The sequence below is a fragment of the Streptomyces brasiliensis genome (genome assembly GCF_014647875.1).
Classification (GTDB): Bacteria; Actinomycetota; Actinomycetes; order Streptomycetales; family Streptomycetaceae; genus Streptomyces; species Streptomyces brasiliensis.
Map to the genome: position 1 here is coordinate 55,295 of NZ_BMQA01000026.1, position 54,626 is coordinate 109,920.

Below are 54,626 nucleotides of genomic sequence, written 5' to 3' on the forward strand. Positions count from 1 at the left end.
CGGAACAGCACGGCGACCACGAGGGCGGGCCGGACCAGGGGCAGGGTGATCCGCCAGAAGACACGCCACGCGGAGGCGCCGTCGACGCGGGCGGCCTCGTACAGTTCACCGGGAATGATCTGCAGGCCGGCGAGGACGAGCAGGCCGATGAACGGTGCGGTCTTCCACGTGTCGGCGATGACCACGGACAGCCAGGCGTGGAACCCCTCACTGCTCCACAGCACTTGGGTGCCGAGGAGTTCGTTGGCGACTCCCTGGCTGTTGAAGATCCACTTCCAGAGCATGCCGGAGATCGCGGTGGGGATGGCCCAGGGCACGAGGACGGCGGCGCGGACGAGCGCGCGGCCCCGGAACGCACGGTGCATCACCAGGGCCATGGACACGCCGATGAGGACTTCGAGGGAGACCGAGGCCAGGGCGAACGACGTGGTGTTCCACCAAGGCCGCAGCAGCCGGTCGTCCGTGAAGACGGTGGCGTAGTTGCCCATTCCGTAGTGAGAGGTGGTCGCCACAAAGCCGGTGCGCGGATCAATGCCTTCGGTGGACACCTGGAACGACAGCCGCAGAGCGGCCACCACCGGGTAGCCGATGACCAGGGCGAGGACCAGAAGCGTCGGCGAGAGCAGGGCCGCGGCCAGGCGGCCGGTCCCGGCCCGGCGCGAGGTGCGCGGGGGCCGGGACGCCGGGGCCGTGCGCCCCGGCGTCGAGGCGATGACGGTCACGAGCGGGCCCGCCTACTTCTCGGCGATCGCCGCAGAGAGGTTCTTCTGCATGTCGGCGAGGGCGGAGTCGACGGGCTTCGAGCCGCTCAGCGCGGCCGCGGCGCTCTCCTGAATGGCCGCCGTGGCGTCCCCGTAGTGCACCACGACCGGGCGGGGTGTCGCCGAGGCCAGTGACTGCTTCAGCGTGTCCAGGTACGGGAACTGCTTGCGCAGCGCCGGGTCGTCGTAGAGGTCGGTGTACGGCGGGGCCGCCGAGGTGACCTTCAGGTTGGTGCGGGCGTTCTCCTCGTTGGAGAAGAACTTGATGAAGTCGAGCGCGGTCGCCTTGTGCTTGGCGAACTTGCTGATCGCGAGGTCGAGTCCGCCGAGGCTCGACCTGCCGGGCCCCGTGAGGCCGGGCAGCGGGGCGACGCCGAACTTGCCGGCGACCTTGCTGGAGCCGTCCTTGGCATTGGCCAGCGTCCACTGGTACGGCCACTGCCGGTGGAAAAGCAGCTTGCCCGCCTGAAAGGCACGCCGGCCGTCCTCCTCCTGATAGGTGGCGGCCTGCTGGGGGATGGTGCCGTCCTTGAAGCCGTCGACGAGGAACTGAAGGCCCTTCTTGGCGGCTTCAGTGTCGACCGTCGCCTTGCCCTTGGCATCGACGACACTGCCGCCTGCGGAGGCCACGGCCTCGGAGAAGTTGACGGTGAGCCCCTCGTACTTGTCGAACTGACCGGCGTAGCAACCGATGCCCTTGCCCTCGGGGAGCCCGCGGACCTTCGCGCAGTCCTGCTTCATCTCGGCCCAGGTGGTGGGTGGTTGGGCGCCGATCTTGTCGAGCAGGTCCGTGCGGTAGAAGAGCAGTCCGGCGTTGGTGTTGAACGGGATCGCGTACTGTCTGCCGAAGTAGTTTCCGGTCTTCACGACGGCGGGGATCATCTTGCCGAGCGGGAACTCCTTGGCCGGCAGCTCGTCGATCCACTGGTTCGCGGCGAACTCGGCAACCCAGATCGGGTCGAGGTTGAGCACGCTGTAGGCGTCCGACTTGGTCTGGGCGTTCTGGATGAACTGCTGACGCTGTTGGTCGGCGCTCTCGGGCAGTTCGACAAGGGTGACCTTCTCGGCGGGGTGCTGCTTGTTCCAGCGGTCCAGCTGCCCTTGCAAGGTGCCGGTGGTGTCCTTGCCCGTGGCGAGGGTGATCGGGCCGCGGTCGTTCGATTTCTTCGGGCCGTCCTTGGAGTCGGACGAACCCGAGTCGCCGCATCCGGCGAGCACCGATGCGCACACCATTGCGGCCATGACCGCCGCGGCCCGCGGCCGCGGCCTCGTTCCCCCGTGACCCGCGGGTGTCCGCCCCACACCCAACACGATCCGCAACGAACTCACCGTGCCCTCCTCGCTGTTGATCTGCAGGTCGCGGGCCACACCACAACACGGCTCCCGGCGGCGGCTCGTCGACGACGCAACCCGATTTGATCGTTCAAGATGGCCTCGGGAGCGCGTCCCGTCAACCCCCCGGGAAGGCAATATTCCCTCTCCAACTGACACTTCCGCGCCGCTTCAGGACCGTCCAGGCTGTTCCATCCTTTCCGTCGCCCATCAGAAATTTGATCGTTCATATACGGCTTGCCCGTTCGGGAAGCCTGCTTCCGGCGGTCCGGCAGCACGACGTAGACACGGGAGTCGGCGGACAAGGAACACACCGATCAGGCGGCCGCGCCTGCCAGGGGGATCAGTCCGCGACCGCGACAGACAGTCTGTGCCACCAGTGACCGCAGTCATCGGAGCAGAAGCGCTCGAGACGGCGTCGGTCGGCACGTGGCGCACGGCGGTCTGTTATGCACCGCGTGCATAAAGCCGCATGTAAATCATTCACTTGTTGGATGTCAGGTAAGTCTCTTCACTGGTGCCATGACCATCCCACCCGCTTCCGGCATCGACCTCTTCGCCGACGAGGTCGTGCTCGATCCCTATCCGGTGTACGCCGGCCTACGGGAACAGGGCTCCGTCGTCCACCTCCCGAAGAACGACGTCTACGTGCTGACGCGGTACGACGCCATCCGTGGCGTACTCGCGGACTGGGAGTCGTTCTCCTCGACCTCGATCGGGTTCAACCCGACGGTCAACGAGGCGCTCACCGGCACCTCGCTCGCGTCCGATCCGCCGACGCACACCCAACTGCGTGCCACGCTCACCGAGAATCTCTCGCCGCGGGCGCTGCGTGGCCTGAAGGGCCAGATCGAGGCGAAGGCGGATGCTGCGGTCGCCGAGCTTGTCGAGAAGGGCTCCTTCGAGGCGATCGATGCCCTCGCTCGGGCATTCCCGCTGGAGGTCGTCGCGGACCTGATCGGCTTCACGGGGCACGTGCGCGACAACATGCTGCGCTGGGGGCAGGCCGCCATGCAGGTCATCGGTCCGATGAACCAGCGCACGGCCGAGAGCTTCCCGATCGCCGGCGAGCTCTACGGCTGGTGCTCCCAAGTCAGGTCCGCCGACCTGGCCGAGGGGTCCGTGGGCCGCGGCATCTTCGACGCCGAGGCGCGTGGCGCCATCCCGCCGAACACGGCCGGCCACATCATCCACCAGTACCTCGGTGCCGGCGTCGACACCACGGTGTCGGCGCTCGGCAACATCGTCGCCCTCTTCGGCACGCACCCCGACCAACTCGAACTGGTCCGCGAGGACCCGTCGCTGGTGCCGGCGGCATTCAACGAGGTGCTGCGCTTCTGGACGCCCGTCCACGCCTGGGGCCGACGCGCCACCAAGAACGTCGACATCGACGGGATCGCCGTCCCCGCGGGTGCGCAGATCGCGATCCTGTTCGGCGCCGGCAACCGCGACCCCCGGCACTATCAGGACCCGGATGCGTTCCTGGTGAAGCGCAATCCGATCGACCATCTCTCGTTCGGCTACGGCCCGCACGGCTGCGCGGGCCAGGGACTCGCCCGCCTGGAGGCTCACGCGGTGATCGAGGCGCTGTCCCGGCGCGTCAAGCGCCTCGTCGTCGGACCCGCGGTGCGCGTCCCCAGCAACATCACCCGGAGCATCGAGGAACTCCCCGTCCTGGAAGTGATTCCCGCATGAAGATCGTTCTTGACCGGCCCCGCTGTGAGGGTCACGGCCTGTGTGAGGAAGCGGCCCCACAGCTCATGCACCTCGACGACGAGGGCGAGTTGGTGCTCGACCGCGAGGAGGTCGGCGAAGCCGACGCGGCTCTGGCGCACGCCGCTGTGCGTATGTGTCCGGTCGCGGCGCTGAGGGTCGCATGATCGGCGGCTCGATCGACCGCGTCGTTGTCGTCGGCAACGGGATTGCCGGGCTCACCGCGGCCGATACCCTCCGTGAGGCCGGCTTCGACGGCGAGTTGACCGTCGTCGGCGGCGAACCGCACCCGGCGTACAGCCGCCCGGCCTTGTCGAAGGCTCTCTTGCTCGACAGCGGTGACCTGTCGTCTCACGAGCTTCCGCCGGCCGGCCACGGGGGGACCCAACTCCTGGGCGTACGTGCGACCGGACTCCGCCTCGATCGTCGGCTCGTCATTCTGGACGACGGTACGGCTCTGCCGTACGACCGCGTCGTCCTTGCCACTGGCTCCCGGGCGCGGCGATTGTCCGACCTTCCCGAGGAGCTCACCTTGCGTGGCCTCGATGACGCGCTGTCCCTGCGAAGCCGGTTGGCGGGCCGGCCGCCGGTCGTGGTGGTGGGCGGGGGCCCGCTCGGGATGGAGATCGCCTCGGGGTGCCTGGCCGCGGGCTGTCGGGTCACCCTCGTCTCCCAAGGCGTGCCGCTGATCCTCCAGTTCGGTCCGTACCTGGCCGGCGTCTTCGTCAAGGCCGCCCTGGACCTCGGGCTCACCATCGTCCAGACCGGGTCGGCACGGATCGAACAGCGTGAAGGGGGCGCCCGGGTCGTCCTTGACGACGGCGCCGTCCTCGAGGCGGAGACGCTGGTGAGCGCCGTCGGCGACGTGCCCGACACGGAGTGGCTGGCGGACACGGGACTTGTGGCGAGGGGTGCCATCCACGTCGACTCGTGTGGCCTTGTCCGCCCCGACATCGCAGCCGTCGGTGACCTCGCGGCGTTCCCGACTCCGTACGGCCGGCGCCGTATTCCCCTGTGGAGCAGTGCGATCGAGCAGGCGAAGGTCGCCGCCACCGCACTTGTTCGCGGCGAAGACGCGCCCCCGCTCCGGTTCCAGCCGTACTTCTGGACCGAGCAGTTCGGACTCAGTCTCAAGGCGGTGGGCCGGCTGCCGCTGCAGGGGGAACCGACGTACGTCGACGGAGGGCCCGGCGGTGGGCCGGCGTTGATGCGCTGGTCGCACGAGGACGGCAGTGGTGTGGCCGCGGCGCTCAACTACCGGATCGCGATTCCCCGGCTGCGTCGTATGAGCCGGACTGCCGCGTAAGGTTCGTCCCCATGGGCGACGTCGGAGAGGGGGGCACGGGTTCGGGGCTGGATCGACTGGCATCGGTCAACCTCAACCTGTTGGTGCCCCTCCTCGCGCTCCTCGAGGAGCGTTCGGTGACCAGGGCGGCCGAGCGGGTCGGTCTGTCACAACCGGCTATGAGCCATGCGCTGACGAGGATGCGGCGGCTGCTGGGTGACGACCTCGTCATCCGGCAGGGGACAGGCGTCACGCTGACCCCGCGGGCGCTGGAGCTGATCGCGCCGCTGCGCAGTGCCCTGCAACAGACGGCACACATCGTGAACTTTCCGTGCTTCGATCCCGCCACGGATCGGCGCGTCATCACGATCGCCATGACGAACAGCACGGCGTTCGTCGTCGGCCCTCACCTGACGCGGCTCGTGGCGGAGCGTGCTCCTCACGCCACGTTGCGGCTGCGTACGATCACGGTGCCGACCGAGGCGACCTTCACGGACAAGGGCGTCGATGTCGTGCTGATCTCCGAGGGGCACTTCTCGCTGCACCCGCGCGAGCGGCTGTACGACGATCGTTGTGTGGTGGTGGCCTCAGCTGACACGCCACCGGAAGCCGGCGCCCTCGACCTCCTGACCACACAGCCGCACATCGTCGTCGACACTGATCGGCGGGTCTTCCCCTATCCCGTGCTCGAGGACGAGGGCGTCCCCTACCGCGTCGGCCAACTGGTGTCCGACTTCCTGCTGGTCCCTTATCTGGTCGCACGCGCGGGCGGCGTCGCCCTCCTGCGCTTCCGGGTCGCCGACGCCATGCGGACGCTCGTCGACCTGCGGATCGAGGAGTTCCCGTTCCCGCTCCCCGGGCTCGGGATCGACATGGTCTGGAACCCTCGACTGGCTGATCAGTACTTCATCGAGTGGCTTCGGGCGCTGCTGTTCGACGTCGCAATGCATCTTTGACGCCGACGGCGTGCACTGCGGCGGATCAGGAAAGGAAAGGGGATCGGTCAGGTCAGCAGCCGCACCCAACTGGCGCTCAGCTCGTCGAGCATCTGCTCACGTGTGAGGTTCCAGTCGGCGCGATCCCAGTTCTGGGCGACGAAGTCGAGCTGGGCCATCGCAAGAACGCCCCTGAAGTGGCGTTGATGGGGCTGGAGCCGGCCGGCCTGCGACAGTCCGTCCTCGATGTCGCTGATGGCTTCCTCTATCCATCGTTCGACCAGGTCGGTGAGTTCTCGGTCGACCGCCGCGGCATCGCGGCCGATGCGAATGATCGGGCGGATGGCCGGCCAGCTGTCGGCGGTCCGCCGCAGCCACGCCGTGATCGCCTCCGGCGTCCCATCGGCGACGGTGGCGACGAGGTCCTTCGCCGTGGAGCCGTGCTCGGGGGAGCGGACGCGCTGCAGCGCCTCGTTGAGCCGCTCGTCGATGAGCGCCTTCATCAGTTCGCTGCGGGAAGGGAAGTATGCGTAGAAGGTCACTCGTGTGGTGCCCGCCGCGGTCGCGATGTCGTCGACCGTGGTGGCGGCGTACCCCTTCGACTTGAACAGCTCGAGCCCTGAGTCCAGCAGCAGGCGGCGCGTCATCTGCTTCTGCGCCTCACGAAGGTTCGCCATGGTCGCATCCTAACGCGTCGTTGTACGTTGAGCGGACGTATCGACTTGATGCGATACATGGCGCATGAAACTCTGACGAGAAGTAAGCCGATGCCTGCCGCTCATGCGTTTTTGGTGACGGGCAGGCGGGACCTGCACTCCCTGACCGCGCCGGCTGTGGTCTCAGTCATGCCCTGCCGATGCGGTAATGGCTTGGCTGGTCAGGGAGTTGGATGAGGTCATTCCGTACGCTGCGGCGTCGCGCCTCGCCATGCGCGCTCGGTACGGCCTACGGCACCATCGACAGAGATCGTCCCCGCAGGGGGGCGACTTCTGCGCGGCCGACTCACCCGCCTGGCGATCCATCACGGTCTGCGCGGGCGGGTCCTTCCGAGACCGGGAGGTGGCCGTGCAAGAGGAGGCTGACGAGCTGGTCCACCACCGCCTCGCCCGGCGGTATGCGGTTCACCGCGGCCAGGTACACGACCGTCCCGGAGTAGATGTCGACCATCAGTGACGTATCGGTGTCCGGCGGCAACCGGCCTTCGAGGCGGGCCTGCTCCAGCAGGTTCACGACCGACGCGCGGCGGGGTTCGATGAGCTCGGCGAAGGCTTTCGTGCCGGTGGGATCCTCGATCACGTCGGCGAGAAGCGCCGGGAGGATCAGGCAAGTGGGCATGGCGGAGACGAGCTCGATCGTGAGACGGACGGCGGTGCGCAGGTCGGCATCGAGGTCGCCGGTCTCGTGGATGGGAGGCAGGGGGACTTCCCCGCTGAGGGCCTCGATCACGAGTGCGGCCTTGTTCGGCCACCACCGGTAGATGGTGGCCTTGCTGACTCCGGCCCGCCGGGCGATACCTTCGAAGGCCAGCCGCTGGTATCCGACCTCGCCGAGGAGGTCTTTCGTGGCTCGGAGTACGGCTTCGTGAGACTCCCGGCGGCGCCGCCGCGAGTCAGGCGTGATGCGGTCGGGCTGGGCGTACTCAGGAGCCAAAGCGCTCTGATGGCCGTCCTGGGGTCTGGGAGTGTCCACCGCATGCCTCCCTTGTGAGCCACTGGCACCCGTTGACTTTGCCCGGAAAATGGCTCTATGTTTAACGAAACGGGGCGTTTCGTACCGTATGCTCCGTCTTGTACTCAATAGTAAGATCCGTAAGCCTGCCAGGAAACTGCTGCGACGATGTTCAGCACGTCCGGCGGGTGGGTCACTGCGCGTCAGACCCGCGCGCAGGATCTGGCGCGTACGGGCGTTCCCCCCGAGTGCCCGAGATCCCTGTTCCGCCCCCCCGGAAGGGGGACATCATTATGCGCGCAACTACGAGCAGGATGCGGCGAATAGCCGCTGTGGTCTGCACGGCGCCCATCCTTGCCATCGCGGCCGGAGCCGGCGCTGCCAGCGCGGCCGCTTTCCCGTCGTCGTCCCATGTCGCTTCGGCTCCCGACAGCACGGTCCGGGGAGATGGCTGCTTCTTCGGTGACGGCTGGGGTTGGGGAAGCCGCTGCTTCTTCGGTGACGGCTGGGGCTGGGGCTTCCATCACAGCTTCGAAGGTCACCACGGCTTCGGTGGCGACCACGGCTTCGAAGGTAACCACGGCTTCGGTGGCGATCACGGCTTCGGTGGCGACCACGGCGGTGGTGGTGACCACGGCGGTGGCGGGCATGGCTACTGACGCTCCAGCGCAGTGAGCTCGCGAACTATCTGCGGCAGTTTTGTGAGTGCTGCATCCGGATGCCCGGACATCTCGGGCATCCGGACCCGTCTGGAGTGGCAGACCTCCCATCCGACCGGTAGTCGGGGCGGTGTGCAGCGGTGAGGATCGTGTGCGTCGGTGCGGGGCCCGCGGGGCTGTACTTCGCGATCTCGGCCAAGTTGCGCGATGCCGGGCACGAGATCACCGTGTACGACCGCGACCCGCCCGCGGCCACCTACGGCTGGGGCGTCGTGTACTGGGACGACCTGTTGGACGTCCTCTATCGCAACGATCCGGAAAGCGCCCGGGAGGTCACCGCCAGGTCCGTGCTGTGGCAGGACCAGGAGGTGCGTGTGCACGGCTCGGGCGGCGAGCAGACGGCGTACTTCGGGGGCTACGGATACAGCATGAGCCGATCCGCATTGCTCGACGTCCTGGCCCGGCGTGCCTTGCAGCTCGGCGTCGACGTCCAGTACGGCCACCGCGTCGCAGATCTCTCGACCCTTCCCGAAGCGGACCTTCTCGTTGCTGCCGACGGTGCGAACAGCGGGATCCGGGGACAGAGCGCAGCGTTCGGAACTCGCATCGAGGTCGGTCTCAATCCCTACATCTGGCTCGGCACGGACCAGGCGTTCCGCAGCTTCGTGTTCAGCTTCGAGCGGACGTCCGCCGGTTGGATCTGGTTTCACGCCTACCCCTCAGTCGCGGGAATCAGCACCTGCATCGTCGAATGCTCACCGCAGACCTGGCACGGTCTGGGACTCGACGTGCTCGGCCGCGATCAGGGAGTGCGACTGCTGGAGGACCTCTTCAAGCGCGCGCTCGACGGCCACCGCCTGATCAGCCGATCACGGGGTGCACCGGCGCATTGGCAGCGCTTCGCGCATGTGACCAACAAGACCTGGTACCACGGCACGACGGTGCTCGTCGGCGACGCTGCCCACACCACCCACTTCACGCTGGGGTCGGGCACCAGACTGGCGATCATCGATGCGATCGTCCTTGCATACAGCCTGCAGAAATACATTGACGTGGAGGACGCGCTGCGGGAGTACGACCGTCATCGCCGCGCGGAACTCCATCCGGTGCAGGCGGCCTCGCGTACGAGCATGGCGTGGTTCGAGCACGTGGACCAGTACGTCGGCCGCGATGCTGTGGCGTTCGCGCACGCCATGTCGCTACGCCACGGTGGCCAGAATCCCTGGCACCACCAACTCCACCTCGCCACTCAGATCGCTGCGGTACGCACGGCACGGCGCGCCTTTGCCACTGGCCGACGCTGGTACCTCGCCCGCCGGCGAGGCGGCGGGAAGGACGACCAGTCACGTCGAACTGGCCGACTACCGTGCCCGTTCGGACTCGATCAGCGGGGAAACCGTGACGGGTAGACAGTGGGGGCATGGGCCTTCGGCGGTCCTCGGGGCCTCCCCCTGAGTCGTGGACACGCTGATACTGGATCTGCTTGATCCGGAGGAAGCGAGAACACCGCCGATGGCGATGAAGGACTGCTCCGACGAGTTCAAGGCCGATGCCGTGGCCCTGTACGAGTCCATGCCCGGGGCGACGTACATGAGCATCGCCGCTGACCCGGGCATCAACAGGGGTCCGAGGCGTGGCCGTGCGGGCCGGACGGGATCACGGGGCAGCTGTGCGGCGGTCGGAAGCAGCGCGAAGGCGGCCCGTTGCGAAGGCCGCCTCCTCGGTGCGCTGTCCTCAGTCCTCGTAGAGGGCGATGAGCCGGCCGACGACGCCGCCCTGGCGCAGGCGGTCGAGGCCCTCGGGGATCTGGTGGGGCGTGATGCGGTTGAGCGGTGGGTTGAGCTCGCCGGTACCCATGAGGTCGTAGAGCTCTTCCAGGTCCTGCTTGGTGCCGGACTTGGAGCCGAGGATCTGCAGCTGCTTGAGGATGACCTGCTTGGTGTCGATGGTGGCCTCCAGCCGGCCCATGCCGACCTGCACCAGCGTGCCGGACTCTCCCAGGGTCTGCACTGCCTGGGCTGTGGTGCTGCCGAAGCCCGCGTAGTCCACGATGAGCTCGAGGTTCTTGTCGGCGAAGTCGGTGATGGACGCGGCGACACCGGCGAGGCCGATCTCGTCGGCCAGCTCCCGCGTGTCCGGGTTGACCTCGGCGGCGTAGACCTCGGCGCCCTTGAGGACCGCCACGCGGGCGCCGATGTAGCCGAGGCCGCCGAGACCGATCACGCCGACTCGCATGCCCTTCTTCGCGCCGCCGCGGGTGACCATGGCGTGGTAGGAGGTGAGGCCGGCGTCGGTGGCCATGGCACCCAGTTCGAAGGAGACCTGGTCGGGCAGGCGGACCAGGTTGGCGTCGGTGGCGCGGACCTTGGGGCCGTAGCCCCCGTCCCAGGCGCCGTAACCGATGGCGTCGCCGTCCGGCATCATCGGGGAGAGCCCGACGCGGTCGCCGACCTTCCAGTGCTCCATGCCCTTGCCGACCTCGCTGATGACGCCGGCGTTCTCGTGGCCGAGCGTCATGGGGATGCGGGGGAACATGGCCATCCAGCCGGCGTCGTCCAGCGCGCTGACGTCGGAATGGCACAGGCCCGCGGCCTTGACGTCGACGATGACCTCGCCCGGTCCGGCGTGGGGCTCCTCCACCTCCTCCAACGTGAGGGGCTTGTCCGTTCCGTGAAAGCGCCAGGACCTCATGGTGTCGCCTCTTCTTTCGTGCGGGACCAGCTGCGCCGCCCGCGTTTCGTGTGGACAGGAGGGCGATGGCCCTCGCTGTGTGGCTGGAGCTCCAGCCGAGGACACCGCTGAGGCGCTGACCGCAGGCATCGAGGCATGCGGGCACTGCCTGCCCGATGCTGCGCTCGGCCACCTGGACGGCCGGACGCTGTGACGGGCACCTGGAGGGTGTCGGGTGCCAATGGTTTCCGGGGCCGATGGCCGCGGAACGGGCCGGCCGTCGCGTTCTTCGCACGGCGGCCGGCCCCTCCATGCGCATCTGGCACGGCCGGACGCGGGGCCCGGGTCAGCCGTTGGGCAGGATCACCGCGCGGCCGTTGATGCTGCCTTCGTGCAGGCGTTCGTAGGCGAGGGGCGCTTCGTCAAGAGAGAACGTCTCCGTGTGCACCGACACCATGCCCGAGCGGGCCAGGGCCAGAACCTCGACGAGTTCGCTCCGGCTGCCCCAGTACGGGGCATTGACCGACACCTCGAAGGGCAGCCGTCCGAAGCCGACGGGAAGGGCGGCACCACCGATGCCCACGATGGCGATATCACCTTCGACCGCGGCCACGGCACCGGCGACGGCCACCGTGGGCTCCACCCCGACGAAGTCGAACACCGCCTCGGCTCCGATCCCACCGGTGAGTTCGCGCACCGCCGCGGCGGCCTTCGCGTCGGACAGGACCACCTCGTGCGCTCCCACCTCCCGGGCGAGCCGCAGCTTGTCCTCGCTCACGTCGAGGGCCACCACGCGAGCCGGCGTCAGCGCGCGCAGCAACTGGATCGCGACGTGCCCGAGGCCGCCCGTGCCGATGACCACCGCGGTCGATCCCGGCACCAGCCGGGGCAGCGCGCGCTTGATCGCGTGGTACGGCGTCAGCCCCGCGTCGGTCAGAGGGACCGCGGCGACCGGGTCGAGTCCGTTCAGCGGGACCAGGTGCCGCGGGTCGTCGACCAGCATGTACTCGGCCATCGAGCCCGGAGCGCCCAGCCCCGGCGGGTTTATGCCGAGTTCGCCGGCGCGCAGGCAATAGTTCTCCTTGCCCTCGGCGCACTTGACGCACGTACCGCAGCCCCAGGGCCCGTAGACGGCTACCGCCTCACCCTCCGTCAGGCCGGTCACCCCCGCACCGAGCGCGGCGACGGTGCCCACGCCCTCGTGGCCGAGGGTGAGCGGCAGTTCGTAGGGGAAGCCCTCGGCCGGCCAGCTCATCACCGCGATGTCGGAGTGGCACACCCCGGCCGCAGTGACCTTCAACAAGACCTGTCCGGGCCCGGGTTCGGGGTCGGGGACAGACACCACCTCGGGTGCGGATCCGATGGTCCGGTACTGAAGTGCCTTCATGTCGGCGATTCCTTCGCTGTGCGGGTCGGTCGGTGGTCAGACGGCGGTGTAGGCGCCGTCGACCAGGTGGTAGGCACCGTGGACGAACGAGGCCCGGTCGGAGAGCAGGAAGGCGATGAGTTCGGCGACCTCCTCGGAGCGGCCGAGCCGGCCGGCCGGGTGCAGGCCCACCAGGGCCTGGTGGGCGGCTTCGTCCATGCCGTTCAGCAGCGGGGTCTCGATGAAGCCCGGACCGACCGCGTTGACACGGATGCCTCGGGCCGCGTACTCGGCTGCGGCGGCCTTGGTCAGCCCGACGACTCCGTGCTTGGCGGCGACGTAGGCGGGAGAGCCGGCGAAGCCGACGGAACCGAGGATCGATGCCACGTTCACGATCGCGCCGCCCTTGCCGGCGGACTCCATGGCGGGCAGTTCGTAGCGCAACGAGTAGAAGACGCCGTCGAGGTTGGTGCGCACGACGCGCTGATAGGCCTCTATGTCGTACGCGCCCGTCGGCGCGCTCGGACCGCCGATGCCGGCGTTGTTCACGGCGAGGTGCAGTGCGCCGAAGGAGTCCACGGTGAAGGCGACCGCCGCCTCCACGGACTCGGGCTGCGTCACGTCCAGCCGGACGGAGGCGGCCGACATGCCCTCGGCCGTCAGCTCGGCGGCGGCCTTCTCTGCGCCTTCGGCGTTGTAGTCGGCGATGACGACGTTCGCGCCGCCGGCGCCGAGTCGGCGGGCGGTGGCCAGGCCGATGCCGGAGGCGGCGCCGGTGACGAGGGCGGTCCGGCCGGCGAACTCGGTGGCGTAATCGGTGACGAGGGCGGCGGTGGTGTTCATGGTGCGCTCACTTGTCGGTGGTGCTGTCGGCGGCCGCGGACGCGGCCTCCTCGGTCAGGGCGCCGTAGGCCCGCTCGACCAGAGCGGCAAGGTCTGCGGCTGCCGAATCCTCGTCCCCGGCCGTCCGCGCCCACTGGCGCAGCGCGGCGGTGAGGACACCAGCGGCGGCGCCGACGACGACGGCCGGGCGCATGTCCCGGGCGTCGTCGGTACCGAGCCGGTCGACGATGATCCGGATCGACTCCTCCTGGGCGTCGACCCGGATGCGTTCGTAGGCGGCGAACAGGGCGGGCTCCTGGTCCAGCAGCGCGAGCAGCCGCCGGACGTCCGGGCGCAGGTGCCAGGCCGGGTCGTCCCGGTCGGTGAGCCAGGCACGTACGGCCCGGCGGTAGGCCAGCAGGGGCGGCTCGCCGGGCGGGCGCGTGCGCAGCAGGGCGTTGATGCGGTCACCGTCGTCGCGGACGAAGTCCAGGGCGGCTTCCTCCTTGCCGGTGAAGTTCCGGCTGAAGGTACGGCGCGTCACGTCGGCGCGTTCCGAGATCGCCTCCACCGTCGTGTCCGCCAGGCCGCGCTCGAGGATCAGCTCCAATGCGGCGGCGGCCAGCGCGTTGCGCGTCTGCCGAGCCTTGCGCCGCCGACGGTCCTCGGTGACACGAACGCCGGACGGACCACTGGGAGACTGCCGCATTGCCGTCATGCCCTCACGGTAACACGAATATGTCCCATGGGGACATGTGTCTCGATGGGACATCACAGGCAAATCTTCGACGTCGGGCACACCATCCAGGCCGTGTGGCAGCTGCCGCGTAGGCACGGCTGGTCCGCGCAGGCGCCCGTGGCGCTGGAGTGGGACGAGGGGACCATCGCGGCGTGGAAGGCCGAGGTGCGGCCGGAGGGCGAAGGATGCCACCAGAGGTACCCAACCCGTCTGGCCACCCACGCTCATCACGGGGGGCGGCCGGGCAGAACCGGCAAGGCGACGAGGGTCTCTGAGGCCGAGCGCGGCCGTGCAGGTGCGTCACAGCAACGCCAGGACACTCGCTGCCGACGGCCCCAGCCAGTGCGCGATCGAATTGAGGGCACCCACCACAGAAGCCCCCGCAGAGGCGAGCACCCCAGCGTCCCGCAACCTGGTGGTGAAGGTCTCGAGGTGCCGCGCGGCGCCTTCACGGTCGGGTTCATCGCGGTCCAGCGCGACCCCGACGGCGCGGAGTTCACCCTCGGCGCTGCGCCGCTCCTGCGCGGTGAGCCGCAGTTCGTCCATGGCCTGGTGCAGTGCGGCCACCTCAGAGAGCACCCGCCGGTGGTCCGCCTGGTGCACGGTCTGATCGCGGCCGGCCACATACTGCTGTCCACTGCCCGCGTTGACCGGGCCGTGCACGTCGCCGAAGCGGTAGGTGTCGCCGTTCATGCTCATCAGTGCTCCTCACCGCTGCTCAGGGCTGTCGCGGGCGACGTATCCGGTTGAGGTACTCGATTTCCTCGGCGCGTTTGCGGGCGGCCCTCGACATGCCCGTGCCGATAGCCCCCAGCGCCGCTCCGAAGAGGAAGGCGCCAAATCCGACGGCTAATACCGGCGCCCCGAACAGCTTCTTGTCAGCGAACGGATTGTCTTCCGGGCCCAAGTCCGGTCCATGGACCATTAAGCTGACGATGACGTAGCCGAAAAGCACGAATCCGGTGATCGCGATCAAATAGCCGAGGATCGCCAGGAAGCGGCCGAACCCCCGGCCCTGGAAGATCTCGTCGGTCTCGTCGTAATGGCTGTTGACGAATACGCGGCGGTCGTCCCCGTAGCTGTCCCGTCCCGCAAGGAACTGGTCCCGCCCTGCCACATACTGCTGCCCGCTACCCGCGTTGACCGGGCCGTGCACATCGTGAAAGCCGTAACTCGCCGTCCGTCTTGGCCCCTGTGGCCAGGACACGCGCAGCTCTACGACGCCGATACGCAGCCGGTCACCGTCGTGGAGCGTAAGTGCGCTGTGGAGCCGGCGCCCGTTGACGTACGTGCCGTTGGTCGAGCCCAGGTCGTCGACGACAATGCGGTTCCCGGCGCGGGTCAGTGAGGCGTGCCGTCGGCTCACTCCGTCCTCGTCGAGCCGCACTCTGCTGCTGGGCAGTTTGCCGATCTCGCAGTACCCGTCCGGAATGTCGAAGGCCCCTCCAGCTGGTCGGCCATGGGTCACGATCAATCGCGGTGGTGAAGCCGAGTCTCCGGACATGCCAGCCCCCCGTGAAGCATCGCCCTCCCCGTACATGGTGAGTCGCCGCGCCTGGAGCCACAAGCCCTCTGGCGCAGCTGCGCGGCAGCCTTCCAGTGGGCGACGCGAGCGGCCGTTTCCTGATGCTGCCTCACGTCTCATCGCGTAAAGCGTTGGCTAACTCGTTACCGGCGTCGCGTTGGCTGTGGCGACCTCCCGAAGTCCACTCGCGCCAGCGGCCAGTCCCCAGCCGATCGCGTTGTCATCCGCGTTACGGGTTGCCACTTCTGACCGTTCGTCGGCCATTCGCTCGTTAACCTCCCGCTTTCGTGAGGTGGCCTTTCCGAGGGTTGATCAAAAACCCGGAAAGTGCTCCTGACCTGCAGCGATATGACTTGCTGAGGCTCCTGTTGGCTGCGAGGAAAGAAGCACTTCCAGGTGAAGAAGCGTACTGGGTCCTATCCCCGTGTCCGCGTCGAGGGCGGCGGTCGTTCGGTGGTCTCCCAAGCCGGGGGCGTGCTGCTGGTGGAGACGGTCCGCAAGACCGGTCTGGATCAGGCGATATCCGCAGTCCTTGCGCCATGGCGCAAGCACAGGGCGGTGCACGATCCGGGAAGGTCCTGCTGGATGTGGCGCTCGCGGTGGCACCAGGTGGGGACTGTCTGGCCGACGTCGGCCTGCTCCGGGCCGAGCCGGCCTTGTTCGGGCCAGTGGCCTCCGACCCGACCGTCTCCCGGCTCATCGACACTCTCGCCGCTGGCGGCAAGCGCGCCCTTGCTGCGATCCGCACCGCCCGGGCAGAAGCACGCGAACATGTCCGGAGGTTGGCCGGTAACGCGGCGCCGGATGCCGGCGGGCAGGTGACCGTTTCACAGCACTGCGTGGCGACGCCCTCAGGACGTCATCGCCATGCCCGTGGAACTCGTCACGGACGGCTGAGGCGTCCGGCAGAACAAATGACAACGCAACCGTATGGCTCGGCCGAATGTCTCCCATAGTGAAATCACTGACCCCTTGACAAGAAGGATCCGGGGGGCACCATGCACTACCACCAGCGCCGCGCGACCATCGCCGCGAGCCTCCTGCTCGCCGCCGCCGTCGGCACCACGTTTCCCGCCTCGGCTGCCACGCCGTCCGGGGTAAGCGGGCAGACCTCGCCTACTGCCCTCGTCGTCAACGCCCGATGGGGCGGACACTGCACCTTCGACCGGTTGGTCATCGACGTCCGGGGCACCATGCCCTCGGTCGACGTGAAGCCGGTCAAGGAACTGCGCTACGACGCCTCCGGGAAGCGGGTGCCGCTCCCCGGGAAGCACTTCCTGCAGATCAAGCTCTCTCCCGCCGCCGCGCACAACGCGGCGGGACGGTCGGTCTACCAAGGACCCCGGCTGGTGAAGATCCGCCTGCCACAGCTCAAAGGCCTCGCCCTGACCGGCGACTTCGAGGGCGTGGTCAGTTTCGGGGCCTCCTTCAACGCCAAGCCTGCCTACCACACCTTCGCGCTCCACTCCCCGCAGCGCCTCGTCCTCGACGTCCGGCACGCCAACCGCTGTGCCTGACCCCGCCCCCAGGCCCTGCCGTCAGTGAACGGCAGGGCCTCAGTGCCTCGGTCCGGCTCGAACACGGCGGAGCCACGATCGACGCCGTTCCCTTTTCTCCGGGCGCTCCTTTGCGAGCTCAGAAAGGACTGACCACGGGCCCGGTCGACCGGACAGAAAGCCGGACGGCCGGGCCCACGGCGTACTTGCTGACCGAGCCGCCGTTGGCGCCGACCAGCCCTGACACGCCGGGGCGGTACGGGCGCGGCGAAGATCGACGTACCGACCAATGGCGAGACCCCGATACTGGCGCCATACCCCCTGCTCGAGGTCGACGGTCGCCCCGTCCGCGTGCTGCTCACGGACACCCCGCTGCCCGGCAACGGCAACGTCCTCGGCGCGGAGCCGCAGGGCCCCCACCAAGTCGAGTGGACAAGCGCCGCGAGACCGTCCTCGCCGTCGAGATCACTCGCGAGGGCTTGCCGCACACCACTACGCCGACGGCTGGACCGTCTCCATCACCGACATCACCCGCTCGCCCACCAGGGTCGTCCGGTGCCACCTGCCGGTCATGGGGTCATCGCAGCGGACACACGCGCAAGGCGGTCGTCTGCCAGAGCGAAGTCGTTGGCGGGGTTGCGGAAGGAGTACCTGCCATCGTTGATCCGGACGCTGCCATGGGCAGTGGCCCAATGCGCAGGACCTGACGGCCCCTGGCTTTCCAGGAGGGCGGCGGCGAGTGGCTGCGGGGCCTCGACCCCCAAGCGGGCGCTCAGCGCTGCCGCCAGGCGGTGGACGGCTTGCTCGGGGATTGTGCTGTCGCCGAGCGCCGGCAGGAGGAGCAGAAGGTGAGCATGGGGGTCGGTAGTGGTCCCGCCGGGCAGGGCATTGTCCGCGGCGGCGACCAGTTCCTTCCAGGACAGGCCGGGGCCCATGAAGTGCCCGTCGTCCCGTGCGATCAGATCGGACTGGTCCCAGTTCGGGTGATGCAGGAGGTAGTCGACGCCCGCCTCGCCCTCGATGGTGCGGTAGACGACGTGGAGTCGGTGACCTGTTGCGAGCGGGATCGTGAAGGCGGGCCAGTCGCCTCGCTCCCACAATCGTCGCTGGAAGTTGCGATGGTCGGCCCAGGCGTAATCGGTGCCCCACAGCAACCTGCCCGCGTTGCCCTGAGCGCAGGAGTAGAGGTGTCCGTACCAGAACAGCCTCTGGTCAAGCAGCTCGGGACGCTGGGCAAAGGGCCCGTCGTGGTAGCCCGGTATCCGGTCGGGGTGTAGATCAGCAGCGTTGGTCACATTCCTCATCATGCCGCTCGGCCGCCCATCAGTTGGGACCAGTGCCAGGGCGGGCCCCTCGCGCGCTCCGGCGCACCGATGGTGGCTGCCGCGACACCCTCACTCTCGTCCGCGAACCGCCCCGCCATCTCGGCGTGGACAGCTCCATCCATGCTCCGTGAACAAGCGGACGAGGTTATGTCATGTGGGTGACTCTCTTCTCCGTGCCACAAGTTGGGATGCGCAGGACGTCGTGCAGACCTGGGCGGAGATTGAAGCGGAACTGGGGACTGAACTGCCCAGTGACTACAAGCAGTTGTGCGAGGCGTAGCGTGTGGGCGAGTTCTCGCAGGTGCTGTGCGCCGACGAGACCCGCGTGGGTGACCTGTCGATTTGGTGGCGCAACCTGCTGGAGGACGGACCCTTCGGACAGCCCGCCCGCATCCCGCATCTCGCATCCCGTAATCCGGGGAGACCGCGTGCCGAATGCGCGTCAGCGCGTGCGGCGTCGCATCCCGCGACCCAGGAGAAGGAGTGCCAGGCTGGTGACCAGAGATGCGGTCGTGATGCCGCCCAGAATGACCATTCCCGTGGAGCGTCCGGAGGCGCCGGTGTCGGCGAGCGTTGGGCGGGCGGAACCGGTGGTGGTGGAGGAGCTCGCGGTGGCGGCCTGGAGGATGAGGTCGGCGACGGCGTCGGGACGCGCGATCAGGGAGACGTGGCAGGTGTCGATCTCCACGGTGTGGGAGTGAGCGCGTTTGGCCTCGAAGCGTTCCTGGTCGGGGTTGATGGTCATGTCCTGCCGACCGACCAGGGCCCAGGACGGTATGTCCTTCCATGCCGCGACCTTGGCGGTCTCCGAGAACGTGGTGGTGGCCGCGGGCCGTTGAGTGTCTGCGAGAAGGTTCGCCCGGTCGGCCGACAGACAGGCGGCGAAGACCGGGTGCACCTTGTCGCGCTTGAGGTACAGGTCGGTCCCGCTGGTGCTGCCCGCCTGGTAGGGCACGGACGTGGTGGCGGTGCCGAGCGCGCTGGGGAAGCGGGCGGCGAGCGACATGCCGCTTTCGCCCACGTCCGGCATCAGTGCCGAGATGTACACGAGGGACTTCACCTGGGGATTGCCGGCTGCGGCGGTGCTGATCACGGCTCCGCCGTAGGAGTGTCCGGCCAGTACGACGGGCCCCTTGATGCTCTTGAGTACGGAGGCGATGTAGGCCGCGTCGCTGGACAGCCCGCGCAGTGGGTTGGCCGGGGCCATGACCGTGTAGCCGCGACGCTCCAGCCGTTCGATCACTCCGTTCCAGCTGGAACCGTCGGCGAAGGCGCCGTGCACCAGCACGATGGTGGGCTTCGCCGCGCCTGTGCCACCGCCCGCGACGGCCGGGACCACCGTGGTCGTGCACAGGGCGGTGACGGCGCATCCCGCCGCCGCGATACGGAGACGCTGTGTGATGCGTCGTATGTCATGGCCCGAAGATGCCGTCATGCTGTGCTCGCTTTCCGCTGGGGCCTACGACACATCAGCGTTCCCGAGCAGGCGCGACCGAGCCCCTCAACCGGGGCAACCGGGTGAAACCGGCGCGGCATCAGGGTGGTAGTACGCATGGTGCGCACTGCCGCCGTGGAGCGACGGACAGGGGCACGGCGCGAAGGCCAGGAGTCAGCACTCGGTGCGGGTCCGCAGATCGGAGTTGGTCCGGGGCGGCGAGCCCTTGACCAGCGAGCCTGCTGCCCGGTGGGGGGACGGCACCATGTTCCACTGGATTCCGGGGTGTCCTGTGGTTCCTGTTCGCTGCGGTCCTCGTCATCTGTGTAGCCGTGGGGGTGGATGCCGTGACGGACGTCCGCACCCTCCGCACCCTCCGCGCCGTCATCAGCAACGGCGACTTCCCGCGGTATTGGACCTTCCACACCCGCAGAGAACGCGAACGCCTCTACCTCCTGCCCGACCAGCACAACCACGAATCCCTGGCCTGACCGGCGAGCTTGCCTCAGAAGAGCCGCGCCCCGGCCAGATTCAGGAGCCCGGCCAGCCCAAGGGTGAGCAAGACCGTTCGTCTGGCACGTGCTTCACGTACGACAGTGGCGGGGCGCCCGTTGCGGGTCATGGAGTTCAGGGTGCACTGCGGTTCGTGGACGAATCCCGCCGTGTAGCCGGCGGGTTCGGCGCCGTGGTTTCCGCGGGCGCGGACGATTTCGGTACGTCCGGTGATGAGTCCCGCAGACCGCCGAGTGCCAGGACCGTCATCACCGTCGCGGGCCCCGCCGCCACACCGAAACCGCCGTGCGCACCGCCCGCGTCCACCGCCCGCGTCCACCACCCGCCCCGCGACCGCCGCGGCGGCCGCTGATCCTGCCGCGCTTGCGGAGTTGCGCCAGGTGAACGCCTGGGTGAGGACGGCGCGCGGGACCGACGACTCTGTGAGGACGGAGGCGAGGACCAGTAGGACCGGCACGGCGGGTCCGGTCAGGGGGAGGGTGACGCCGACCGCGAGGGGCGCGTCGAGGAAGGTCAGCGGAAGGCTCGCGAGGGTGAGGCAGGCGGCGGCTGGGGCTTGGTGGCGCCGGGATGAGCCGCCGTGGCGCCATGCTCCGTAGGCCCAACCACCCACCAGATTAGTGGAGTTGGAGGAGCAATAGAGCAGTGCTGCCGTGTCGGGCGTGCCGCGTCCGACGGCGCACGCAGCGATGGACACCTGCATCGCGCCGAAGAACACCCCGAGGGTGAGGCCGAGCGCGACCTGCCGCAGGAATGCGGAGCGGAGCAGGGCACGTGCGGCGTGCCGGCGTTCGGAGCGGCCGGTGAGGGGGGCGGCATGGTGCGGTGCTGGGCGGCGAGGGCGAGCCCGCCGCCGACGACGAGCGGGCCGCCGGCCCTGGGGGCGCGGCTGACCTGGCGAGCCGGACTCTCCGGGCCAGCCGCCAAATGACTACGGCCCGGGACGTGGTGCAGCGATGCGCAGTTCATGACGGTGCCGGTGCAACGGGGCGGTGTGACCGGCGATGTGCCGGAGCGCGCTGGACGCGCCGCTGTCTCGCGCGGACGGTGCGCTCTCACTGCGGCCCGAAGGCGGCAGACGGATAGCCCACCTGGCGGGATGGGGCGGTGCGGTCACCGCTCCACGCGCTCTGCCGTGCTTCCATCGCGCCAGGAGGCAAAGGACATGGCCGACAAATCACAGCACGACACCCGTTCCCCGCGCACCGCGTCCCGGCGCCGTGTGCTGACCGTGGCAGCCCTGGCGCCCGTACTCACCGGGGTGCCGGCCGACGCCCGCGCCCTGTCCGCCGGGCCCAAGAACCGCGCCCTGATCGCGCCGGTGGTGACCCACCTGGCGGACTGGGCGGAGGTGGGCCAGGCGCTGGGCCGGCCCGGTGACATGAGACGGTTCATGTACCACACGGGCTTGCCGCGCACCGACCTCAGGGTCTTCTCCCGCGGCATCCGGATCAACCCCGCGCTCGCCCTGGGCACGCACGTGTCGTTCGTCCGGTACGCCGACCACAGCACGCTGTTGATGGGCGACGCCGTGGTCACCGAACGCGAACTGCAGGACTTCAGCGACGCCCTGCACGAGCACGGGATCATGCAGACCGCCATCCACAAGCACCTGCTCGCCCACGAGCCGGACGTCTGGTGGGTTCATGTGCACGCCCACAGCCACGATCCGGCCACCGTCGCCCGTGGTCTGCGCGCCGCATTCGACCGCACCGGCACCCCGCCCGCCCCACCCGCCGCCCCCGCGCCGCCCGTCGACCTGGACACCACCGCCATCGACGCCGCCATGGGCGTCAAGGGCATCGCCGACGGCGAGATCTACAAGTCCACCTACGTCCGCCGCGAGACCGTGGCCGACGGCGATCTTGCGCTGCCTGCGGGACTGGGCTCCACCACCTCCGTCAACTTCCAGCCGCTGGGCGGCGGAAGGGCCGCTCTCAGCGGCGACCTGGTGCTGATCGCCGACGAGGTCCAGTCCGCCCTTGTGGCGCTGCGGCGCGGTGGCGTCGAACTCGTCGAGCTGCACAATCACCACCTGACCGACAAACCACGCCTGTTCTTCGTCCACTACTGGGCCGTCGGCGACGCCGTCCGGCTCGCCAAGGCCATTCGCCGGGCCGTGGATGCCACCAACGTCGTACCCATGCCAGGAGCCGGCGGATGACCGCGGACAACGAGACGGTCGTCTGCCCGTTCGACTTCAGCGAAGCCCTGGAGTTCGACCCCGCGCTCGCGGAGCTGATGCGCCGCGAGCGCCCCGCACGCATCCGGCTCCGCTACGGCGACAGAGACGCCTGGCTGATCACCGGCTTCGACGCGGTCAAGCAGGTGACCACCGACCATCGGCTGAGCCGGGCGGGCATCATCGGCCACGACTACCCCCGGATGACGCCGGAGCCCATCGTCTCGCCCGAGTCGGTCAACGTGATGGACCCGCCGCTCAGCAGCCGCGTCCGGCACCTGGCCTCGCAGGCCTTCACCCAGCAGCAGGTCGACGGCATGCGGCACCGGATCATCCGGCTCACCGACGTCCTGCTGGACGACATGGAGAAACAGGGGCCGCCGGCCGATCTGGTCCAACACCTGTCCGACACACTTCCCCAGCACACCATCCTGGACCTCCTTGGCATCGAACAGGAGGAATGGCCCCGCATGCAGGAGTCGGTACGCCAACTCCTCGTCGTCGGCGCGGGCAACAAGGAAGCCGCCGCAAGCGCCAAGGCCGATCTGACGGCCTACTTCGCCAAACTCGTCGAACAGCGCCGCCACTCACCCGGCCCGGACCTCATCAGCGCGATGGCGGCAGCCCGGGAAGGTGAGGAGCAGCTGGACGACAGGGAACTGGCGGTCATGGCACTGATGCTGGCGCTCAGTGGCCAGGACACGGCGACCTGCGAGATCAGCAACATCGTCTACCTGCTCCTGACTTGTCCCGAGCTGATGGAGCACCTCAAGCGCCGGCCTGGGACCCTGACCGATGTGCTGCACGAAATGCTCCGCTACATCCCGTTCCGCAAGGGAGTCGGAATCCCCCGGGTGGCGCTGGAGGACGTGGAGGTGGACGGGGCACGCATCCGGGCGGGCGACTTCGTCCACGTGTCGTACCTGACGGCCAACCGTGACCCGGAGCGCTACCCGGACCCGCACGTCATCGACCTCGGCCGGCCCAGCGCCCCGCACATGACCTTCGGCTGGGGCGGACACCGGTGCATCGCGATGCCCTTGGCCATGGCGGAGCTGGAGGTGGCCGTCGGGCGGCTCGTGGAGAGATTCCCCGATCTGCGGCTCGCCGTGCCGCCCGAGGAGCTGCGGTGGGACACGCAGACCATCAGGCGTTTCCCGCTTCAGCTGCCGGTGGCCTGGTAGGGGCATCGCGGGGGCAAGGGGCCAGAGGCCGCCAGTAGTTGATTGCGGGGTTTTGGCTGGTGCCGGCGGCTGTTCGCCGCCCGGAGCTACGATTACGGACGAGTTCCGCCGTCTTCTCCGGGCCCGCGGCAATACACCGAAGATCGCCCGCAAGGATGCAGCCCACGGCTCCGGACTGGGCAAGACCCGCTGGGTCGTCGAGCGGACTTCGCCTGGCTCCACCAGTTCAAACGGCTGCGGATCCGCCTCTTTGGGCTGATGATCAGCGATGCGTCGGGAACGCTGATCGGCAGCGTGATTCTCCTGGCTGGCCTCATCGTCATGATGGTGGGCCAACTAGCCGGTGGTAACCGGAAGAGCGGCGGCACATCGTAGTGCCGTATCAGGCAACGTCAGCCCTGTTGGTGACCTCGTGCAGCCGTTCACCGGCGGCTGCTTTCGCCAGATGATGTAGCGGCGGATCGTGTTGCCCTGCTCCTTGTGGCCGGCATCGTCGAGCCCCGGTCGGTGCTCGGCCGATCGGAGTGCATGGTCTACAACTCATTCGGATTTATTCGTGTCATGACACTTTCCGTAGGTGTATGCGGTTTCCTCTTCGCATCTCCTTGATCGCAGATACTCGAACGGAAGGCGTGGTGGGTTCGGTGCGCGGGACTGTGGTGTCGTCGCTGGTCCTGGGGGCACTGAGCCTCGGGCTGACGTATGGGCTGCGCGGACCTGTGGCAGTAGCTCAGGGGCTGGCGGGCACCGCACCGTCAGAGGGTGCTGCTCCACATGCAGGGCGGAACGCGCTCCGGGCGGCAGTCACCGGGATCGTCACGGCGAACGGCTTGAATGTCCGCGCCCTGCCGACGACTACGTCGGACATCCTGGGCAGTTACGCCGGGGGAACCCAGATCAGCATCTTGTGCAGGTCATCCGGTGAGATCGTCGACGGAAACTCAACGTGGTACACGTTTGCGAACCGCACAGGCTGGGTGACCGCCCGCTACGTCAGTGTCACGGGCGCCGTGCCACTGTGCGGCGAGCCGGGCCCAACGGGGCCGCAGGGCAACACGGGAGCGACTGGCTCCACGGGTGCGACTGGTGTGCAGGGTCTGCAGGGCAGCACCGGGCCCACGGGTGCGCAGGGCCTGCAGGGTGATACGGAGCGACTGGCTCCACGGGTGCGACTGGTGTGCAGGGTCTGCAGGGCAGCACCGGGCCCACGGGTGCGCAGGGCCTGCAGGGTGATACGGGAGCGACTGGCTCCACGGGTGCGACTGGTGTGCAGGGTCTGCAGGGCAGCACTGGGCCCACGGGTGACACCGGGCCGACGGGGCCGACGGGTGCCACCGGCGCAGCGGGTGACATCGGCGCAACGGGCCCGAGTGGCGCGTCGAACACCGTGGTGGTTGCGGCCAGTGGCACGACCCAAGCCAGTGTGATGTGCCCCGCGGGCCACCCCTTTGCTCTCGGTGGCGGCGGCACAGCGTCAGGTTCGAACTACCTGGTCGGGTCCCGGCCTACCGGTGGTACAACCACGACACCGGCGACTGGCTGGCAGGCCACAACCGCTCTGGGCAATGGTGTCACCGTCTTCGCGGTATGCGGGGCGTGAGTCGAAAGAATAAGAGGCCGGCTGCCGTCGGCTATCTGTGGGCCTTCTCCTCTCTTCGTAACTCACCGGGCGCCAGAGCCCACTACGACTGTCGGCGTGAAGCCGGAGACCGCCATGTCGCCGCCCAGCGCCACCTGTTCAACCGGTTCGTGGGCATGCTCTTCCACTGCCTTCAGCATGAGGAGACCGACGCCGAGTCGAGGGCCTTCCCTATCAGCAGTCCACGAAGACCATTCCGACCGCTGCTTGACACTCGATGACTTGGGATGTCTGCGGGGGTGGGCAGCTTTGCTGCATGGGCGAGGGCCAGGAGCGACGCTCAGCGCACCGCCCCGGGATGGCAACGCCCGCGCTGAGCGCCGGGGCACGGGGACGGCGCTACGGCAGGTCTGGGTCACATGCCATAGCGCGATGAGCCGAGACGCACCTGGTGCCCGACAATGCTCAACTCCACCCCGTCCTGGTTGCTGCGGGCCGCTGAGAAGTCGGCGCCGACCGGAAGGCTGACCCGCCACACCGTGCCGGCTTGTTCGACACCCGGAACATTCAGGGTGAGTTCTTCGCCTTGCGCAAGGAGCGTCCCCCGTAGCGTTCACCGCCCTTCCCGCGATCGTGCTCGAGGCATGGGTCTCGCGGCGCCCGGTGAACCGCTGGAGTGGCCGCCACTGCTTGAGTTCAGCGTTGGCGTGCTCGACGTGGATCCGTGCCGAGGACTGCCGGCGTCGCTGGTCGCGCCAGGCGTGCTGCTCACCCAGCGGAGTGTCGTCTTTCGGTTTCCTCGGCGGGGCGCTGACCTGGTCGGGGAACTCATTGGCCAGGCCTCGGTAGCCCTCATCGACCTCGGCCTTCACTGTCGGGTGCCGGCGGAGCTGCTCGGCGATGCCCTCGGAGCGGGCGACGGTCTGGTCGTGCATCCGACCCGGCCGCACAACGCCGCTGAAGAGCATGCGGCCCTGGGCATCGCTGAAGGTGGTGGTCTTGATGGTGTTCTGCTTCTTCTTGCCGGACACGAACGCCTCGCGGCCGGGTCGTCCCGCGCGTGGGCGGCGGACCTGCACCTCGGTGCCGTCGAGCCGAAGCTCGACGCCTTCAGCATCGGCGTAGGCGAACAGGTCCTCCAGCGTGCGCAGTCGCGGTCCCGGGCGGTCGGGGACGGCGAAGCCGCGAGCGGTCAGTTGTCGCCGGCTTCGCGGATCGCCCCGGACAGGAGAGGTCCAGCCCGTACAGCTGGGCCAGGGCTGCGTGCGACAGGCCCAGGCGCAGGTGCACCAGCGTGGCCAAGAGCCGGTCGATGAACTCCAGCCGCTGCTTGGGCCAGGCTCGGGCCGCCCGCCGTCGGTCTCCACCGCGCCGTTCAGCAACGCCGATTCCCGGGCCGCTTCCCACTTCGGGGCGAGTTCTTCGAGCAACACGCCGAAGTGTGCACGAGAGGCCCCGCACAGGGCAGGATGGGAACAGGCCGCACGGACCCAGGTGAGCGTCACAACTCACCCAACCCGTACGGCCCTTCTCATGTCACGGAACGATCGCGACCACCGCTACTCACAAAGCTCCTACGACCGTGCTGGCCAGACCAGGGCCTGAGCGACGATGACGCTCTCACCGTTGAAGGTGACAGCGGGGCCTTCGTGCAGTTCGTAGCCAAGACCAATCGCTTCGCTCACACGCTGGCAGAACGTGGCGTCGTCCGGTCCGGTCAAGACTCGGTAGACAGGCAATCCGTCTGGTGGTGTGCTCATGAGGAGAAGGATCCCAGACGCGCGGATCACAGACGCGCCCGCCCACCGAGCCAGCATGTCCCGAAGCCAATGCCTCCCAAGGTCGTCAGGCTGGCGCGAGCCCGGATGATCGCCGCCGCATCGGCGTCACCCTCACCACGTCGGGACGCGTGCGCCTGGAAGAGATCCAGGCATACGCCGGCCCTCCCAGGCGCAACTGCTCGCCGGACCCGATGAGGATGAGCTTCAGGAGCTGAGCACGCTCCTCGCCAAAGTGCTCGTCAGTCACCCCTCCCGGCCCTCCGGACGCTGGGCCCTATCGTTCGTTGCCTGCTCGCAGGCAGGCGATGTAATCGGCGGCCGCGGCAGCGGTGTCGTACTCGGGGCTGAACCCGGTGTCCTCGCGCAGGCGAGTCGTATCGAGCCACCGCGGCGCCGCGGCGTCCCGTGAGGGCAGCGCGACGTGGAACCCGGGCTCGACGGAGGCGATCGCCGCGATCACCTCGGTGTTGCTCGTCGTACGACCCGAGCCGACGTTGTACGTCGCAAAGCGCAGCCCCGGCGCGAGTTGGAGGAGCGCGAGCGCTCGGCCGGTGTCCTTGACGTAGCAGAGATCGAGTGCGTCCTCGGCGTACGGCTGGTGCGCGAGGCCGGACAGGTCAGGTGTGATGCGATGCGCGGCAGCGTAGGCGAGCGACGGAGCCGGGAAGAACGGATCGGGCAGGTGGCCGCCCGGACCCCAGGTGCCGGAGATGCGTGCAGTGACGATCTCGATGCCGGCCTCGGCCGCAAGCTGGCCGGCCAGCAGCTCGGTGATCTTCTTCAGTGTCGGGATGACATGGAAGTGCCTCATCGGCAGCGGCAGGTCCTCGCTGAGCGCACCGTCGACGTCTACGCCGCTGTAGACGCCGACGGTACTGGCGACGACGACACGCCGCACGCCCCACTCCCGTGCGACCCGCACGATGTTGAGGAACCCGTCGAGTGTGCGACCCGCAGCCCCGATCGCATCGTCATTGCCGGCCTCCCAGGGCAGCGTGATGGCGAGATGGACGATCCCGGTGATCGCGTGCCGGCGGCCCACCGCACGCAGGCTCTCGAGGTCAGCGATGTCGCCCTGTGCCATTCCTACGGGCAGGTCGGCCAGCTGCGCTGGTATCGCGGGCATGCGGCGCTGGAGGAGCACGCACTCCTCTCCCGCCTCATGGAGCGCGCGAACGGCCTGCGAACCGATGAAGCCGGCTCCGCCTGTCACGAGAATCATTGCTACCCCTTTCGTCTGCACAACTGATTGTCAGCGAGACTGACTATCAGTCTAGGGGTATGATTCCACCATGCCAACCCCCGCCCCGCACGCCATGGAGCCGCACGACGCGCTCGGCTATCTCGTCAAACACGCACACCTGCGGCTGACCGCGCTGACCGACGCCGCGCTCGCCCCGCTCGATATCGACAGCAAGGACTTCGGCGTGCTGCGCGTGCTCGTCTGGCGCGAGCCCATGTCGCAGCAGGAGGTCGCGGCCAAGCTCGGCGTCGACCGCACCACGATGGTCGCCCTGATCGACGCCTTCGAGACCAAGGGCATCGTCACCCGCAAGCCCGATCCGAACGACCGCCGACGCAACGCCATCGAGCTGACCGAGCCCGGGCTCGCGCTCTACCGGAAGGCCGACGCGGCGTACGTCGCAGCAGAGGACGAATTCCTCGCCCCGCTGGGCGCAACCGTGGCCGCGCAGTTCCGGCAGGCGCTGCGGGCCGTGCTCGCTCCCCTGGAAGGACGAGACTGACGTGACCGATGACGCCGACCGCATCCTGATCCGGCGCGCGACCCGGCAGACATCGACCACCTGGTCGAGTTCCGCGCACTGATGATGTCGGAGATGGGTGAGGACATCGACGCCGATCCCACCTGGAGAGGCGATGCCGCCGCATGGTTTGCCCGCCGGATGAAAGAGGCGAGCACCTTCGCCGCGTTCGTGGCTGAACTGCCTGGTTCCGGTGTGGTCAGCTGTGCCGTCGGCACCATCGACGACCACGCCCCGAGTCCGCGCAACCGTAGCGGCCAGCGCGGCGAGATCGCCAACGTCGTCACGTCACCGGACTTCCGCAGCCGCGGACTAGCCCGGGCCTGCATGAGCGCACTGCTGACCTGGTTCACTGATGAGACAGCCGCCACGACCGTGCGCCTGGCCGCCACCTCCGTCGGCGAGGCGCTCTATCGCAGCCTCGGATTCGCCGAGCCGCGCGACCTCATCCTCCAGGTGCGCGTCGCGCGATAGCCGCCAAGTGCAGCCACCTCCGCTCAGACGGCGATGTCGAGGGAGGTCCATGTGCAGTATCCCGAGGACGGGATGGGCGATGCGCTTGCGTGTCTCGTGGACGGAGTCCACCTCGCCACGCTCCCCCCAGAGCCGAGCGAAGTCTTCGACTCCTGGCTCAGCGCGCTCGTCCGTTGGTCAGCTGCTGGATGGCCCTGAGGGCCTGACCTGCTCCGTCCTCGGTCGCCATATGTTGCGCGCCTCTCGCGGCCGCTCGTGTGTATGTCTGTTCCCTCACGACTTGGTGGAGTGAGTCGGCGAGCCGTTCGGCAGTGAGGGATCGGAAGGGGATCGGGTCGGTGGCGGCGCCGAGGGCAGCAAGTCGTCTCGCCCAGAACGGCTGGTCGGCGCTCACCGGTACGGTGACGGCCGAAACTCCGGCGCGCAACGCGGCGGCCGAGGTGCCGGCTCCGGCGTGGTGGACCACTGCAGCCAGCCGTGGGAACAGCAGGGCGTGCGGTACGTCACCGATGGTGAGTACGTCGTCGCCGTCGGCCGCGAGCCCGGCACTGCCGACTTGGAGGATGCCGCGCAGCCTGGCTCGGCGCAGGGCTCGCACGGCGATCTCGCTCAGCCGTTCCCCGTGTCCGGCCGCCATGCTCCCGAAGCCGACAAGGACGGGCCGGGGTCCGGCTCGAAGGAAATCTTCCAGGTCCGTGGGCAGCCGTTCGGCCGCATCGTGATGGGGCCACCAGGTGCCCACGATCTCCATGCCGGAGCGCCAGTCGGAGGGGCGGGGCACCAGTGCCGCGCTGAAGCCGTGCAGGATGGGCCAGTTCGCCTGTTCCTGCCGTCGGCGCGTCGCGGAAGCGGAGGCCGGGGGCAGCTGGACGCGGTGGCGCAGCGTTGCGACCGCCTGCTTGTAGACGCGGTCGGCCATGCGTAGAGCGAAGTGTCCGGCCATGCGGTTGGCGGGGCGGCCCAGGGAGCGGGAGCCCGTGACGACGGGTGGGAAGTCGCCGGTCGGTGCGGTGGGTTGAAGGTACACGCCAAGGCTCGGTGTGCCCATGGCTTCGGCGAGGTGCCAGCCGAGCGGGGCTGTGGTGGTCGACAGCAGGAGCAGATCCGTGTCGTCGGCCATCGCGTCGGCGAACCCTTGACCCAGTTCGGTGATGAACGCGGCAGCGGTACGCATCAGTTCACGCTTGCCCGTGACGCCACCGCGTACCTGCGGGTCGGCGGGGAGACTGCGGAATTCCAGCCCGGCCTCGCGTACCAGGGGTGCGAAAGTGTCCGTGGTGGCGAGGGCGACGTCGTATCCGGCCCGACGCAGTTCTGCGCCCAGGCCCGTGTAGGGCGCGACGTCGCCGCGCGATCCGGCCGTGGCGATCAGGATCCTCATCAGTCCTCCTCGGAGTCGGTACGACCGCCTGCCCGGCGGGCCGCGTTGGCGTGGACCGCCCTGCACGTGTAGGCGGCCAGCCCCGGGCGCTGCTGCGAGGGCGGTACCACCAGAGCGAAGGCGCGCGGGTCGGTGACGAAGTCGTCCGCGATGCGCCGGTGCATGTCGGGCGGGCAGGAGGTGAACCAGCGTGAGATGTGCAGGCGGTGCTCCTCGGCGAGGTCCATGGCCCGCTCGCTGTCGCTCGGCTCCCCCTCGTCGAAGGCCGCGAGCAGCTCCGTGCGCCAGGCCGTGGCCTCGCCCATGAGCTGTTGCCAATCCTCCTTGGTGTGGGCGGCCGCCCGTGCCATCGCCTCACGTTGTTCCGGCGAGTGTGCCCACTTCAGTTCTGCCTCGGTGGCATAGCTCAGGTCGAAGGTGATCTCACCGAAGACCTCGAAGCGTTCCTGAGGAGTCAGGGACACCCCGGTCTGCTGGACATCTATCGCCCGTTCCGCCACCTCGGCCAGCCGCTGCAACCTGGCGATCTCCTCACCCAACTGCCGCTGTCGGGCCCGCAGATGCTCCAGAGCGTTCGCCTGCGGGTCCTTGAAGATCGCGGCGATCTCATCGAGGGAGAAGCCGAGCTCGCGGTAGAAGAGGATCTGCTGGAGACGGACCAGGTCAGCGTCACTGTAGAGCCGGTAACCGGCGTGGCTGCGCCCACTGGGCGAGAGCAGCCCCGCCTTGTCGTAGTGATGCAGCGTACGCACCGTCACCCCGGCGAAAGCCGAGACCTGCCCAACGGAGTAGCTCATCCACCTGCCCTTTCGTCGGCATACAGCCTCAAGCCTGACGTAAGGGGAGGGTCAACTCGCGCTCGCTGGGTTCGTAGGCGAGGACGGAGAAATCACTCACCGGCCCACGCGCTACCCCCTGCAAGGCGGTGTACGGGCAGGCAAGCGGCGAGTCCTGTTGCACCACACCTGCTGTGATCATTAGATTCTCAGTCCAAGCCACTGAGCTGCGGAACCCTCGATGAGGGCACCCGGCAGGAACAACCAACCCGAGAGAATCCTCGCATCACGGCCGGGGCCAAGACGATCGAGAACCGCCCCAGGGTGTGGTCCTGGCGTGGCTGGGTGCTGCTGCACGCGAGCAAGCAGACCGACCGGCACGCCCTGCGCATCTCGCTGATGGGCCGCACGATCCGCGGCCGCGAGCCGGTGACCGGTGCCGTGGTCGGCGTCGCCCGCCTCTTCGGCGCACCCGCCGTAGGTGTCCTGGCAGGTATCGCGGTCGGTGTCTCGCTGCGGCCGGCGGCGTTCACCTGGGGCTGGAGGCTGCCGGGCAGCCGCGACCGGCGGCCGGAGTCGTCGAAGTGCCGGGGTGCCTGACATGAACGGGCGCTGCGATCACACGCGGGTAGGAGGAGTACACAGCGCCATGACTCTCAAGGACTCCGCGGATGCTGTCCTGGCCGGGCTCGGTGGTATTCGGTCCGATCTCGAAGACGTCTACAAGGACTTGCACGCCCACCCTGAGTTGGGGCATCAGGAGCACCGCACCGCGACCCGTGTGGCGGAACGCCTGAGAAACTGCGGTTACCGGGTGCAGGAGGGGATCGGCGGCACCGGTGTGGTCGGCGTGCTGGCCAACGGAGAGGGGCCGGCCGTTCTGCTGCGGGCCGAGATGGATGCCCTGCCGGTCCTTGAGGAGACCGGTCTGCCCTACGCCAGCACGGCCGAAGCCACGGACGCTTCCGGCAGGCGGGTGCCCGTGGCGCATGCCTGCGGTCACGACATGCACGTCACCTGCCTGTTGGGAGCGGCGCGACTCATGGCCGCCGCGACGGCGGCGTGGAAGGGAACGCTGGTGGCCTTGTTCCAGCCTGCCGAAGAGCCGGGGGACGGTGCTGACCGGATGCTCACCGACGGGCTCACCGACCGTGTTCCTCACCCGGACGTCGCATTCGCCCAGCATGTGCTTCCCTATCCGGCCGGGCAGGTCGGCACGCGCGCCGGGTCCTTTCTCTCCGCGGCGGACAATTTGAAGATCACTGTCCATGGCCGGGGTGCTCACGGCTCGGCACCGCAGGCCGCTATCGACCCCGTGGTGCTTGCCTCGATGATCGTCGTCCGTCTCCAGACCATCGTCTCGCGCGAGCTGGCCGCCGCCCAGCCGGTCGTGGTGACGGTGGGCTCCGTCCAGGCGGGCACGAGCGGCAACGTGATTCCGGAGTCGGCCGAACTGCTGGTGAACGTGCGCACGTACGACGACGAGACCCGGCGGACCGTCCTGGCCGCCGTGCGGCGCATCGTCAATGCTGAGTGTGACGCCTCCGGGGCGACTCGCGAGCCGCAGATCGAGGAGGGCACCCGCTTTCCGCTGACCGTCAACGACGACGTGGTAACCCGTGATGTCTCCGCGGCTTTCACCGCGATGTTCGGGGAGCGTGCGGCCACTATCGAGGTGCAGAGCGCCAGCGAGGACTTCAGCCGGATCCCGGACGCCTTCGGCACCCCGTATACCTACTGGGCCCTGGGCTGTATCGATCCGGACGTCTACCAGGCCTCCCGGGAACGCGGCACCGTGGCCCAGGAGATCCCGGTCAACCACAGCCCCCGCTTCGCACCGGTCCTGCAGCCCACATTGGACACCGGCGTTCAGGCCTTGGTCACAGCCGCACTCGCCCACCTCGGGAAACCGGGTCGCATGAGCCCATGAGGCTTTCCGGGCGTTTCACCTCTGATGCCGCAGCAAAGCGGCAATCGAGCGTCTCGGCGGCATTCCGCGCAGCTGGCGCGGCCGGCGGTTCTCGGCGTCCCCTGCGCCGGCGCTTTACAACTTTGTCGAGGAATACGGGCGGGCGCCGTGGCGGCACGCGGTCACCTGGACGGATCTGCCAGCACGCGCTCCGCTCCTGGCCATGGTTTCGTTCCTTGCGGAACACAAAAATGGGAGAACACAATACAGACGCGCAAAGAATCGAGGAACCGATGAATACGTATAGGATCGGCTACTTCGTGGGAAGCCTGGCAACTCACTCCATCAACCGGACACTCTCAAAGGCTTTGATCCGACTGGCCACGCCTGATTTGGAGTTCTTTGAGATTCCGATCAAGGATCTCCCACTCTACAGTTACGACTACGACGCCGAATACCCTGCCGAGGGTAAGGCGCTCAAGGATGCCATCGCCTCCGCCGATGCCGTCCTGTTCGTGACCCCGGAATACAACCGATCTATTCCGGGTGCCCTCAAAAACGCCATCGACTGGGCCAGTCGCCCCTGGGGGAGCAACTCATTTGCGCACAAACCATCCGCTGTGATCGGAGCGTCCCCCGGTGCCCTCGGCACTGCCATTGCGCAGCAGAGCCTGCGCAGTGTCCTGAGCTTCTGCGACTCGCCGCAAATGAATGCACCGGAGGCGTATGTCAGATTTAAGCCAGATGTTTTCACCAGTGATGGTGGAGTCGTCGACGAGCATACGGAGCATTTCCTCCGGAACTTCATGGAGGAATTCCGGGATCACATTGTCCGGGTTCTCACCGTGCTCCCGCGAAAACCCTAGGCATGCGGGTTTGGGCTCGTCACGCTCGATAAGAGGCGAAAGAAAGGGGTTCATGCGGGTCAGCCACGGACGAACGAAGAGCGCTCCTGGGTCCGGAGGGGCAGTGACTTCTGGACAGCGGGGGAACCGAGATCCCGCCACCAGTGCGGCCACCGCCCGCATTCGAAGAGCCTCCTGCGCCGACGGCGACAACCGCCGTGCATACCCCACCAGTTCGCTTACACAGCACTCAACGATCCGACACCTACCGTGTCGGTTCGGCCGAGCGGACCTTCGCGCGGGTGCCGGCCATCCGTCGTTTCGTCCTGCGCCGACAACCGTCCACGTCGGTGTTGGCCTGCTGGACGATTATTTGGCGGATACAGCGATCAGCCGCGATCGCTGACCGAGTGATCGAGAAGCACATGTCCGCAGTTCATCAGGACGAATGCACACATGTCGGGGTGGGGCGCCGGGCCTTCCTCGGTCTGGCCGGTGCCACGCTGACGTCCGTCGGCCTGGGCTCCCTGCTGGGCGCCGCACCCGCCGGCGCCGAGCCCATCGTCAAACCCGGTTCCGCGCTGCGCTTCGCGCTGGTGTCGGACACCCACATCACGCTCTCGTCGACCAAGTCCACACAGTCGCTGACGCAGGTCTGGGCCTCGATCGCCGCCCGCAACCCGGATGCCGTGCTGCACTGCGGCGACATCACGGACACCGGGCGGCCCGACGAGTTCGAACTCTACGGCCAGATACTGCCGGCCGCGCTGCAGGGCAAGATGCACTACTCGCCCGGCAACCACGACGTGCGATGGGACCCGTCGGCGAAGGAGCAGTACCGCCGGCACTTCGGCCCCGCGCCCTATTCCTTCGACGCCGGCGGTGTCCACTTCATCGGCTTCGACCCCACCCAGGTGCTTCAGGAGCCCGGCCACTACGGCCAGGGCGGCCTGGACTGGCTCGCCGACGACCTGCGGACACTGCACCCGGGCACCCCGGTAGTGCTGTTCCAGCACTTCCCGATGGGCAACACCTTCTACTACGTGGACGACCAGCCCGCGGTCCTCGACCTCCTCGCCCGGTACAACGTCCGCGGGATCTTCGCCGGGCACATCCACCGCGAGGTGGTGAGCCAGTTCAACGGCCTCACCCAGGTCGGGCTCAACGCGGTGGTCAACGGCGCCCTGTACTACTGGGTGGAGCGGGCAACTGCCGCCGACGATTCGCCGGTGCTGCGGGTCACCCGGGTCAACATCGCCGCCGACGGCACCGAGACCGAGGTTCCCGTGACCGACATGCCGCTGACCGGCGACGGGCTCGGCCGCCCCCAGCGGCCCCGGCACGTGACCTTCGGCGAGATCGCCGACGGCAGCCTTCCGGTCACTGTCCGGCTGGACGCGGACGCCCAGGCGCAGCAGGTCGCGGTCGACCTCTACCCGCAGGCGGTGTTCGGCGGTTCCGCCACCCCCGCGTGGAAGAACCTCACCGAAGCGTCGGACCGCACCTGGACCGGCTCGATCGACGTGTCGTCCGTCGCCCCCGGCACGCAGCGACTGCGTGTGCAGGTCACCGGGGCCGACACCCGTTGGTGGGAGGGCACCGCGCTCTTCGAGGCACCCGGCACGGCCGCCGACCCGAAGTCCCGGTGGCGCGAGCAGCTGAGCGGTGCCGTCCAGGGCGGCATCGCGCTCGCCGGCACGGGTGCCCGCCAAGTGGTGGTCGCCGCCTCGTCGTCGGGCGAGGTCGTCGCGCTGCGCAACGTCGACCGGCCGTCGCCCGAGCGGCAGTGGCGCACCCAGGTCGGACCGGTGTACCGGCGCCCGGCCGTCGACGCCGCGGGCGACACCCTGTTCGTACCGTCGTCGGACCACCGCCTGTACGCGCTGAACGCCGCCACCGGACGGGTCAAGTGGCAGTACGACGCGGGCGCCCCGGTGCTCAGCGCACCCGTGGTGGCCGAGGCCGGGGACCAGGAGCGGGTGATCTTCAGCGCGGGCTACAACCTGTTCGCTCTGGACGCGGCCACGGGGAACAGGCTCTGGTCGGTGGAGGGCCGCGGCTTCTCCTCGGGCCGGGCGGCCGTCGACGGCGCGGTCATCTACACGGCAGCGGACGACGGCTACGCCAGGGCCCACGACGCGGTGACGGGCCAGCAGTTGTGGGCGTATCAGATGGTCACCGGCGACGAGCACCGGCTCGCCCTGTACGGCGGCTGGGACAATGTGGTCGCCGTCGGCGACGGCGTCGTGATCGTCGGGAACGTCTCTCAGTCCTGGGGCCTGGACGCCGCCACCGGCGCCCTGCGCTGGACGGTGTCCGGCAGCGCGATGTACGCGCCCGCGCTCATCCTCGGCGACGGAACCGCCCTGCTGACCACCGAGTTCGGGGTGATGACCCGTATCGACCTGGCCACCGGCGCCAAGCGGTGGCAGACCAATCTCGCGGTGCGCGTCTTCAACGCCGGTGTGGCCATCGAGGGCGACACGGCGTGGGCCCAGTCCGTCGACGGAAAGCTGATCGGCGTGCGCTTGGCCGACGGTGTGCGCCAGGGCTGGCTGCAGCGCGGCCTGGTCTACTCGTTCAGCACCCCGCAGATCGTGGACGGCGTTCTGGTCGTCGGCGACCAGAACGGTGTGGTGGAAGGCGTGGCGCTCCCGCGCTGACCAGGAGGCCGACGCAGTGACGGGTCCGCACACCGTGCGTGCTTCGCGGACCCGTCGCAAACCCGCGCCGACACGCGGCCCGAACCGTCCCTGGTACGGTTCGGGCCGCGCGTTGCAAGGGCGCGCCGGCCGCGGCCGCGTCGCTGACCGCGCTTCTCTCCTACTGTGGCGCACCGTTCAGCGCGCGTACCCCGGAAAGGTCTCGACGACGTCCGTCAGTCGGCAGGATGGCGTGCGGGCTGTCTTGGGGGTTGTCCGTCATGACGCTTGCTCGAAGGCGAGGTCGCTGGCCAGCACCGCGGCGCCGGTCACACCGGCGCGCGGCCCCAGCTCGGACAGCACGACGGGCAGGTTCCTGGTCGCAAGCGGCAGCGACCGGTGGTACACGACGCTGCGGATCTCGGCGAGCAGGATGTGGCCGAGCTGGGCGAGCCCGCCGCCGATCACGATCATCGAGGGGTTGGCGAAGCTGACCAGGCCTGCGAGCACGCCGCCGACGTGGCGCCCACCGTCGCGGATGAGCTGGATGCACGTCACGTCCCCCTCCGACGCGCCCTCGGCCACATCCTTCGCGGTGACCGTGCCGGAGGCGGCCAGCCGCTCGGCCAGTGCCGGGGACCGATGCGAGCGGGCGGCCGCGGTCGCCTCGCGGGCGAGTGCGGCGCCGCTGAACAGCGCCTCGAGGCAGCCGACGTTGCCGCAGGAACAGACCGGCCCCTGCGCGTCGACCTGGATGTGCCCGATGTCGCCGGCGCAGCCGTCGGTCCCGCGGTAGACGTTGCCCTCCTGGTAGATGCCGCATCCGACCCCGGTTCCGATCTTGACGAACAGGAAGTCGTCGACCGAGTGCGCTGCGCCGCCGTGCCGCTCGCCTACCGCCATGATGTTGGCATCGTTGTCGACGACAGCGGGGCAGCCGTGCTCACGGGTGAGGTACTCGCGCACTGGGAAGCGGTCCCAGCCCGGCATGATCGGCGGCGACACCGGTACGCCGTCACGGAAGCTCACGGGACCGGGCACCCCGATGCCGACCGCGGTGAGCCGTTCGTACGCCCCCTCGGCGCGGGCCTTTGCGAGCAACTCGTCGGCCCGGTGGAGGATCGCCTTCGGCCCGGAGCGGAGGTCGGCGGACTCCTGGTACGCCGCGACCTGCTCCAGCCGGCCGTTGGTCACCTCGACGTCGATCGAGGTGACGCCCAGGTCGATGGAGGCGAAGCGCAGATCAGGGTTCAGTTCGACGAGCGTGGAGCGGCGGCCGCCTCGGGACGTGGCCGCCCCGGCTTCGGCGGCGTAGCCCGCCGCGATCAGACGCTCCAGTTCGGCGAGCAGCCGCCGCCGGGATACCTCAAGTCGGTCGCCCAGCTCGGCACGTGACAACGCGCCTTCGTCGCGCAGCAGCCGCAGCAGCTCGACATGCAGCGGTTGTGGGCTTCGCACCGGGGTCCCCTTTGACACGTTCATATCAGCGCAACATGCTGCGCCATACCCTTCACGATAGTGACTTTCGTCGGGAGCGCTCCATACTTTTCGGTCCCACTACCAGAACTTTTGATTTGAAATGCAAAAACTCGGGACAGGATTCGTCGGCAGGTATCCCGCTCCCGCCGCGGTGGCCACAAGGCGCGTGGCCGCCGCGACGTGAGCGGGACGGAGTGCCGGCGGGTGTCAGCCGCGCAGTGCCGCCATGCCGGCCGCGCTGATCCTGGAGAAGCGCAGGGACTGGCCCGGGTCCGAGTTGCCGCCCGGGGCGTTGTCCTGCTCGTAGTTCGCGTTGTAGTGCCCCTTGGCGCCGACGCCCTGGTAGAAGGTGGTGTAGTCGATGTCGCTGCGGGGGTCGCCGAACGGGATGAAGTTGTAGCCGTTGCCGACGCCGGGCGCCTCGCCGGTAGCGTCGCCGTCCTTGGCGTGGAAGAGCTGGTAGCGCTGGGGCTGCTTGGCGACCTGGGCGGCCGGGTCGAAGATGTCCTCGACGCGGTTGCCCTCCCAGTCGTAGCGCCACCGCCACTGGTGCTGGGCGACGTGCGCCCAGTACACGTCCATCTCGATGACGCACAGGGCCGGGTCGGTGACGTCGAGATAGTGCTGCATGAGGCGCTTACCCGACTCGCCTCGTACCTGCGTGGGCGCGATCGGCTGGCCTGTCACACGGTCCTGGGTCACGGTGACCATCGGACCGTCCTGCAGGAAGTTGTACGCCGGCGAGTGGTTGTGGGTGTAGAGGTGGATGCCCCACTGCTGGCTGATCGTGTTCAGCGCTTCCCACTTCTCGCCGGCGACGGTCCACGGCTCGATGTTGCGGTTGCCCGAGTTCGTCGGGTCGTTGCCGGTGCCCATGAACGGCGTGCCCAGTATCGCCGCGAACTCCAGCTCGGTCTGCAGCCGCTCGTAGTCCTGCGCGGCCATGGTGCCGCCGGCGCTGTTCGGGCCGTACCACGTGTTGGGGATGAAGCCGTGGTTGCCGATCGCCTCCAGGCCGTAGGCGTCGAGGAAGCCGCGCAAGGTGCGCGCGTACGCCAGGTACGCCGCCCGCGACTGCGCCGTGGTGACGCCGCCGGGCGCCGGGTTGGGCGCGTCGCCGCCGGGGTTCGCGGCGTTCTGGCCGTAACCGGCGAACTCGATCTGTTTGAAGCCGCAGTTCGCCAGGAACTCGAACAGTTCGGCCCAGCCGCCGGGCAGCGGCACCAGCGGGCCGAGGTCGGTGGGGTCCTGCGGGAAGTCGGGGCCGCCCAGGTAGCCCATGGTGGGGGCGACGCCGAGCGCTCTGCTCGCCGCTATGCCGACCCGGGTGGGCACGTCACGCTGGCTGTAGGCGATCGTGCCCAGCTTGCCGGCGGGGATGAGCCGGCCGTTGGCCGCGCTCGCCAGGGTCGGCGTGAACACGGACGCGGGGCCGATCGGGCTGAGCGCCGCGGCCACCGCCGCGCCCGTGCCGACCATGAAGCGGCGTCGGCTGAAGTTGCTGTTGAAGGCCATTGTGGTCCCTCTTTCGAAGTGGCTGAACCAGATCAGGGCCGGGGGCGCCGCAGTGGGCGTGCGGCGCCCCCGGCCGCGGGGTGGTGCTAGGAAGTGCTCACTCCTTGTCCGCCGAACTCGGCCCAGTTGAGGTTGAACAGGTTGGCGCCGGTCTGGCCGCCCGTGACCGACCGGAGCACGAGGTAGATCTTGTGCTTGCCGCCCGGGTCGGTGATCGGGAACTTCTGGCTCTCCCAGGTCCCTGTGGCACCGGTCGACGTGAGATTCGCCGTGGTGAGAACCGGCCCGTCGACCGAGTCGAGGTGGACCTCGACGGCGGCCATCGGGCTGCCCGCAGGCACCTGTGTCGACGTGCTCGCCACCCGGAACGTCAGCGAGTCGATGCTGTGCAGGTCGAACGGTCCGTTCAGGGCGATCCAGTCACCGTCGCCGAGGCTGCCGCGGTGCTGGCTGCCGCCTGCAGGGTCGTTCGTCGTGGCCACGTTGGTACCGGACTGCTCCAGGGCGAACTCGACCTCCTGGCGCTTCTGCCGGATCTGGTTCTGCGTGACCGTCGACAGCGCCGGAACGCCGCCGGGACCGCCGCGATCGGTGTAGGACGCGCTGATGACACCGAACACGTTGCCACCGTGGGACACGTCGTCGGCATCGGTCGACAGCACACCCGTGCAGCCGTGGACGGACTGCTCCGCGTGGCCGTGGGTGTCGTGGCCGAGGACGAACGTCACCTCGACGCGGCTACAGTCGATCGTCCCGTCCTCCGGGTCGGTGACCGTCACCGAGAACGGGATGTCGTCGCCGAAGGAGAACAGGCCGCCGTCGACCGGCGAATTGACCTTCACGACGGGCGCGGTGTTGCCGACCGTGATGGTCGTGTTCGCCGAGGCGGACTTGCCGCTGGAGTCGAGCACCGTCAGCTTCGCGGTGTACTGCCCGGGTGTCGTGTACGTGTACTGCGGGTCGGGGTCGATCGAGTCGACGACTCCGTCACCGTTGAAGTCCCACTCGAACCGGATCGAGTCGCCCGTGTCGGGGTCCCGCGAACCGGCGCTGGAGAACTTCACGTTCAGCGGTGCCGAACCGTTCGTCGGCGTGGCCGTGAGCGCCGGGATCGGTGCGCGCTGGCCCTTGACGTAGTCCCACCGGTACAGACCGGCGTCGGTGTTGCTGTTGAAGAAGCCGTCGCCGTAGCCGAGCAGATAGAAGTGACCCTTCCCATCGAACTGGAGGTCCATCGGGTTGTCGCACTCGAACGGCTTGCTCGTGTCCGGGACCCGCTGGGCGTTGAGACCGCCGCAGTCGAGCACGTCGTTGATCTTGAATACCCGGTTCTTGGAGTCCAGGCGGACCTCCTTGAGGGTGTCCCGGGTGAACTCGCCGGCGAAGACCGCGTTGTCGTAGTACGGCGGCAGCTTCGTCTGATCCGGGTTGTCCGGGTCGAAGTGGTACTTGGCCGCGCCGTGCGGGCCGACACCGCCGGTGCCCAGCTCGGGGAACAGCCGCGGGCAGGTGGTGGCGCCGGAGCCGTTGTAGTACGCGGCGCACGGCGTACCGATCGGGTTGTCCGCCCGGTTCTCGGGCGTGAACGAGTACCAGATGTCCGGGTTGGTGATCGGCGGAGCGTACTCCAGACCGGGCTCGACGGTGGGCCCGCCGTTGAGGTTCCACCTGGAGTTGTTCTGCGGTCCGCGGTTGGGGTTGTCACACTCGAACGCCTGCGCGGGACTGTCCAGCGGCGTGGAGGTGTTGAAGTTCCAGCGGTAGTACGGCAGGTCCTGGCGCACACACAGTGGCCAGCCGTAGTTCGCCGGCTTGCGCACGATCTCCATCCGGCCGGTGCCGGCAGGCCCGCGGAAGTCCTGCGGGGTCTGCGAGTCGGGCGAGTAGTCGGTGACGTAGGCCACGTCGTTCTCGTCGACCTGGATCCGGAACGGGTTGCGGAAGCCCATCGCGTAGATCTCCGGACGGGTCTTGTCCTTGCCGACCGGGAAGAGGTTGCCCGAGGGGACCGTGTAGGCCCCGCCGAACTTGTTCTGATCACCGGCGGCGATGTCGCCGTCCTTGACCGAGATGCGCAGGACCTTGCCGCGCAGGTCATTGGTGTTCTGCGCCGAGCGGCGAGCGTCGACGAACGGGGCGTTGTACTGCCCGGTCGTGGTCAGCATGTCGTTGAAGGGAGAGAAGCCTCCGGAGTTGCCGCCGCCGGACGGGGTGTCGTCGCCGGTGGTCATCCACAGGTTGTTGTGCTTGTCGAAGTCGATGTCGCCCGCGACATGGCAGCAGGCGCCGCGGTTGACCGGAACCCGCATGATCTCCTGCTCGGACCCGACATCGAGGTGCGCCGGTGTGTCCCCGGCGGCGTCGACGAACTTGAACCGGGACAGCTGGAAGTACCCGACCCAGGGATCCCAGACGGACGGCGAGGCCCCGGTCGTCGGCGCGTCCGCCGTCGGAGTCGTCTGCGTGACGACCTCACCGGTCGACAGCTTCACGTCCTTCACGGTGGGGGGCGCGTAGTAGAGGTAGACCCAGTGGTTGGTCTTGAAGTCGTTGTCGATCCCCGGCCCGTACATGCCGTCTTCGCTGTTCTGGTAGACCGGGATCTGGGCCAGCACGGTGGTCTTGTTCGACTCGGGGTCGTGCATCCGGACGCTGCCGCGGCGGTCGGTCTGGATGACCCGGTTGTCGGGAAGGACGTCGAAGCCGATCGGCTCGTTCAGGTTCGGCGGCGTCGCCACGGCCGTCTGCTGGTAGTTGGACAGCACGGTCGCGCCGCAGTCGGAGTACACCGGGTCGGCCTGGCCGGCCGCCCACTTGATCGCGCCACCGAGGTGTGAGCGCATGTCTTTCTCGCCGAAGCTGTCGGCGGTGTTTCCGAGCGCGGTGTAGAACGAGCGGCCGCCCTGCCAGTCCTTGCACCAGGTGACCGGGTGGTCGTAGCCCATCTTGCCGCCGCTGATGCCGGTGAGCGTTCCGCCCCACGGCTGCTGCTTGAAGGCGTCCTCGACGACGGTGGCGAGGACATGGCTCTTGCCTCGCACATTGGACTTGAAGTTGTACCAGTCGTCGGTGTGGGTCCAGTACTCCGGCAGCTTCTTCGACGCGTCATGGACGCGGTCGGCGACCTTGATGGTGCCGGGCTGCACACCGGTCCGGCCGGAAGCGCGGGTGCCGAGGGCGTCGGACAGGAAGGCCCAGTCGGGCTGGGCCTCGATCGCCGAGCCGATGCCGACGAAGCCGCCGCCCGCGCGGTAGTACGCCTCGAAGGCGTCCTGCTGGTCGGTGGTGAGCACGTCGCCGCTGGTGTTGAGGAAGACGACGGCGCGGTACTGCTTGAGGTGCTCTTCGTCGAACTTGCGGGCGTCGTCGGTTACTTGAACCGCGAACCGCAGCTGGTTGCCCAGCTGTCTTATGGCGCTCACACCGGCGTCGGTGACCGCCGGGTCCGCGTCCGTGGATTTCGTGAAGACCAGGACTCTGTACTGATTGCCGGAGCTCTCCGGCACCGCAGCGTCCGGTGGGGACGCTGCGGCCGGGACGGACGCCGACGCCAAACCGATGAGCATGCTGCCCACGAGTGCGAGCAGCGCGCCGAACACGGTGAGGCGGCGGCGAAAGTCAATGCGCATGGAACCTCCTCAGGGGTACGTCAGACCAACGGGCCGTCGTACGGAGACGGCCCGGCCGGGAAGGGTGCGGTATGCGCCGGAATGTGCAGAAAAAGGCGGACAGATGATCGATCGCAGCGGTGCGGGCGGGACGGGACGGCGTGACGGCAGGTGCGTGTACTACGCCGAGCTGCGCGTCAGTGCCCACCGGGATCGCTGGTGAGCGACTGGCTCGGTCCAAGTTCTTGCGCGGATCGTATAGCCGCGAATCCACCAAAGATAGAGTCTGTTACGCGAAAGTTTCGCTCAAAGGCCCAGAACTTCTGCTCAAACAAGTCAAAGTCCGCTGACGACGAGAGGAACGCCGTTGCCCAGCCGGCGATCCCCGGCGGCACGTCACCGACGTCCTGGCGATCAAGCTCGTGGCACGGGCCTGGGAGAGTGCTGCTCTCATTGCGGCCCCTCAAGGGCATGAACCTCACCGCCTCCATGGCCCGGGCCTTGGAGCACCGCGGTGCACCTGGCCTCGTGGCCCGAGTGGTCGCAGAGCTGGGGGGACTCGCCTTGAAGATTGCATACGAGCGCTGGAGCGACTTGAGCAATACCGACGAGTTCAGCGCTGTCGCCCGACAGGCCCTCAGTGAGGTACAAGCCGCCGCTTCGACCGCCGTAGGGCGCCCTGGCCGCTCGGAGTGATCGACCATGATCGTTCTCGCCGACAAGGCTGTACCGATGTTCCCCGAGGCCCTGTCCCGCGACCGCTACTTCTTCCAGCTCCCCGACCTGCCCGGCGGCCTGCGGCCCCTGCGTGGCAAGGGCGACGCGGACGGATCGTGATCAGGCCCCCGGGGCGATCTCGCGGGTGACGGAACCCATGGCGCGGGCGTTCTGGTCGCGACGCCGGGACGGCGTGTGTTCGTCAGGGTGTCCTTGGGTGCGGGTCGTTCGCCGGCCTGTCGTGCGCTGTACCGGCGGACTCGGTGTGTGAGAGTGCGGCGAGGAGCCGCAGTTTCTCGTCGCTGCCGCTGTCCTTGTCGGGGTAGTAGACGACGAGGATGACGTCGTCGATGGGGAGTTTGTCCCGGTGGAGGCGTAGTTCACCGACGACGGGGTGGTGGACCGTGGTCGTGCCTCCGTCGAGACTGCGGACGTCGTGGCGGGCCCACAGGGTGCGGAACCGCTGACTGGACAGTGCGAGTTCTCCGACGAGCTCGACGAACCGCGGGTTGTCGGTGTCGTCGCCGATGGTGGTGCGAAGGGCAGCGACGAAGTCGGCGGTGGCTTTCGTCCAGTCCTGGTGGAAGGCTTGTTCCTCGGGATCAAGGAGGAGGGAACGCAGCCGGTTCTGGCCGGGCCGCAGGCGGGGGGAGAGCGCTACGGCCATCGGGTTGGAGGCCAGGACATCGAACGCGCGCCCTTCGACGAACGCGGGGATCTGAAGGTGGGCGAGCAGCTCGTGCACCCGCGCCGGTACGTGCTCGGGCTGCTTGCGGCGCGGCACCCTGGGGCGTGCCGCCGCGAGGCCGAGCAGATACGTCCGCTCGATGTCGTCGAGTTGCAGGACGCGCGCGAGTGATTCGAGGACCTGTGGTGAGGGGTTCTTGTCACGTCCCCGTTCCAGACGCAGGTAGTAGTCGGGACTGATGCCGGCGAGCAGGGCGACTTCCTCACGGCGCAGGCCGGGCACGCGGCGGTTGCCGCCGGGCGGGAGTCCTGCCTGCGCCGGGGAGACCAGCTCACGCCGGGCACGTAGGTAGCTGCCGAGCCGGTTGCCGGATTCCTCATCCTTCATGCCGACACCGTAGTGCGGTGCGTGTGTCTCAGAGGGGGCCCTGGCAGGACCAGGGAAGACTGGGGCCTCGCCACACCCGGCGGATGCCGTCAAGACTGCGGTAGCACTGTTTTGAAAGAGACAGGGAACATCGCTGTCTGCGCCGCGGGCTTGCAAGCCGTCGGCGCCCTGGAATGAAGGGAAGATCTCGTGGATCTCTCCAACCGCACCGTTCTCATCGTCGGCGGGACCTCGGGTATCGGGCGAGAGCTGGCCCGGCGGTTCGCCGCGGCGGGCAGCACCGTGGCCGTTGGCGGCCGCAGCCCGGAGGCGCTCTCGGAACTCGCCGGGGAAGGTTTCGGCACGTTCAGCATCGACGTCACGGACACTGCCTCCGTCACATCTGTCCGTGACGCCGTGCTCGCCCGATACCCTGAGCTGGACACGGTGGTGACGATGTCGGGCGTCATGCTCCTGGAGGACCTGCGCGACCCTGCGCACTTCGAGGCGGCAGCGACGACGATCGACACTAACCTGGTCGGCACCATCCGGGTCATCGACGCCTTCACCCCGCACCTGGTCGAACGCGGCGCCGGCACCTTCATCACCGTCACCTCCGGCATCGCCTTCCTGCCGTTCCCGCCCATGCCCACCTACGCCGCCTCGAAAGCTGCGGTGCACGCCTACTCCGAGGCACTGCGCGCGCAGCTCGACGGCACCGGCGTCAGCGTTGTCGAGCTCGTCCCCCCGGCCGTCGCCACAGCAGGCCAGGAGAAGGTGAACCCGCACGCGCTGCCGCTCGACGACTTCGCCACCGAGGTCATGCAACTGCTCTCACAGGACCCCACCCCTCATGAAATCCTCGTGAAGGGCGTCCTCATGCACCGCTGGGCCGAACGCGACGGCACCTACGACGACCTCGTCGCACAGCGCTCCCAGGCCCTGGCCATGCTCCGCAGCCGCGAAGGCTGACACCTTTCCCCCGATCGGCGGCTTCCTCGCCCACCGCCCCCGGGCGTCCGACCAGCAGCCACGCGTCCTGGACATGAACCCCGACCCCGCACGGCCCCGCACCGCGGCCAGCTGGAACACGCCGTGAAATCGTATGCATCGTCCGCTCCAACGCGCACGTCACAGCGGTCTTGACATGCATTCATCGCCGACGTGAACACCGGGACTTTCTGCGAGAGTCCCGGTGATCGGGCTCGTCGCACTTCCGGTGGGAGGGCGCGGGCAGAGGTCTTTGGACCCTGACTCGTGATCCCGGCTGGGAGTTGCTCGGTTACGACTCGGTGATCGCGATGAGGGCCGCGGCGAAGGGGGCAGGTTCGAGGTCGCCCCGTACGGCGAGTTGCTGGGTGTAGCCGTGGCAGAGGGCCACGAAGGCCTCGGCGATCCGGTCCGCGTGCGCAGGCTCGTGGTCGGGCAGGAGCGCAACGACTGCCTCGCGCGTCTCCTCGAGCTGGCGGTGGACAAGAGCTGCAAGGCTCGGAGCGACGGCAGCCTCGGCGTAGATCTGGGCGACCAGTCGAGCGTGGTCCTCCTCGCGCGCCAGGGTGCGAATGTGCTGAAGGAAGTCGTGGATGGACTCGGCGGTCAGCTCGGCGGGGAACGCCTGGCTCGCTTGTTCACAGATGGCGGCGACGATCTCGTCCTTGCCCTTGAAGTACCGGTAGATCGCCCCGATGGAGAGCCCGGAGGCTTCGACGAGGTCGGTCATTGACGTCCGTGCGAAGCCGTGAGCGGCGAAGCGGGCGCGGGCGGCGTCGATGATCTGCTGACGGCGGGCGTCGAGGTGGGCTTGGCTGACCTTCGGCATAAGAGAATGACCATTCGTTTTACGTGCTAGTGTCCTCGACCGTACCCCAAACTCTGAGGAGACTTCCATGCGTTACCAGACCTTCGGACGACACAGCGGCCTGCGGGTCTCGGAGTATGTGCTGGGCACGGCCAACTTCGGCTCGGCCCCAGCCGCGGCGGGCCTGGAGGGGTCCAGGGCGATCTTCGAGTCGTTCGTGGGGGCCGGCGGGACCACCATCGACGTCTCGAACATCTACCAGGACGGTGAGGCCGAGACCGTTCTGGGCGATCTGCTGGGACGTGAGCGCGACGACTACGTTGTGATCACCAAGTACACCGGGAGCAGGAGCGCCCAGGTCCGCCCCGGCACCACGGGCAACAGCCGCAAGACCATGATCCGGTCCCTGGAGGAGAGCCTGCGGCGGTTGAGGACTGACTACGTTGACGTCTTCATGCCGCACTTCCCCGACGGCGTGACCCCGTTGCCGGAGATCCTGGCCGGCTTCGAGGACCTGATTCGGGCGGGCAAGATCCGCTACGGCGGAGTGTCGAACTTCCCGGCCTGGCGGGTAGCGGGCGCCGCCGTCAGATCGGAGCTGAGCGGGCACAGGCCGCTGGTCGGCATACAGACCGAATACAGCCTGGCCGAACGCTCCGCAGAACGAGAACTCCTCCCGATGGCCCAAGCACATGGGCTGGGCGTCGTCCTCTACTCCCCGTTGGCCGGTGGCCTGCTGACCGGGAAGTACCGTCACGGCGAGCAGGGACGACTCAGCGCACGGGCCGCGGCCGACGGTACTGCCGGCGAGGGCGGTGAGCAGCGCACCGCCGTGCTCGACGCCGTCCTCGCCGTGGCCGATGAGATTGGTACCGGCCCGGTCCAGGTCGCACTGGCCTGGCTGCGTCAGCGCGCTGCGCGGGCCCAGACCTCGATGATCCCCATCGTGGGGCCCCGCACCCCGGCCCACCTGGCGGGATACCTCGACGCCCTGAACGTCGAGCTCGACGCACACCACTACCAGCTGTTGGACGAGGTCAGCGCGATCAGGTTGGGTGCCCCTCACGAAGACGTGGCCGGCGCGCTGGCACACGGCGTCGACGGGGACCGGAGTCTCCTCGACGACCCGCTCATCCCGGTGATCTGAAACACCGGCCCAACCGCCCGCCGCGGCTGATCCCCCCTCATGGCCGAGCCGGCCGTCTCCGTCCACCGTCAATCTCGCCTGGAGTACCAGTGCCCGTCGCCAGCATCGCTGCCATCAACCTCGAATGCCCCGATCCGATCTCCCTGGCCCGTTTCTGGGCACACATGCTCAGCGGCGAGATAACAGTCGAGACACCGGGCTTCTGCGCGGTCAAGGTCGGGACGCTCCACCTCGGTGCAGTCGGTGTCGAGGACTACCAGCCACCGACCTGGCCGTCCAATGATCGCTCACAGCAGATCCACCTCGACCTCACCGTCGATGACCTCGACACCGCCGAACACGAGGCGGTCCGACTCGGTGCCACCAAGGAACATCACCAACCCAGCCCAGAACGCTCACGCGTCCTACGCGACCCGGCCGGCCACCCCTTCTGTCTACGCGCCTGACACCCCACCCGACGCAGCAGCAGCCTGAAGGCAGGCGCGCACGTTCCTCAACAAGAAGCCTTGGACGATGCCGCAACCGGTAGCAAATGCAAGTGCTGACTTCGATGCCTGCTACTGCGATCGGTGTGATCTGCTCGTTGGTCTGGACGGATGCCACGTCGTCGAGGTGAGCGAGCAACGTGGCAGACGCGGGCCGCTTCTGCGTGTGGTGGTCGAGCCAGCGCCGCGGGTCGAGGCTGCCGGACCTGCGGCGTGACGGCCGCCTACACCGCCGACTCCTGGCCGAGGGCGGACGGATCGCCGAGAAGGTCCTCACCTCGTTCCCGACCTGCCCCAGCCCCGAGATCCGCCGACTGGGCCGGACCCGGAAGCAGTGGAGGGCGGCGTTCCTGGCCTACTTCGACACCAGTCGCGCGAGCAACGGCGGCGCCGAGGCCATGAACGGGCTCATCGAACTTCATAGCCGCATCGCCCGCGGCTTCCGCAACCGCGGCAACCAGCGACTCAGAATGCTCCTCATCGGCGGAGGACTCTCAGGCCAACACTCTTCCGGAACGTGCGATACGAGTCCTGGCGAAGGCTGAGTGATCAGCGGGACAGCTCGCCCGTCACGGCGTTCCCGGCCACACCTCCGGTCCACCCCCATGCCACTCGATCACCGGAGACTCAGCAACATCCAGCTCGTCCACACCCTCCAGCCCAGCCCGCTGCAAAAACACCGTCAGATCTTGCAGGCTGAACGCGATGCCGAGTGTCTCGCCGTCCACCACCACAAGCCGACCGCCATGCTCGGACGGCGGTAACACGATTACGCGACGCTCAGCCATGACCCATCCCTCACCCAGCTCGGAAACTCCCCGACGGCCCGCACCCACAACCGTCCGTCGGCGTCAGAGGGTGTGGACGATCACGGGTGCGGGCACAACATCACCCTCGCCCAGGACCGGGGCGGGGGCACGTCCGGCTACTCCGCGGCGGGGTCCTCATGCCCATGCCTCACCGCTTCCTTGACTGCCTGCTCCAGCTCGTACCGGTTCACACCAGCTGCTGCCACGTGCTTGGTGATTGCGGCCTGCACCGCCTCGGACGCCGTACGCCACCGGCTGAGCTGCGCGTCGTACTCCCCGCCGGTGAGGCCGGCGAGCTTCGCGCGCTCCACTTCGGCGGAACGTTCCAGCTTGATTAATTCGTCGGGGATGTCAGTCACGACCGGATCCTAAGCAGACCCCCGCCCTGACGCTCGTCGACGGCCCCACTCGTACAGAACTGGGCAGCCTGGCTCAGCGCCAACCCGGACCGGCTGGCATACCGCAACCTCAACCGCCCCAACGACCCCCAGCGGTACGGGCGGCCCCTCAACCGGCCCTCGCAGTCCCGCGGCAGCTCGGTCGGCCGCGTCGCCCGCTGGTTCTGGGGCGAGCCCACCCCGCTCGGCGAGAAGCGCGCCAACCTCCACATGCCGCCCGCCCGCGACACCGCCCGCACGAGCAGCGACCTGCTGTACTCCGAGCCCCCCGCCTGGGTCGTCCGATGCCTCGCACGATCGCTTTGGTCGTGCGGGGGCGGTGCCGTCCGTCGCCGGATCCGGTGTCCGAGGGCGCGCCTTCCGATCGCCACGGCTGCTGTCTGGTGGCGGGTGGTCCTGCGGGTGCTGGTGGTGAGGGGCTTGGCCCAGTGCTGGGCGCTCCAGTGGCTGGTGCAGGCGGGTCGACGGCGATCACACCGATGCCCGCGTCCGCGCACATGCTGATCAGGTGTGCGCGGAGTTTCCCGGTCGGGATGCCGCAGACCAGTTGCCGGAAGCGCTCCTTGCGGCCGTGCTTCTCCCGGGTCTTGGAATCGGCGAAGTCCAGATCCTCGATGGTGATGGCCTGCACGCCGGTGGCCTTGGCCCAGTGGAGCAGTCGGGTGAAGGCGTGGCGGTGATCAGCAGTGCCGGACGGGTCGTAGAAGAACTGGCGGGGTTCGCCGACCGGGTTGCCGTGGGAATCGAGCCGCCAGGCGGCGAGGTGGTCGTGTTCTTGCGGGTCCAGGAGGCGTCCAGGTACCGGCGGCCACGGGTCGTGTCGCGGTGGATCCGGTAGGCGACCGTCCGCTTGCCGGCGACAGCGGTCCCTCCACTCCTCGCCCCGGTAGGGGAAGGTGACGCGGGCGTCCAGGATGTAGCGGCCGTGGCGGCTGTGGCCAGGTGCTCCAACTTCGGGCGTGGTACCCGCGTCGATGTTCACCAGGATCTTACGCGGACCCACCCGCTGAGCAGGCACCGGCAACGTCCCCTCAAGAAATCACCGGTACGCCGTCTGCGGATGCACACCCTGCGCCTTCGCCCACTCCGTCAGATTCACAACCGGACAAGGACACTCACTCCTGCATGGTCACGCTCACCCACTCGGCTTCATGGGACAGCAGCCATGAACCCTCATCGCCGGTGATCGCGGGTACGGTCACCGGTGCTTGATGCTGGTCTGGGCGGCGGGGGCGAGGGTCGGTTCGGTGACGGGGACGTCGCCGAGGGCCTGGTCGATGGCGCTCAGCAGGTCGTCGGGCAGTTTCACGCCGGAGGCGGCTGCGTTGCTGTGGACCTGTTCGGGGCGGGAGGCACCGGTGATGGCAGAGGCGACTTCGGTGCGGCGCAGGATCCAGGCGAGTGCCAGGGTGGCCGTGCTCAGCCCGGCCTCCTCGGCGATCGGGACGAGGCGCTGGACCGCCTCCAGGATGGCGTCGCTGTAGACGAGGTCCTGGGACACCGCCATGTCCGGGGAGGCGAACCGGCTCCCCTCGGGGACGGGCTGGCCGGGCTTGTACTTGCCGGTGAGGACGCCCTGGGCGAGCGGCGACCAGACGATCTGGGAGATGTCGTTGGCGGCGCAGAGGCCGAAGACCTCGGCCTCGGGGGCCCGCCAGAGCATGGAGTACTGCGGCTGGGAGGAGGCGAACAGGTCGGGGCCGGCAATGTCGATCGCGGCCTGGATCTGTTCGGGGGTCCACTCGCTGAAGCCGAGGTAGCGGGCCTTGCCCTGCTCGACGACCTTCTGGAACGCCTCGATGGTGTCCTCGATCGGCACGGACGGGTCGAAGCGGTGTGCCTGGTACAGGTCGACGTACTCGGTCCTGAGGCGGGCGAGGGAGGCGTCGATCTGCTTGGCGATCTGCGCGGGGGGAAAGGCCGTGGTCGGCCGGGTCGTCGGACATCCGGCCCCAGACCTTGGTGGCCAGGATGTAGGAGTCACGGGGGTGGGCCGAGAGGATCTCGCCCCAGGCCGTCTCGGCGGCGCCCTGCCCGTAGACGTTGGCCGTGTCGAAGAAATTGATGCCCGCGTCGAAGGCCGCTTCGGTGCAGGCGCGGGTCGCGTCCGCCTCGATGCCGCCGGAGTAGGTGAGCCAGGACCCGAGCGAGATCTCCGAGACTTCCAGGTCCGAGCTGCCCAGTTTGCGGTACCGCATGAATTGCTCCTTGCTTTCGGTTCACGGGTGTCCGGTGTCGTCTCAGCGTCGGCGTGCTGCCGGCTGCAGGACGATCTCGTCGATGCGGTTCAGGGTCTCGTGAAGGCGATGGCCATTTCGAGCAGCGTCAGCCTGGTGTCTTGGGCCAGGTGAGTGAGGGCTTCGGTCGCCTCGGCTTGCGCTGGTTCACCGGCAGGGACATGTCGAAGCGGTCGGACAGCCGTTGCCGGGCCGGTGCCGGGGTGGGCAGGTCGGTGTCCCGGCGTCAGCGGGCAGCTGTTCGGCTGAGCCGGATTCCAGCTCCTCGGCGAGCGAGTCCTGCTCTGTCAAGGACCGACGCGTCAGGACGCCTGTCCCGCCGGCCCATACCCCTCATCGATCCGGTGGGGAGCGAACACCTCGTGTCACAGATCGTTCGGCTGGCCTGTCTTGGTTGACGGCGGCGGACGCGCCGGAGCCGGCCGTGCCCGGGCAAGTCGCCGCGTTCGCACCCCCCTTATCGAAAGCCGAAGTGAGAACACCTGTGAATGACTCAGAGCAGCTTGACGACGAGGCACCGTCCACAGCACGGATCGCGACGCTCGACAGTCTTCGCGAGCATCTTCAGTGGGCGGTCGAGTTGGAGCACGCCACTCTTCCGCCCTATCTGTGCGCCCTCTACTCGCTCGACCCGTCGCGGAACCCGGACGCCGTTCAACTGGTGGGCGGCGTCTTCGTCGAAGAGATGATCCACCTGGCGCTGGCGGCGAACGTCCTCAACGCGGTCGGCGGACAGCCGCGCCTGGACGCGCCGCATCTGCTGCCGCAGCATCCGCGTCCGCTGCCCCACGGCGATCGCTCTCTCGTGATGTCGCTCGTTCCTTTCGGGCCGGAGGCACTCACCATGTTCCTCCGCCTCGAACAGCCGGCGCTGCCCGGGGCTCCCGCCGAGGGCGACGACTACGAGACCATAGGCCAGTTCTACGACGCGATCGAACAAGGACTGCGTCACCTGTGCGCCGAACTCGGCGAGCGGGAGGTCTTCTGCGGTGACCCGGCTCGCCAGGTCACCGGCGGTCCGTTCGCCCACACCGGCGGGCAGCTGACAGCAGTCACCGATCTCGGCTCGGCCCTCACGGCGCTGGAGGAGATCGTCGAGCAGGGCGAGGGCACGGCGCGCGGCGAAGTCTGGGACGGCGACCGGGACATCTTCCACCCCGACCGCGACGCGGTCTCCCACTACTACCGGTTCCAGGAGCTGAAGCTGGGCCGGCGATACAGGCGTGGTGACACACCGCAGTCCGGTCCCACGGGTGAGGCCGTCGTGGTCGACCTCGCCGGCGTCCGCCCGATGCGCCCCAATCCTCGGCTGGCGGATCACCCTCTGGGCAGTCCGATCCGCACCGCCCAGGAGGAGTTCAACCAGACGTACTGCGGGCTGCTCCATCAGTTGGAACAGGCGTTCAACGGCAGTCCGAAGATGCTCGGTGCCGCGACCGGCACGATGTACGCGCTCAAGGCACAGAGCCTGATGGAGATGCCGGACGAAGACGGCACGACGGCCGGCCCGACCTTCGAGTACGTCGCACCCGAGCTCCGCCGGTGAGCGGCGACGAACGGCGCCGGATCGTCGTGCTGGAGGACGGCCCGTACGTGGTCTACTGGCGGACCCCCTTGAAACGCAAACGCAAGATCGTGTCCGAGAACAACGATTCACTGGCCTGGGAGACGCGCGACACCATCGATACCGAGAACGTGTACGCGCTGTGCCGCTGCGGACGCTCGGGCTCGAAGCCGTTCTGCGACGGGACGCACGCCGTGATCGGGTTCGACGGTACGGAGACGGCGGATGTCCGTCCGTACGAGGAACTGCGGCACGTGCACGACGGTGTCGGCATCTCTGCCCAGCGGGTCGGCGAACTGTGCGTCCACGCCGCCTTCTGCATCGGCCGCACCAGGCCGATCGCCGAGATGCTCGCCGACACCGACGACAGCGATGTCCGTTCCGACGTGATGGGTCGGATCGGCAACTGCCCGTCCGGGTCGTACAGCTACGCCCTCCATCGCGGCGGCGACACGATCGAGCCCGACCTCCCGCAGGCGATTTCGGTCCTTGAGGAGGAGGACGGTCTGGCCGGCCCTCTATGGGTCACCGGTGGGGTGCCCGTGCACAGGGCGGACGGTCAGCCCCTGCAGACGCGGAACAGGATGGCGCTGTGCCGCTGCGGCCACTCCGGTAACAAGCCCCTCTGCGACGGAAGCCACCGAAAGATCGGGTTCCGCGACGAGCACAGCGCCTGACGGCTGCCGGGATCCTGCGGTCAGGAGACGGCCGCGGGATCCCGGCAGCCGAAATCCGGCAGACGAAAAGGACTCTCACAGGCTCATGCCTGCGAAGACCCTTCGCACCGTCGGGACGACAGGGGCAGGGGGAGTCGCGGCCGTACGGAGTGGATCTCGCGGGACTTGTGGTGTGGGCGCGGGAGTTGGCGGACGCGGTGGAGCGTGGCGGTGCGGTCGACGCCGGGGAGGTGGCGCCTCGCCTGCGTGGGCGTGAGGCGTCGTAGCGGCGGCCGGGTGGAGGTGCCGTAGGGGGTGTCAGTGGCATACGGCAGACTCGGGGGGTGCGAAGGATTCATGTCATCGGTATCGGCGCGGGTGACCCCGACCAGCTGACCC

The 54,626-nt window shown here is 68.4% G+C and carries 49 protein-coding genes and 6 pseudogenes (1 of these 55 cut by a window edge); 27 read left to right on the top strand and 28 right to left on the bottom strand.

What is annotated here, in order from left to right:
* A protein-coding gene (locus IEZ19_RS30330) for a carbohydrate ABC transporter permease (protein WP_189314512.1) crosses the window boundary here: on the bottom strand, positions 1–722 show its 5' portion. Its footprint begins 232 nt before the window's first position; only the first 722 of its 954 coding nucleotides appear in the window; it begins with the start codon at positions 720–722; its stop codon lies beyond the left edge, outside the window.
* A 12-nt stretch (positions 723–734) separates the two neighbouring features.
* The gene (locus IEZ19_RS30335) at positions 735–2,129 is read right to left on the bottom strand and encodes an ABC transporter substrate-binding protein (protein ID WP_229841042.1); all 1,395 of its coding nucleotides are present in this window, start codon (positions 2,127–2,129) and stop codon (positions 735–737) included.
* Positions 2,130–2,615: 486 nt separating this feature from the next.
* Here IEZ19_RS30335 and IEZ19_RS30340 point away from each other — a divergent pair, with 486 nt between their 5' ends.
* Genes IEZ19_RS30340 through IEZ19_RS30355 form a run of 4 tightly spaced genes read left to right on the top strand, consistent with a single transcriptional unit; the run spans position 2,616 to position 6,047 of the window.
* Positions 2,616–3,788: a cytochrome P450 gene (locus IEZ19_RS30340; protein ID WP_189314513.1), complete on the top strand. Its 1,173-nt coding sequence runs from the start codon at positions 2,616–2,618 to the stop codon at positions 3,786–3,788.
* Positions 3,785–3,973, top strand: a complete 189-nt coding sequence (locus IEZ19_RS30345) for a ferredoxin (protein ID WP_189314514.1) — start codon at positions 3,785–3,787, stop codon at positions 3,971–3,973. The genes IEZ19_RS30340 and IEZ19_RS30345 overlap by 4 nt, the downstream gene beginning before the upstream one ends.
* Positions 3,970–5,112, top strand: coding sequence for an NAD(P)/FAD-dependent oxidoreductase (locus IEZ19_RS30350; RefSeq protein ID WP_189314515.1), 1,143 nt, complete (start codon positions 3,970–3,972; stop codon positions 5,110–5,112). Before IEZ19_RS30345 ends, IEZ19_RS30350 begins: the two co-directional genes overlap by 4 nt.
* 11 nt (positions 5,113–5,123) lie before the next feature.
* Positions 5,124–6,047: a LysR family transcriptional regulator gene (locus IEZ19_RS30355; RefSeq protein WP_189314516.1), complete on the top strand. Its 924-nt coding sequence runs from the start codon at positions 5,124–5,126 to the stop codon at positions 6,045–6,047.
* Positions 6,048–6,094: 47 nt separating this feature from the next.
* On the opposite strand, the gene IEZ19_RS30360 is transcribed toward IEZ19_RS30355, so the two are convergent.
* Together IEZ19_RS30360 and IEZ19_RS30365 are read right to left on the bottom strand one after the other, a co-directional pair.
* Complete coding sequence (locus IEZ19_RS30360) at positions 6,095–6,703, bottom strand: TetR/AcrR family transcriptional regulator (protein ID WP_189314517.1); 609 nt, start codon at positions 6,701–6,703, stop codon at positions 6,095–6,097.
* A gap of 325 nt (positions 6,704–7,028) precedes the next feature.
* Positions 7,029–7,715 (bottom strand): TetR/AcrR family transcriptional regulator, encoded by a 687-nt coding sequence (locus IEZ19_RS30365; RefSeq protein WP_189314518.1) that lies wholly within the window; start codon positions 7,713–7,715, stop codon positions 7,029–7,031.
* A 272-nt stretch (positions 7,716–7,987) separates the two neighbouring features.
* Between IEZ19_RS30365 and IEZ19_RS30370 the strand changes: the two genes are divergently transcribed.
* Both IEZ19_RS30370 and IEZ19_RS30375 read left to right on the top strand, forming a co-directional pair.
* The gene (locus tag IEZ19_RS30370; protein ID WP_229841043.1) at positions 7,988–8,353 is read left to right on the top strand and encodes a hypothetical protein; all 366 of its coding nucleotides are present in this window, start codon (positions 7,988–7,990) and stop codon (positions 8,351–8,353) included.
* 227 nt (positions 8,354–8,580) lie between these two features.
* The gene (locus IEZ19_RS30375; protein ID WP_229841044.1) at positions 8,581–9,762 is read left to right on the top strand and encodes an FAD-dependent monooxygenase; all 1,182 of its coding nucleotides are present in this window, start codon (positions 8,581–8,583) and stop codon (positions 9,760–9,762) included.
* 325 nt (positions 9,763–10,087) lie between these two features.
* Here the strand turns inward: IEZ19_RS30375 and IEZ19_RS30380 are convergent, their stop codons facing one another.
* From IEZ19_RS30380 to IEZ19_RS30405, 6 genes are all read right to left on the bottom strand, one after another.
* Positions 10,088–10,993, bottom strand: a complete 906-nt coding sequence (locus IEZ19_RS30380) for an alcohol dehydrogenase catalytic domain-containing protein (protein WP_229841045.1) — start codon at positions 10,991–10,993, stop codon at positions 10,088–10,090.
* 376 nt (positions 10,994–11,369) lie between these two features.
* Complete coding sequence (locus tag IEZ19_RS30385) at positions 11,370–12,410, bottom strand: NAD(P)-dependent alcohol dehydrogenase (RefSeq protein ID WP_189314521.1); 1,041 nt, start codon at positions 12,408–12,410, stop codon at positions 11,370–11,372.
* A 36-nt stretch (positions 12,411–12,446) separates the two neighbouring features.
* Positions 12,447–13,232 (bottom strand): SDR family NAD(P)-dependent oxidoreductase, encoded by a 786-nt coding sequence (locus IEZ19_RS30390; protein ID WP_189314522.1) that lies wholly within the window; start codon positions 13,230–13,232, stop codon positions 12,447–12,449.
* A 7-nt stretch (positions 13,233–13,239) separates the two neighbouring features.
* Complete coding sequence (locus IEZ19_RS30395; protein ID WP_189314523.1) at positions 13,240–13,929, bottom strand: TetR/AcrR family transcriptional regulator; 690 nt, start codon at positions 13,927–13,929, stop codon at positions 13,240–13,242.
* 321 nt (positions 13,930–14,250) lie between these two features.
* Positions 14,251–14,649, bottom strand: coding sequence for a hypothetical protein (locus IEZ19_RS30400; RefSeq protein WP_189314524.1), 399 nt, complete (start codon positions 14,647–14,649; stop codon positions 14,251–14,253).
* Positions 14,650–14,668: 19 nt separating this feature from the next.
* Entirely contained in the window at positions 14,669–15,454 is a 786-nt protein-coding gene (locus tag IEZ19_RS30405; RefSeq protein ID WP_189314525.1) for an FHA domain-containing protein, read from the bottom strand.
* 417 nt (positions 15,455–15,871) lie between these two features.
* Here IEZ19_RS30405 and IEZ19_RS30410 point away from each other — a divergent pair.
* Positions 15,872–16,302: pseudogene (locus IEZ19_RS30410) on the top strand (transposase); the annotation flags it as partial.
* Positions 16,303–16,473: 171 nt separating this feature from the next.
* Complete coding sequence (locus IEZ19_RS30415; protein ID WP_189314526.1) at positions 16,474–16,992, top strand: AMIN-like domain-containing (lipo)protein; 519 nt, start codon at positions 16,474–16,476, stop codon at positions 16,990–16,992.
* A 548-nt stretch (positions 16,993–17,540) separates the two neighbouring features.
* On the opposite strand, the gene IEZ19_RS30420 is transcribed toward IEZ19_RS30415, so the two are convergent.
* Positions 17,541–18,266, bottom strand: a complete 726-nt coding sequence (locus tag IEZ19_RS30420) for a hypothetical protein (RefSeq protein WP_229841050.1) — start codon at positions 18,264–18,266, stop codon at positions 17,541–17,543.
* Positions 18,267–18,738: 472 nt separating this feature from the next.
* The gene (locus tag IEZ19_RS30425; RefSeq protein ID WP_189314528.1) at positions 18,739–19,731 is read right to left on the bottom strand and encodes an alpha/beta fold hydrolase; all 993 of its coding nucleotides are present in this window, start codon (positions 19,729–19,731) and stop codon (positions 18,739–18,741) included.
* A 347-nt stretch (positions 19,732–20,078) separates the two neighbouring features.
* On the opposite strand from IEZ19_RS30425, the gene IEZ19_RS30430 reads away from it, so the two are divergent.
* A complete protein-coding gene (locus IEZ19_RS30430) occupies positions 20,079–20,222 on the top strand; it encodes a hypothetical protein (protein ID WP_189314529.1) in 144 nt (47 codons plus the stop codon).
* A gap of 14 nt (positions 20,223–20,236) precedes the next feature.
* Here IEZ19_RS30430 and IEZ19_RS30435 read toward each other — a convergent pair whose 3' ends face one another.
* Positions 20,237–20,947 carry a hypothetical protein gene (locus IEZ19_RS30435; protein ID WP_189314530.1) on the bottom strand — a complete coding sequence of 237 codons (711 nt, stop codon included), beginning with the start codon at positions 20,945–20,947 and terminating at the stop codon, positions 20,237–20,239.
* A 462-nt stretch (positions 20,948–21,409) separates the two neighbouring features.
* On the opposite strand from IEZ19_RS30435, the gene IEZ19_RS30440 reads away from it, so the two are divergent.
* From IEZ19_RS30440 to IEZ19_RS54210, 5 genes and pseudogenes are all read left to right on the top strand, one after another.
* Complete coding sequence (locus IEZ19_RS30440; protein ID WP_189314531.1) at positions 21,410–22,408, top strand: DUF1259 domain-containing protein; 999 nt, start codon at positions 21,410–21,412, stop codon at positions 22,406–22,408.
* Positions 22,405–23,610: a cytochrome P450 gene (locus tag IEZ19_RS30445; RefSeq protein WP_189314532.1), complete on the top strand. Its 1,206-nt coding sequence runs from the start codon at positions 22,405–22,407 to the stop codon at positions 23,608–23,610. Before IEZ19_RS30440 ends, IEZ19_RS30445 begins: the two co-directional genes overlap by 4 nt.
* Before the next feature lie 63 nt (positions 23,611–23,673).
* Positions 23,674–23,856: pseudogene (locus IEZ19_RS30450) on the top strand (transposase); the annotation flags it as partial.
* Positions 23,857–24,191: 335 nt separating this feature from the next.
* Entirely contained in the window at positions 24,192–25,037 is an 846-nt protein-coding gene (locus tag IEZ19_RS53690) for an SH3 domain-containing protein (RefSeq protein WP_373297074.1), read from the top strand.
* Positions 25,038–25,215: 178 nt separating this feature from the next.
* Positions 25,216–25,470 (top strand): annotated as a pseudogene (locus IEZ19_RS54210) (hypothetical protein); the annotation flags it as partial.
* Between the two features lie 387 nt (positions 25,471–25,857).
* On the opposite strand, the pseudogene IEZ19_RS53695 reads toward IEZ19_RS54210, so the two are convergent.
* The 4 genes and pseudogenes from IEZ19_RS53695 to IEZ19_RS30475 form a co-directional block, all read right to left on the bottom strand.
* A pseudogene (locus IEZ19_RS53695) lies at positions 25,858–26,385 on the bottom strand (transposase family protein); the annotation flags it as partial.
* Positions 26,300–26,701, bottom strand: coding sequence for a transposase family protein (locus IEZ19_RS53700; protein ID WP_373297075.1), 402 nt, complete (start codon positions 26,699–26,701; stop codon positions 26,300–26,302). The gene IEZ19_RS53700 and the pseudogene IEZ19_RS53695, both read right to left, overlap by 86 nt.
* Positions 26,702–26,763: 62 nt before the next feature.
* Positions 26,764–26,949, bottom strand: coding sequence for a DUF1737 domain-containing protein (locus IEZ19_RS30470; RefSeq protein WP_189314534.1), 186 nt, complete (start codon positions 26,947–26,949; stop codon positions 26,764–26,766).
* Positions 26,950–27,244: 295 nt separating this feature from the next.
* Positions 27,245–28,192 carry an NAD-dependent epimerase/dehydratase family protein gene (locus IEZ19_RS30475; protein ID WP_189314535.1) on the bottom strand — a complete coding sequence of 316 codons (948 nt, stop codon included), beginning with the start codon at positions 28,190–28,192 and terminating at the stop codon, positions 27,245–27,247.
* 70 nt (positions 28,193–28,262) lie between these two features.
* On the opposite strand from IEZ19_RS30475, the gene IEZ19_RS30480 reads away from it, so the two are divergent.
* The gene (locus IEZ19_RS30480; RefSeq protein ID WP_189314536.1) at positions 28,263–28,715 is read left to right on the top strand and encodes a MarR family winged helix-turn-helix transcriptional regulator; all 453 of its coding nucleotides are present in this window, start codon (positions 28,263–28,265) and stop codon (positions 28,713–28,715) included.
* 93 nt (positions 28,716–28,808) lie between these two features.
* Entirely contained in the window at positions 28,809–29,207 is a 399-nt protein-coding gene (locus IEZ19_RS30485; RefSeq protein ID WP_229841052.1) for a GNAT family N-acetyltransferase, read from the top strand.
* 157 nt (positions 29,208–29,364) lie between these two features.
* Here IEZ19_RS30485 and IEZ19_RS30490 read toward each other — a convergent pair whose 3' ends face one another.
* Together IEZ19_RS30490 and IEZ19_RS30495 are read right to left on the bottom strand one after the other, a co-directional pair.
* Positions 29,365–30,588 carry a glycosyltransferase gene (locus IEZ19_RS30490; protein ID WP_189314538.1) on the bottom strand — a complete coding sequence of 408 codons (1,224 nt, stop codon included), beginning with the start codon at positions 30,586–30,588 and terminating at the stop codon, positions 29,365–29,367.
* Positions 30,588–31,385 carry a MerR family transcriptional regulator gene (locus IEZ19_RS30495; RefSeq protein ID WP_189314539.1) on the bottom strand — a complete coding sequence of 266 codons (798 nt, stop codon included), beginning with the start codon at positions 31,383–31,385 and terminating at the stop codon, positions 30,588–30,590. The genes IEZ19_RS30490 and IEZ19_RS30495 overlap by 1 nt, the downstream gene beginning before the upstream one ends.
* Positions 31,386–31,688: 303 nt before the next feature.
* On the opposite strand from IEZ19_RS30495, the gene IEZ19_RS30500 reads away from it, so the two are divergent.
* From IEZ19_RS30500 to IEZ19_RS30515, 4 genes are all read left to right on the top strand, one after another.
* A complete protein-coding gene (locus IEZ19_RS30500; protein WP_189314540.1) occupies positions 31,689–31,964 on the top strand; it encodes a hypothetical protein in 276 nt (91 codons plus the stop codon).
* Between the two features lie 49 nt (positions 31,965–32,013).
* A complete protein-coding gene (locus IEZ19_RS30505; protein ID WP_189314541.1) occupies positions 32,014–33,294 on the top strand; it encodes an amidohydrolase in 1,281 nt (426 codons plus the stop codon).
* 230 nt (positions 33,295–33,524) lie between these two features.
* On the top strand, positions 33,525–34,139 hold the full coding sequence (locus IEZ19_RS30510) for an NADPH-dependent FMN reductase (RefSeq protein WP_229841054.1): 615 nt from the start codon (positions 33,525–33,527) through the stop codon (positions 34,137–34,139).
* 404 nt (positions 34,140–34,543) lie between these two features.
* Positions 34,544–36,781, top strand: a complete 2,238-nt coding sequence (locus tag IEZ19_RS30515) for an outer membrane protein assembly factor BamB family protein (RefSeq protein WP_189314542.1) — start codon at positions 34,544–34,546, stop codon at positions 36,779–36,781.
* A gap of 258 nt (positions 36,782–37,039) precedes the next feature.
* Here the strand turns inward: IEZ19_RS30515 and IEZ19_RS30520 are convergent, their stop codons facing one another.
* The 3 genes from IEZ19_RS30520 to IEZ19_RS30530 all read right to left on the bottom strand — a co-directional run bounded on the left by IEZ19_RS30520 (position 37,040) and on the right by IEZ19_RS30530 (position 43,383).
* Complete coding sequence (locus tag IEZ19_RS30520; protein WP_189314543.1) at positions 37,040–38,242, bottom strand: ROK family protein; 1,203 nt, start codon at positions 38,240–38,242, stop codon at positions 37,040–37,042.
* Positions 38,243–38,446: 204 nt separating this feature from the next.
* Positions 38,447–39,754: a sugar phosphate isomerase/epimerase family protein gene (locus IEZ19_RS30525; protein WP_189314544.1), complete on the bottom strand. Its 1,308-nt coding sequence runs from the start codon at positions 39,752–39,754 to the stop codon at positions 38,447–38,449.
* Between the two features lie 86 nt (positions 39,755–39,840).
* Entirely contained in the window at positions 39,841–43,383 is a 3,543-nt protein-coding gene (locus IEZ19_RS30530; RefSeq protein WP_189314545.1) for a ThuA domain-containing protein, read from the bottom strand.
* 681 nt (positions 43,384–44,064) lie between these two features.
* Between IEZ19_RS30530 and IEZ19_RS52690 the strand changes: the two genes are divergently transcribed.
* Positions 44,065–44,199, top strand: a complete 135-nt coding sequence (locus IEZ19_RS52690) for a hypothetical protein (RefSeq protein ID WP_268248682.1) — start codon at positions 44,065–44,067, stop codon at positions 44,197–44,199.
* 82 nt (positions 44,200–44,281) lie between these two features.
* Here IEZ19_RS52690 and IEZ19_RS30535 read toward each other — a convergent pair whose 3' ends face one another.
* Complete coding sequence (locus IEZ19_RS30535; RefSeq protein WP_189314546.1) at positions 44,282–45,154, bottom strand: helix-turn-helix transcriptional regulator; 873 nt, start codon at positions 45,152–45,154, stop codon at positions 44,282–44,284.
* Positions 45,155–45,343: 189 nt separating this feature from the next.
* On the opposite strand from IEZ19_RS30535, the gene IEZ19_RS30540 reads away from it, so the two are divergent.
* Positions 45,344–46,105 carry an SDR family oxidoreductase gene (locus IEZ19_RS30540; protein ID WP_189314547.1) on the top strand — a complete coding sequence of 254 codons (762 nt, stop codon included), beginning with the start codon at positions 45,344–45,346 and terminating at the stop codon, positions 46,103–46,105.
* Positions 46,106–46,415: 310 nt separating this feature from the next.
* Here IEZ19_RS30540 and IEZ19_RS30545 read toward each other — a convergent pair whose 3' ends face one another.
* Positions 46,416–46,952, bottom strand: a complete 537-nt coding sequence (locus IEZ19_RS30545) for a TetR/AcrR family transcriptional regulator (RefSeq protein WP_189314548.1) — start codon at positions 46,950–46,952, stop codon at positions 46,416–46,418.
* Positions 46,953–47,019: 67 nt separating this feature from the next.
* Between IEZ19_RS30545 and IEZ19_RS30550 the strand changes: the two genes are divergently transcribed.
* The 3 genes from IEZ19_RS30550 to IEZ19_RS52695 all read left to right on the top strand — a co-directional run bounded on the left by IEZ19_RS30550 (position 47,020) and on the right by IEZ19_RS52695 (position 49,108).
* Positions 47,020–48,078 carry an aldo/keto reductase gene (locus tag IEZ19_RS30550; protein ID WP_189314549.1) on the top strand — a complete coding sequence of 353 codons (1,059 nt, stop codon included), beginning with the start codon at positions 47,020–47,022 and terminating at the stop codon, positions 48,076–48,078.
* An 89-nt stretch (positions 48,079–48,167) separates the two neighbouring features.
* Positions 48,168–48,524, top strand: coding sequence for a VOC family protein (locus tag IEZ19_RS30555; protein ID WP_189314550.1), 357 nt, complete (start codon positions 48,168–48,170; stop codon positions 48,522–48,524).
* 179 nt (positions 48,525–48,703) lie between these two features.
* Positions 48,704–49,108, top strand: a complete 405-nt coding sequence (locus IEZ19_RS52695; protein WP_373297076.1) for a transposase — start codon at positions 48,704–48,706, stop codon at positions 49,106–49,108.
* Positions 49,109–49,132: 24 nt separating this feature from the next.
* On the opposite strand, the gene IEZ19_RS30565 is transcribed toward IEZ19_RS52695, so the two are convergent.
* The 4 genes and pseudogenes from IEZ19_RS30565 to IEZ19_RS30575 all read right to left on the bottom strand — a co-directional run bounded on the left by IEZ19_RS30565 (position 49,133) and on the right by IEZ19_RS30575 (position 51,968).
* The gene (locus IEZ19_RS30565; RefSeq protein ID WP_189314551.1) at positions 49,133–49,351 is read right to left on the bottom strand and encodes a hypothetical protein; all 219 of its coding nucleotides are present in this window, start codon (positions 49,349–49,351) and stop codon (positions 49,133–49,135) included.
* Between the two features lie 137 nt (positions 49,352–49,488).
* Positions 49,489–49,731: a hypothetical protein gene (locus IEZ19_RS30570; RefSeq protein WP_189314552.1), complete on the bottom strand. Its 243-nt coding sequence runs from the start codon at positions 49,729–49,731 to the stop codon at positions 49,489–49,491.
* 308 nt (positions 49,732–50,039) lie between these two features.
* A pseudogene (locus tag IEZ19_RS51200) lies at positions 50,040–50,745 on the bottom strand (IS200/IS605 family accessory protein TnpB-related protein); the annotation flags it as partial.
* Positions 50,746–50,968: 223 nt separating this feature from the next.
* Positions 50,969–51,968, bottom strand: a pseudogene (locus IEZ19_RS30575) (aldo/keto reductase family protein).
* Positions 51,969–52,491: 523 nt separating this feature from the next.
* On the opposite strand from IEZ19_RS30575, the gene IEZ19_RS30580 reads away from it, so the two are divergent.
* Together IEZ19_RS30580 and IEZ19_RS30585 are read left to right on the top strand one after the other, a co-directional pair.
* Positions 52,492–53,553 carry a ferritin-like domain-containing protein gene (locus tag IEZ19_RS30580; RefSeq protein WP_189314553.1) on the top strand — a complete coding sequence of 354 codons (1,062 nt, stop codon included), beginning with the start codon at positions 52,492–52,494 and terminating at the stop codon, positions 53,551–53,553.
* The gene (locus IEZ19_RS30585; RefSeq protein WP_189314554.1) at positions 53,550–54,248 is read left to right on the top strand and encodes a CDGSH iron-sulfur domain-containing protein; all 699 of its coding nucleotides are present in this window, start codon (positions 53,550–53,552) and stop codon (positions 54,246–54,248) included. Before IEZ19_RS30580 ends, IEZ19_RS30585 begins: the two co-directional genes overlap by 4 nt.
* Positions 54,249–54,626: the final 378 nt, after the last annotated feature.

Coding starts and splice junctions, on each gene's coding strand:
- IEZ19_RS30340 (WP_189314513.1), top strand. CDS start 2,616: ATGACCATCCCACCCGCTTCCGGCATCGACCTCTTCGCCGACGAGGTC.
- IEZ19_RS30345 (WP_189314514.1), top strand. CDS start 3,785: ATGAAGATCGTTCTTGACCGGCCCCGCTGTGAGGGTCACGGCCTGTGT.
- IEZ19_RS30350 (WP_189314515.1), top strand. CDS start 3,970: ATGATCGGCGGCTCGATCGACCGCGTCGTTGTCGTCGGCAACGGGATT.
- IEZ19_RS30355 (WP_189314516.1), top strand. CDS start 5,124: ATGGGCGACGTCGGAGAGGGGGGCACGGGTTCGGGGCTGGATCGACTG.
- IEZ19_RS30360 (WP_189314517.1), bottom strand. CDS start 6,703: ATGGCGAACCTTCGTGAGGCGCAGAAGCAGATGACGCGCCGCCTGCTG.
- IEZ19_RS30370 (WP_229841043.1), top strand. CDS start 7,988: ATGCGCGCAACTACGAGCAGGATGCGGCGAATAGCCGCTGTGGTCTGC.
- IEZ19_RS30385 (WP_189314521.1), bottom strand. CDS start 12,410: ATGAAGGCACTTCAGTACCGGACCATCGGATCCGCACCCGAGGTGGTG.
- IEZ19_RS30390 (WP_189314522.1), bottom strand. CDS start 13,232: ATGAACACCACCGCCGCCCTCGTCACCGATTACGCCACCGAGTTCGCC.
- IEZ19_RS30395 (WP_189314523.1), bottom strand. CDS start 13,929: ATGACGGCAATGCGGCAGTCTCCCAGTGGTCCGTCCGGCGTTCGTGTC.
- IEZ19_RS30400 (WP_189314524.1), bottom strand. CDS start 14,649: ATGAGCATGAACGGCGACACCTACCGCTTCGGCGACGTGCACGGCCCG.
- IEZ19_RS30405 (WP_189314525.1), bottom strand. CDS start 15,454: ATGTCCGGAGACTCGGCTTCACCACCGCGATTGATCGTGACCCATGGC.
- IEZ19_RS30415 (WP_189314526.1), top strand. CDS start 16,474: ATGCACTACCACCAGCGCCGCGCGACCATCGCCGCGAGCCTCCTGCTC.
- IEZ19_RS30425 (WP_189314528.1), bottom strand. CDS start 19,731: ATGACGGCATCTTCGGGCCATGACATACGACGCATCACACAGCGTCTC.
- IEZ19_RS30435 (WP_189314530.1), bottom strand. CDS start 20,947: ATGCAGGTGTCCATCGCTGCGTGCGCCGTCGGACGCGGCACGCCCGAC.
- IEZ19_RS30440 (WP_189314531.1), top strand. CDS start 21,410: ATGGCCGACAAATCACAGCACGACACCCGTTCCCCGCGCACCGCGTCC.
- IEZ19_RS30445 (WP_189314532.1), top strand. CDS start 22,405: ATGACCGCGGACAACGAGACGGTCGTCTGCCCGTTCGACTTCAGCGAA.
- IEZ19_RS53690 (WP_373297074.1), top strand. CDS start 24,192: ATGCGGTTTCCTCTTCGCATCTCCTTGATCGCAGATACTCGAACGGAA.
- IEZ19_RS30470 (WP_189314534.1), bottom strand. CDS start 26,949: ATGAGCACACCACCAGACGGATTGCCTGTCTACCGAGTCTTGACCGGA.
- IEZ19_RS30475 (WP_189314535.1), bottom strand. CDS start 28,192: ATGATTCTCGTGACAGGCGGAGCCGGCTTCATCGGTTCGCAGGCCGTT.
- IEZ19_RS30480 (WP_189314536.1), top strand. CDS start 28,263: ATGCCAACCCCCGCCCCGCACGCCATGGAGCCGCACGACGCGCTCGGC.
- IEZ19_RS30485 (WP_229841052.1), top strand. CDS start 28,809: ATGGGTGAGGACATCGACGCCGATCCCACCTGGAGAGGCGATGCCGCC.
- IEZ19_RS30490 (WP_189314538.1), bottom strand. CDS start 30,588: ATGAGGATCCTGATCGCCACGGCCGGATCGCGCGGCGACGTCGCGCCC.
- IEZ19_RS30495 (WP_189314539.1), bottom strand. CDS start 31,385: ATGAGCTACTCCGTTGGGCAGGTCTCGGCTTTCGCCGGGGTGACGGTG.
- IEZ19_RS30505 (WP_189314541.1), top strand. CDS start 32,014: ATGACTCTCAAGGACTCCGCGGATGCTGTCCTGGCCGGGCTCGGTGGT.
- IEZ19_RS30510 (WP_229841054.1), top strand. CDS start 33,525: ATGGGAGAACACAATACAGACGCGCAAAGAATCGAGGAACCGATGAAT.
- IEZ19_RS30515 (WP_189314542.1), top strand. CDS start 34,544: ATGTCCGCAGTTCATCAGGACGAATGCACACATGTCGGGGTGGGGCGC.
- IEZ19_RS30520 (WP_189314543.1), bottom strand. CDS start 38,242: ATGAACGTGTCAAAGGGGACCCCGGTGCGAAGCCCACAACCGCTGCAT.
- IEZ19_RS30525 (WP_189314544.1), bottom strand. CDS start 39,754: ATGGCCTTCAACAGCAACTTCAGCCGACGCCGCTTCATGGTCGGCACG.
- IEZ19_RS30530 (WP_189314545.1), bottom strand. CDS start 43,383: ATGCGCATTGACTTTCGCCGCCGCCTCACCGTGTTCGGCGCGCTGCTC.
- IEZ19_RS52690 (WP_268248682.1), top strand. CDS start 44,065: ATGATCGTTCTCGCCGACAAGGCTGTACCGATGTTCCCCGAGGCCCTG.
- IEZ19_RS30535 (WP_189314546.1), bottom strand. CDS start 45,154: ATGAAGGATGAGGAATCCGGCAACCGGCTCGGCAGCTACCTACGTGCC.
- IEZ19_RS30545 (WP_189314548.1), bottom strand. CDS start 46,952: ATGCCGAAGGTCAGCCAAGCCCACCTCGACGCCCGCCGTCAGCAGATC.
- IEZ19_RS30550 (WP_189314549.1), top strand. CDS start 47,020: ATGCGTTACCAGACCTTCGGACGACACAGCGGCCTGCGGGTCTCGGAG.
- IEZ19_RS30565 (WP_189314551.1), bottom strand. CDS start 49,351: ATGGCTGAGCGTCGCGTAATCGTGTTACCGCCGTCCGAGCATGGCGGT.